36 protein-coding genes and 1 pseudogene (2 of these 37 only partly in view) are annotated in these 57,671 nt (G+C 44.1%); 17 read left to right on the top strand and 20 right to left on the bottom strand.

Annotated features, from left to right (window positions below; translation table 11 throughout):
* The 4 genes from putP to VIB_RS13940 all read right to left on the bottom strand — a co-directional run.
* A protein-coding gene (gene putP, locus VIB_RS13955; protein WP_004396850.1) for a sodium/proline symporter PutP crosses the window boundary here: on the bottom strand, positions 1-462 show its 5' portion. It extends 1,029 nt beyond the left edge of the window; only the first 462 of its 1,491 coding nucleotides appear in the window; it begins with the start codon at positions 460-462; its stop codon lies off the left edge, out of view.
* 70 nt (positions 463-532) lie between these two features.
* A complete protein-coding gene (locus VIB_RS13950) occupies positions 533-1,231 on the bottom strand; it encodes a hypothetical protein (RefSeq protein ID WP_004396849.1) in 699 nt (232 codons plus the stop codon).
* Positions 1,232-1,254: 23 nt separating this feature from the next.
* Complete coding sequence (putA, locus tag VIB_RS13945) at positions 1,255-4,374, bottom strand: bifunctional proline dehydrogenase/L-glutamate gamma-semialdehyde dehydrogenase PutA (RefSeq protein ID WP_004396848.1); 3,120 nt, start codon at positions 4,372-4,374, stop codon at positions 1,255-1,257.
* A 357-nt stretch (positions 4,375-4,731) separates the two neighbouring features.
* Complete coding sequence (locus tag VIB_RS13940; RefSeq protein ID WP_004396847.1) at positions 4,732-5,544, bottom strand: AraC family transcriptional regulator; 813 nt, start codon at positions 5,542-5,544, stop codon at positions 4,732-4,734.
* A 436-nt stretch (positions 5,545-5,980) separates the two neighbouring features.
* Here VIB_RS13940 and VIB_RS13935 point away from each other — a divergent pair, with 436 nt between their 5' ends.
* Entirely contained in the window at positions 5,981-7,084 is a 1,104-nt protein-coding gene (locus VIB_RS13935) for a PEGA domain-containing protein (protein ID WP_004396846.1), read from the top strand.
* Positions 7,085-7,241: 157 nt separating this feature from the next.
* Positions 7,242-9,059: a formylglycine-generating enzyme family protein gene (locus tag VIB_RS13930; RefSeq protein ID WP_004396845.1), complete on the top strand. Its 1,818-nt coding sequence runs from the start codon at positions 7,242-7,244 to the stop codon at positions 9,057-9,059.
* Positions 9,060-9,124: 65 nt separating this feature from the next.
* Here VIB_RS13930 and pdxH read toward each other — a convergent pair whose 3' ends face one another.
* From pdxH to VIB_RS13890, 8 genes and pseudogenes are all read right to left on the bottom strand, one after another.
* Positions 9,125-9,760 (bottom strand): pyridoxamine 5'-phosphate oxidase, encoded by a 636-nt coding sequence (gene pdxH, locus VIB_RS13925; RefSeq protein WP_004396844.1) that lies wholly within the window; start codon positions 9,758-9,760, stop codon positions 9,125-9,127.
* A gap of 105 nt (positions 9,761-9,865) precedes the next feature.
* A pseudogene (locus VIB_RS13920) lies at positions 9,866-11,540 on the bottom strand (DUF342 domain-containing protein).
* Between the two features lie 157 nt (positions 11,541-11,697).
* Positions 11,698-13,416 carry a SpoIIE family protein phosphatase gene (locus VIB_RS13915; RefSeq protein WP_004396842.1) on the bottom strand — a complete coding sequence of 573 codons (1,719 nt, stop codon included), beginning with the start codon at positions 13,414-13,416 and terminating at the stop codon, positions 11,698-11,700.
* A gap of 331 nt (positions 13,417-13,747) precedes the next feature.
* Positions 13,748-14,611 (bottom strand): NAD(P)-dependent oxidoreductase, encoded by an 864-nt coding sequence (locus VIB_RS13910; RefSeq protein ID WP_004396841.1) that lies wholly within the window; start codon positions 14,609-14,611, stop codon positions 13,748-13,750.
* Positions 14,612-14,686: 75 nt separating this feature from the next.
* Positions 14,687-15,406 (bottom strand): YebC/PmpR family DNA-binding transcriptional regulator, encoded by a 720-nt coding sequence (locus tag VIB_RS13905; protein WP_040905215.1) that lies wholly within the window; start codon positions 15,404-15,406, stop codon positions 14,687-14,689.
* Between the two features lie 77 nt (positions 15,407-15,483).
* On the bottom strand, positions 15,484-15,693 hold the full coding sequence (locus VIB_RS13900) for a DUF3283 family protein (RefSeq protein WP_004396839.1): 210 nt from the start codon (positions 15,691-15,693) through the stop codon (positions 15,484-15,486).
* A gap of 222 nt (positions 15,694-15,915) precedes the next feature.
* Positions 15,916-16,119: a hypothetical protein gene (locus VIB_RS13895; RefSeq protein ID WP_004396838.1), complete on the bottom strand. Its 204-nt coding sequence runs from the start codon at positions 16,117-16,119 to the stop codon at positions 15,916-15,918.
* 435 nt (positions 16,120-16,554) lie between these two features.
* Positions 16,555-18,531, bottom strand: coding sequence for a replication initiator protein RctB domain-containing protein (locus VIB_RS13890; protein ID WP_040905507.1), 1,977 nt, complete (start codon positions 18,529-18,531; stop codon positions 16,555-16,557).
* A gap of 1,567 nt (positions 18,532-20,098) precedes the next feature.
* On the opposite strand from VIB_RS13890, the gene VIB_RS13880 reads away from it, so the two are divergent.
* Both VIB_RS13880 and VIB_RS13875 read left to right on the top strand, forming a co-directional pair.
* Entirely contained in the window at positions 20,099-21,316 is a 1,218-nt protein-coding gene (locus VIB_RS13880; RefSeq protein WP_040905504.1) for a ParA family protein, read from the top strand.
* A gap of 7 nt (positions 21,317-21,323) precedes the next feature.
* Positions 21,324-22,295, top strand: coding sequence for a ParB/RepB/Spo0J family partition protein (locus tag VIB_RS13875; protein ID WP_004396835.1), 972 nt, complete (start codon positions 21,324-21,326; stop codon positions 22,293-22,295).
* Positions 22,296-22,375: 80 nt separating this feature from the next.
* On the opposite strand, the gene VIB_RS13870 is transcribed toward VIB_RS13875, so the two are convergent.
* Positions 22,376-23,410 (bottom strand): ABC transporter substrate-binding protein, encoded by a 1,035-nt coding sequence (locus tag VIB_RS13870; protein WP_004396834.1) that lies wholly within the window; start codon positions 23,408-23,410, stop codon positions 22,376-22,378.
* A 224-nt stretch (positions 23,411-23,634) separates the two neighbouring features.
* Here VIB_RS13870 and VIB_RS13865 point away from each other — a divergent pair, with 224 nt between their 5' ends.
* On the top strand, positions 23,635-25,671 hold the full coding sequence (locus tag VIB_RS13865) for a tRNA(Met) cytidine acetyltransferase TmcA (protein ID WP_004396833.1): 2,037 nt from the start codon (positions 23,635-23,637) through the stop codon (positions 25,669-25,671).
* A gap of 324 nt (positions 25,672-25,995) precedes the next feature.
* A complete protein-coding gene (locus VIB_RS13860; protein ID WP_004396832.1) occupies positions 25,996-27,309 on the top strand; it encodes an FAD-dependent oxidoreductase in 1,314 nt (437 codons plus the stop codon).
* 82 nt (positions 27,310-27,391) lie between these two features.
* Here VIB_RS13860 and VIB_RS13855 read toward each other — a convergent pair whose 3' ends face one another.
* Positions 27,392-29,335 (bottom strand): methyl-accepting chemotaxis protein, encoded by a 1,944-nt coding sequence (locus VIB_RS13855; protein ID WP_004396831.1) that lies wholly within the window; start codon positions 29,333-29,335, stop codon positions 27,392-27,394.
* A 232-nt stretch (positions 29,336-29,567) separates the two neighbouring features.
* Between VIB_RS13855 and VIB_RS13850 the strand changes: the two genes are divergently transcribed.
* The 3 genes from VIB_RS13850 to VIB_RS13840 all read left to right on the top strand — a co-directional run bounded on the left by VIB_RS13850 (position 29,568) and on the right by VIB_RS13840 (position 32,255).
* Complete coding sequence (locus VIB_RS13850) at positions 29,568-31,112, top strand: cryptochrome/photolyase family protein (RefSeq protein WP_004396830.1); 1,545 nt, start codon at positions 29,568-29,570, stop codon at positions 31,110-31,112.
* A complete protein-coding gene (locus tag VIB_RS13845; RefSeq protein ID WP_004396829.1) occupies positions 31,112-31,819 on the top strand; it encodes an SDR family oxidoreductase in 708 nt (235 codons plus the stop codon). The genes VIB_RS13850 and VIB_RS13845 overlap by 1 nt, the downstream gene beginning before the upstream one ends.
* A 127-nt stretch (positions 31,820-31,946) precedes the next feature.
* Entirely contained in the window at positions 31,947-32,255 is a 309-nt protein-coding gene (locus tag VIB_RS13840; RefSeq protein WP_050782766.1) for a YkgJ family cysteine cluster protein, read from the top strand.
* 96 nt (positions 32,256-32,351) lie between these two features.
* On the opposite strand, the gene VIB_RS13835 is transcribed toward VIB_RS13840, so the two are convergent.
* Positions 32,352-33,599, bottom strand: a complete 1,248-nt coding sequence (locus tag VIB_RS13835; RefSeq protein WP_004396828.1) for a GGDEF domain-containing response regulator — start codon at positions 33,597-33,599, stop codon at positions 32,352-32,354.
* Positions 33,600-34,061: 462 nt separating this feature from the next.
* Entirely contained in the window at positions 34,062-35,723 is a 1,662-nt protein-coding gene (locus tag VIB_RS13830; protein ID WP_040905210.1) for a methyl-accepting chemotaxis protein, read from the bottom strand.
* Between the two features lie 377 nt (positions 35,724-36,100).
* Between VIB_RS13830 and VIB_RS13825 the strand changes: the two genes are divergently transcribed.
* On the top strand, positions 36,101-36,457 hold the full coding sequence (locus VIB_RS13825) for a YibL family ribosome-associated protein (RefSeq protein WP_004396826.1): 357 nt from the start codon (positions 36,101-36,103) through the stop codon (positions 36,455-36,457).
* Positions 36,458-36,512: 55 nt separating this feature from the next.
* Here VIB_RS13825 and malT read toward each other — a convergent pair whose 3' ends face one another.
* Positions 36,513-39,221 carry an HTH-type transcriptional regulator MalT gene (gene malT, locus VIB_RS13820; RefSeq protein ID WP_004396825.1) on the bottom strand — a complete coding sequence of 903 codons (2,709 nt, stop codon included), beginning with the start codon at positions 39,219-39,221 and terminating at the stop codon, positions 36,513-36,515.
* Positions 39,222-39,715: 494 nt separating this feature from the next.
* Here malT and VIB_RS13815 point away from each other — a divergent pair, with 494 nt between their 5' ends.
* The 3 genes from VIB_RS13815 (at position 39,716) to glgB (ending at position 46,946) form a co-directional block, all read left to right on the top strand.
* Positions 39,716-42,169 (top strand): glycogen/starch/alpha-glucan phosphorylase, encoded by a 2,454-nt coding sequence (locus VIB_RS13815; protein ID WP_040905190.1) that lies wholly within the window; start codon positions 39,716-39,718, stop codon positions 42,167-42,169.
* A 100-nt stretch (positions 42,170-42,269) separates the two neighbouring features.
* On the top strand, positions 42,270-44,450 hold the full coding sequence (malQ, locus tag VIB_RS13810; RefSeq protein ID WP_004396823.1) for a 4-alpha-glucanotransferase: 2,181 nt from the start codon (positions 42,270-42,272) through the stop codon (positions 44,448-44,450).
* Positions 44,451-44,747: 297 nt separating this feature from the next.
* Positions 44,748-46,946, top strand: a complete 2,199-nt coding sequence (gene glgB, locus VIB_RS13805) for a 1,4-alpha-glucan branching protein GlgB (RefSeq protein ID WP_004396822.1) — start codon at positions 44,748-44,750, stop codon at positions 46,944-46,946.
* A gap of 273 nt (positions 46,947-47,219) precedes the next feature.
* Here glgB and VIB_RS13795 read toward each other — a convergent pair whose 3' ends face one another.
* Positions 47,220-48,176 (bottom strand): AEC family transporter, encoded by a 957-nt coding sequence (locus tag VIB_RS13795; protein ID WP_040905186.1) that lies wholly within the window; start codon positions 48,174-48,176, stop codon positions 47,220-47,222.
* A 288-nt stretch (positions 48,177-48,464) separates the two neighbouring features.
* Between VIB_RS13795 and VIB_RS13790 the strand changes: the two genes are divergently transcribed.
* Complete coding sequence (locus tag VIB_RS13790; RefSeq protein WP_004396820.1) at positions 48,465-49,853, top strand: SLC13 family permease; 1,389 nt, start codon at positions 48,465-48,467, stop codon at positions 49,851-49,853.
* A gap of 95 nt (positions 49,854-49,948) precedes the next feature.
* On the opposite strand, the gene VIB_RS13785 is transcribed toward VIB_RS13790, so the two are convergent.
* On the bottom strand, positions 49,949-50,572 hold the full coding sequence (locus VIB_RS13785; RefSeq protein WP_004396819.1) for a DUF2057 family protein: 624 nt from the start codon (positions 50,570-50,572) through the stop codon (positions 49,949-49,951).
* Between the two features lie 368 nt (positions 50,573-50,940).
* Here VIB_RS13785 and VIB_RS13780 point away from each other — a divergent pair, with 368 nt between their 5' ends.
* Positions 50,941-53,487, top strand: coding sequence for a glycosyl hydrolase family 18 protein (locus tag VIB_RS13780; RefSeq protein ID WP_004396818.1), 2,547 nt, complete (start codon positions 50,941-50,943; stop codon positions 53,485-53,487).
* Positions 53,488-53,794: 307 nt separating this feature from the next.
* On the top strand, positions 53,795-55,681 hold the full coding sequence (locus VIB_RS13775; RefSeq protein WP_004396817.1) for a methyl-accepting chemotaxis protein: 1,887 nt from the start codon (positions 53,795-53,797) through the stop codon (positions 55,679-55,681).
* A 108-nt stretch (positions 55,682-55,789) separates the two neighbouring features.
* On the opposite strand, the gene VIB_RS13770 is transcribed toward VIB_RS13775, so the two are convergent.
* Positions 55,790-57,154 carry a Na+/H+ antiporter NhaC family protein gene (locus VIB_RS13770; protein WP_004396816.1) on the bottom strand — a complete coding sequence of 455 codons (1,365 nt, stop codon included), beginning with the start codon at positions 57,152-57,154 and terminating at the stop codon, positions 55,790-55,792.
* Positions 57,155-57,406: 252 nt separating this feature from the next.
* Here VIB_RS13770 and VIB_RS13765 point away from each other — a divergent pair, with 252 nt between their 5' ends.
* On the top strand, positions 57,407-57,671 hold the beginning of the coding sequence (locus VIB_RS13765) for an IclR family transcriptional regulator (RefSeq protein ID WP_004396815.1). It continues 470 nt past the right edge of the window; the window shows 265 of its 735 coding nt (coding positions 1-265); it begins with the start codon at positions 57,407-57,409; its stop codon lies off the right edge, out of view.

The raw sequence follows: 57,671 nt of genomic DNA, 5'->3' as shown, positions 1-57,671 counted from the left end.
GACGGTTTCAAATAATTTACCACCCGCGACTAAACCTGAACTGGTATAGAAAAGAAAAAATAACAAAATGAAAAAGGCTGAGATGGTTTGAATCAGTTTCGATTTATCATTAAAGCGCCGCGATAAAAACTCAGGTAAAGTCAGAGCATCGGTGGTAATACTGTAAGTACGCAACCGCTTTGCGGTAATTAACCAGTTAGCCCATGTACCGATGAGTAAGCCACCCGCAAGCCAAAAGGCTTCAATCCCTGCCGCATAAGCGTAGCCGGGTAAACCTAACAGTAACCAACCACTCATATCCGATGCCCCAGCCGAGAGCGCAGCTGGCCATGGCCCAAGGGAACGGCCCCCTAGGAAGTAGTCTGATGAGTTTTTGGTTCGCTGGTAAGCAAACACACCGATCGCCAACATAAAAATCAGATAGATAATGAAGGTGGTCGTAATAGCAAAGCTATTGTCCATTGATATTTCCTCTATTTACTAAGATCGCTTTCCCTCCTGCTCATTAATTTAATGAGCAGGAGGGTCAGGATTAATGGGTTTCGTTGCCTAGCTCTAAGAGCGTCGCGTTACCACCCACTGCTGTTATATTTATAGTGCGCGTACGTTCGGTAATAAAACGTAGCGATAAGTGCGGATCGTGTGCCACGGGAAGGGTGGTGAGATCGGTTTCTGAAACAAGATTAATAATTGCGCCGGAACGCTGAGCAAGTTGTCGATTAAGACTGTGCTCAAGCGATACATTACCCACATAACCAACACTGCGGATGTCTGACTCGATTAATGCCTGATACGCGTCCAAGGCACTAAACTGCAGTAAATTAACCGGTAACGATGACTGCTGGTTAGCCGCCGTTAACGCGGCAACAAGCTCGCGATCATCACTGCAGATAATGACACTATTGCCCGCCACCAACGCACCGCATAACTGAGCCACCAATGCTTGCTTAGCCGTTACACTGGTGTCATTTTGGATAAGTAGAGCAACCCCTCGCCCTGCGGTATACAGTTCATTGGTTTCACCCGTAGGACCAATCAATGAGTGTGAACACGCCAATAATGCACTGGCCTGCTCAAGGTGAAAAGACACCACGTCAGCTAATCCCGGCATACTTTCTTTTAAAGATGATTTCAATGACAGTAAGCACTCACATTTAAAATCAAAATCGGTTAAGTTCCAGTTTTCCCAAGCCGAGCAGGCGTCGGTGAAACGGGTGACTTGATGTACCATAAACTACTCCTTCGCTGGTTAGATTAACCGTATTGCACTTGGGTAAAACGATATAAATAATGCGGCCCACCCGCTTTCGGTCCGGTGCCAGATAGCCCTTGACCACCAAATGGCTGCACTCCAACCACTGCACCAACCTGATCGCGATTGATATAGCAGTTACCGACTCGCGCATGCTTCTCTATCCAACGGTAAGTGGTTTCGTTACGGCTATGAATCCCCATCGTCAAGCCGTAACCAGTAGCATTGATCTGCTGAACTACCTGAGCCAGCTCGTTGGCTTGGTAGCGAACAATATGCAAAATAGGTCCAAACTGCTCCTCACTTAAACAATCAATTCCTGAGATTTCAAACGCCGTTGGTGCTACGAAATCGCCATATTGACAGTCCTCAGCTAACGTTAATTGCGCAATTTTTTTCTGAGTCTGGCTCATGTGAGCAATGTGTTTCTCTAAACCTTGCTTTGCCTTCGCATCAATCACTGGGCCGACATCGGTACTGTGCAAATAAGGCATCCCGACCGACAGCTCCTGCATCGCACCTTGGATCAAACTAATCACACGATCAGCGATATCTTGCTGCACAAACAATACCCGCAGTGCTGAGCAGCGTTGACCCGCCGAAGCAAAGGCAGAACGTAACACATCGCGCACCACTTGCTCGGGCAGAGCCGTACTATCGACGATCATCGCATTTTGCCCTCCCGTCTCAGCAATCAAGGGCACAGGCGTCGACTCTCGCTCAGCCAGTGTTTGATTAATCCGCTGAGCGGTAGCCGTCGATCCCGTAAACACCACACCAGCAATCGCAGGGTGTGAAGTCAATGCATGGCCTATCTCCGAGCCGCGACCAGGTAAAAATTGAATTGCATAGTCAGGGAAGCCCGCTTCAAGCATCAGTTCAACGGTACGCGCGGCGATCAAGCTGGTCTGCTCGGCGGGTTTAGCCACCACCGTATTGCCTGCCACTAACGCGGCCGTGATCTGGCCAAGGAAAATCGCTAACGGAAAGTTCCATGGACTAATGCACACAAACACACCACATCCTTGACGTGAAACTTGACGAGTTACGCCATCAAAACCGTCCATCGTGAATGGAGCTAAGCCGCCAATTTGATTCGCATAATAACGACAGAAATCCACCGCCTCGCGAACCTCATCAATCGCATCATGAATGGTTTTACCTGCTTCTTGATGGCAAAGCGCACACAGCTCGGCTAAATTCGACTCCAACAAATCGGCTAGGTTAAGCAATTTTTCAGCACGTTGCTTAGCTGGCGTTTGCTGCCAATGACTAAAACCGGCTTGAGCAATGGCTATCGCCTCGGAAACATGATCATGGCTTGAATGGTAGACTTGTCCAACATGAACTCGGCGGTCATACGGAGCGGTGACCGCTACAGGAGCCATATTTTCCTTGATCATGCTTTCGATCCGTGACTGACCATTGAGTATCGGTCCTGCTTGCCATTGTTGACTCAAATAACCATGCACTTGATCTTCGAATGGTTGCGCTTCACTTTGAATATCAATATTGATCCCATCTGAGTTTTTGCGTTCAGGGAAAATCTGTGGCGGCAGAGGAATGTTAGTGTTGTGTAACGTCTCAAACGCCAATAACGCATCAACCGGATGCTGAGTTAAGCTTTCAACCGGACAGCGCGCATCGACTAAACGATGGACAAAGGAGCTATTCGCGCCATTTTCTAATAAACGGCGGACTAAATAAGGCAACAGATCCTTATGGCTACCAACGGGGGCGTAAATACGTACCGATTGCTGGTACGCTTTCATGGCATGATGATATAAGCCGTCACCCATCCCGTGTAAACGCTGAAACTCAAATTCTTTATGGCTTGCCATGACCGCAATCGCCGATACAGTGTGAGCGTTATGAGTCGCAAATTGAGGAAAAAGATGTCCGCGAACCCCATCACTCAGTAAAAAACGAGCACAGGCTAAATAGGACACATCGGTCGCTTCTTTGCGGGTAAAAACGGGGTAGCGTTGATAGCCTCGTTGCTGTGACCATTTAATCTCACTATCCCAATAAGCGCCCTTAACGAGACGTACGGGGATACAACAACTGTATTGCTTTGCCAGCGCAGTCAACCACACTAAAGTCGGTAACGCCCGCTTAGAGTACGCCTGTACGACTAAGCCAAACTTTCCCCAACCTTGAATTTGTTCACTGCAATACAATTTTTCAAATAGTTGTAACGACAGCTCTAGGCGATCCGCTTCTTCGGCGTCAATGGTGATCGCCACATCCAATTCCATCGCTCGTTCTAATAATTGCAGCAAAGTCTGGTAAAGCTCATCCATGACACGGGCTTGATTAGCCACTTCATAGCGAGGATGTAAGGCTGATAGCTTAATGGATACCGATGGGGCTGGGCTGGTATCCAAACCATATTGGTCTCGGCCAACCGCCTCAATCGCCATTAAATAATCTTTTAAATATTTATTGGCATCGCTGGTGGTTAACGCTGCTTCACCCAACATATCAAACGAATAGGTGTAACCTTTATCACGCATTACCCGGCCATTTTTTTGCGCTTCGCTGATCGTGCGACCCAATACAAACTGATGACCCATGATTTTCATCGCTTGATGCATCGCCTTACGAATGACTGGCTCAGAAAGTTTATTGACCAAACGGTTTAAGGCTTGAGCCGGACTTTGCGCTTGGTTGTCACCCAAGCCAATGACTTTACCAGTCAGCATCAATCCCCAGGTCGAAGCATTGACAAACACAGAATCCGAATTTTTCAGGTGTGATTTCCAATCGGCGACCGATAATCGGTCTTTAATAAACGCATCCGCTGTTGGTGCATCAGGAATACGCATCAGAGCTTCTGCAAGACACATCAATAAAATACCCTCTTGAGTGTCCAAGCTGTACTCTAAAAGCAGAGCATCGATCATCTGCACCGATTTCTTGTCTTGGCGAATCGCCGCGATCAATTGTGTCGTTTTGGTCGCAATCAACACTTTTTCTTCATCGCTAGGCGTTGCCAAAGGCAGTAATTGCATTAGCCATTGAGATTCGTCCACCATATAAAGTGGCGAGATCTGTGCCCAAAGCGTACTAAGCGGTTGCTCAATAAACTTGGGGTTCAACACATCTATTGCTGTAAACATGCGTTTTCCTCAATCTCCTATCCGAGGGATGTGACTCGGATTTCAGTCAATGGCAAGCAGTGTACTTTGAGCGCAAGCACAATACTTGTCAAAAACTCCGGAGTTTTTGTGAAAATCTCATCTTTTTAACAAAACAAAAACAAAATCACAGCAATTAAGGTCATAAGAAAAAGCAAAACCACTGATAATTTTTCAAAAAAACAACGTCACTATGTCGTCAAGAACACAGCCATCGATGTCAAGAAAAACAATCACCATACAATATCAGATGGACAACACAGAATTCAGCGAGACCAGCGCTGAGGATCACTGATAATAGGCTTGCGGACAAAGAGTCCGCAAAGCGCAGTAAACCATTTATCGACTACACTGCTTTTTGTATTGAGAAGGGGAGATACCTTGTAAACGAGAAAAGGTATGAGTGAACGCACTTTGATTTGAAAATCCTGCCAATTCAGCGACTTGACCCAAGGTAAAACGAGATTGCTCAAGGAGTTGTTTCGCCATATCCACACGTTTACTCAAGACATATTGGTGTGGAGTAATCCCCAATTGCTCTTTGAATAATTGGTGAAACTGACTCTCACCTAAATAAACGCTGCCGGCTAATTGAGCAACTGATATCCGACGACTTAAATGCTGCTCGATATAGCGATCGATCGCGTCTAAATCAAAACGAGCCTCTTTACGATGGACTTCAAACGCCGAAATATGACGCAATAACAAGGCTAGCACGGTATCACTGCACGCTCGACTCAGTAATAAATCGTCCGGACTGGCATGCATCTCCAGCACTAACATCTGAATGAGTTTTTGGATCTGCTTATCGAGTTGAAAATAAATGTCGCTACGCGCTAGTTCATTGATTCTCTGTAACGTTAAAGGATCATCCCCTTGTGGTAAGGGCAAGTTCAACACCAAAATGTCCGACTGTCCTACCGTCGCGCCGAAAGCATGCACTGTACTTGAAGTTACGACACATCCTTGTCCAGGGCCAACAATATTACCGATGCCCGATACCTCAAAATCCGCTTGTCCTTTCAAGCCAATCACAATTTGTGTGTAACTATGATCATGGCAATCCATATAAGCCGGTAAAGTAATTAATTCCGCCGGACGAGGCGACAAAAGTTTGGCTCTTTCTGGGTTATTCACTAAATATTGACTCATGAGCACTGCACCATGGGATGACCTCTTTGCATGTTATAACATTTTTATCAGAAACCAAGCTTGATAGTGAAATAAGTCTCATCTCACTATCAATACCGCCAACAACAAGCAAAATTAGCGCTCACTGAGAGCAATAGCTCCTGATCCGAGGCTTCGGAACAATGATCAAGTGCACATAAATTACGGTCAATGAGTATCCAATTAAAAAACGTTAAAGCAGATCGGAAATCGGTGCTTGCATATTTCAAGAATCTGCTCAAAATGGAGTAAGTACATTTATAAAAGATACAAAATCAGTGACCTACTCACTAGATTTTGTATACAATTGTGCCTTCAGGATGAGAATTTTTTGCGATGAGCCAGCGTATTGATAACGCTGTCAAAAGTTTGTCTTTCTCCACTATAATGTGGCTATGTTAATTGTTGCAGGGACCTAATGATCAAATATCACCTCCCAGCGCTACTGCTTGCGCTAAGCCCTCTGTGGGTATCGGCATCGGTGTTCGCGGAAGAAGTTACACAGGTTGATCCTGTGGCCGCTATCGATGAAAAAATAACCATTAAACAAAGTGAAATTGACACTATCGCTGCGGAATTTGAAGCAGAAGGAGCTCAACTTCAACAACTTAAAAACGAACAGGCACGTTTAAAACGTGAAAGTGATGAGCTTAATGCACGGCAAAACCGGGCAAAATCTGCTCTGGACAAACAGTATAATCGCCTTCTTGAAGATCCAGACACCGATTTAGTCACCTTTCAACAGCGCTATCAGCAAGCTTGGGCCGATGTGAAACAAAACCAATCGGAGCAACTTATTAATCAGCAAGCGATGACAGAAAGTGATATGCGTTTATCTCAAATGAAGCAGCGTCATGCTCGTTTGAAAACCGAATTCACTAACTTGCAAGAGAGCAAGATTGATGCACGAGTTAAACGTCTCGAAGCCGAGCTTCGTCAAAGCCGCGTCTTGGAAGCCAGCTTCCGCACCACCTGTTCTACCAGTATGACTCTGGGCGAATGTGCCAATCAAGGTCAGCAGTTGACTCGTCAGCGTGCCGTGAATACCTTTAGAGAGCAACTGCTTGATAATTTGACTGAATCGGTCATCGCTAAGCAAAATCTGCGTGGCGTTGAACTCAATATTCACGTTCAAGAAAGCCAAGTGATCCGTAGTGGATTTGAAGGGAACAACGAGTATTTCACTCATATTCAGGCTCAGCTACAAGCACGTCCAGAAGCCGTTGCCGCCTGCAAACTGTTAAACGTATCTAGTCGCTATTGCTTAAAAAATGCAACTGAAACCGTCAATAGCAAAAATGAAAAACAGTGGGCCAATGTAACCATTCGTTCAGATCAATATCATGATTCTGTCACTATTAACGGTATACAATACGGCAGTACGCCTGTGGAAGTCGTTTTACCCGCAGGACGTCATCAAATTTCTGTGACTAAAGACGGATTTGAAACCTATAATCAAACCGTCACAATCAACGGAAATGACACTATTTGGGTAAGACTTCGCCCTAGTAGAAACGATTAATTCCTGTAAATCGACTCGTTTTCTGGTCTGATTTCACAAAGCTGTCGTTTAAACGCCGTTTTGGTCCTAAGTTATTGAAAGATGACTTCTGACAAAACGGCGTTTTCGTTTAGAATAGCGACAATAATTTTCAAAAACTTAACTGAAGTAGGCAACAATGCGACCAGGTTTACCCGTTCTGTTATTAGCACTTTTACCTTGCTTAGTGACAGCACCCACGTTAGCTGAAGGCACACCTTCCTCAGTCATGGCGATTGATGACGCATTATTTACGCATCATACCCAGTGGCAAGAAGCGAAGAAAGCAACTCAACATCAGCAAACGGTGGTGGACACTCAGCAAGCTGAACTCGCTCGTTTAACTGCCTTAACTAAACAACTCAATACCGTATTCAATTCAGCGAAAACAGCCCTAGAACGTGATTATTTGAAAATGATTGATGAACCGCAATTAGACATTAGCGGTTCACAACACGCTTACCAAACGGCTTGGTCTGAAGTTAAGAAAAATCAACAAGACACTTTGCTTGCTCAGCAAACCTTGCAAGAAATGCAAAATCAGCTCGTTCAATTACAAGCTAGCCAAGACGCTATCCAACAAAAAATTACTCAATTGAATCAAGATAAACTCCGAGCAAGAGCAGAGCGATTACGAGCAGAATTGAGTCGTGTCGGAGAACAAAAAGTCAGCTTTACCAATGTCTGTCATGCCACAATGACTTTGGCACAGTGTAGCCAACAAACCACTGATTTAGCTCAGCAAAAGGCCGTCAATCAATTTCAAACGTGGTTAATAGAAGAGACCACTGAAGCGCCGTTGATCAAACAGCACCTCGCCGCCGTTTCGCTCAACATTCACTTGCTCAGACATAAAACCGTTGATTCTGGTTTTTATGATGGCAACCGCTTTAAAACGGTACTTGAAGCACAATTAGATGCAAGACCTGCCGAAAACGTGCCTTGTACATTACTCAATATTGATAGCCAATATTGCTTCGCTCCTGGTGATGGTAGCCATCCAAGTCAACAAAAAGAAGTGGCTTGGGTTAATGTCATGATTCGTTCCAATCAGCATAACGATCAGGTCACGATTAATAGTGTCCGTTATGGTAGTACTCCTGTTGAAATCATGCTCCCTACTGGTCAACACCATGTCGTTATCAAAAAAGAAGGTTTCCATCCATTTGATCAACAGGTCAATATCAGTAGCGATCACACCTTACGTGCCGTATTACGTGAAATTGTTAATGAGGTAAAAGCCGGTGATAAGTTCGCCGATACTCTGAAAAATACTCAGCAAGCCCCGCAAATGATCACTCTACTCGCAGGGGAGTACTTATTAGGGGAGAACACATCTCGTCAAGTTCGCCTTGATCATGCTTTCGCTATTAGCGCAACGCCAGTCACCGTAGGGCAATTTAAGCAATTTATTCAACAAACGGGTTATAAAACCGATGCTGAACTGAAAAATATTTGTCTGGCAGTACAAGGAACAACGGTTGCTCCTGTATCAGGAAGCGATTGGAAAAATCCCGGCTTTCAGCAAACAGCTCAATCACCTGCCGTCTGTATCAGTCGTAGCGACGCAAGAGCTTATACCAATTGGTTAACTCAACAAACTGGGTTTCGTTATCGCTTACCGAGTGAAGATGAGTGGGAGATCGCCGCTCGCGCTGGGCGGAGAACTGATTACTGGTGGGGGAATGATTTTGGCGCTGGTCAAGCCAATACTGGATGGAGTGGTACGCCATGGTCAAATAACCGTACATCACCCGTCATGGCATTTTCACCAAACCCATTAGGCTTTTACGATATGGTTGGTAACGTTTGGCAATGGACATCAGACAATCCCGGTATCGCTAAAGGTGGAGCATGGAGTTTTTCACCTGAAATGGCTAAAGCCTACCATCAACTCTTTGTCTCGCCGTCTACGGCGGCCAACTATCTCGGATTTCGCGTCCTACGCGAGCTATAGCGTAAGCATTAAATACAATAAAGGGGGATAAGTCACTTATCCCCCTCTATCATATCTAACCCGTTTTATGGCGCTAAACGCTCTATCTGCCACTGCTGATCAGATTTGCTGTATAGAAAACGATCATGTAGACGATGCTCACCACCTTGCCAAAACTCAATACTTTGCGGTTTGATTCGATAGCCTCCCCAAAATTTAGGCACAGGAATTTCTCCTTTAGCAAATTTTTGTTTCAGTTCGAGATACTTACCTTCTAATACACCACGAGCAGAAATGCGGCTACTTTGCTTACTCGCCAATGCGGCAAGCTGGCTCTCTTTAGGTCGAGAGGTGAAATATTTCATGTTCTCAAAGGCAGTCAGTTTTTCCGCGACGCCAGTAATGTGCACTTGACGCTCTAAAGGATGCCAAGGAAAGTGCAAACTGACTCGATGATTATGTTCAATATGCTGCGCTTTACGACTGGCTAGGTTGGTGTAGAAAACCAAGCCTTGCTGATCAATATTTTTTAGTAAAACAATTCGTTGAAAAGGTTGACCATGTTCATCTACGGTCGCAACCGTCATCGCCGTCGGATCAGCGAGTCCGGCATTAATCGCTTGCTCTAGCCAAAAATTGAATTGCTCGATAGGATCGAGCAATAAGTCCTTACGGCGTAATCCACCTTGTGTGTACTCACGACGAATATCTGAAAGATCCATGTCTACTCCTCTTTTTTGGCTATGATTGTGCGCCGATAGCCTCACGATCTCAAGTAGAACGGATTGATTTCGCCCGTCGAACTCTCACCGTGCAGAGTCTCTGGCTTAAATTCCAATATCCTCTTGATCCAATTTGGAGGAAAACTTAATCTCATGTTGATTAAAAATAATCATCGAAGGCCCATGAACTCGCTTTGTGACCACTTTTTCATCACCATATTGAATCGTCACGTGAGTGAAGACCTTGCCTTTAACTTCAATGGTATTGATTTCCAATCATCTGTTCAAATTCTTCATTTAATAAGTCTACCGCCACCTTCACTTTTTCCATCCGTTCACTTGATTGCGCCTTATGCTGATCAATCTGTGACGCTTCTTCCTCATTACGCTCGGCTTTAGGACGCTTTTTAAACTCTAATTCCCGGCGAATAACTTCCATCGTGCTCTCTTGAGCTTGTTTATAATACTCTTTATGTTTAGCGATTCGGTCACGGTACCATCCATAGCGAGCAAATGCTTCAAGCGTTGTGGCCGCATCGCCTTCTACTCCTAGATTAAAGCACACGACTTTTCCGCCAACTTTCGCACTACCGCCGCTGAGTGTGCCTTGTTTTTCCGCTTTATCTAAAACGGTTAGATCGCCCCCACAGCGAATATCATTGCTCAGACTATGCACAGAAAGCTGGATATTTTCCGCGGCTTGTAACTCAGAAAATTGGGCATAATTGGCCTTAATACTGCCTCCCGATTTGACCACACAGGTTTTCGCTTCATCATCATAAACCGTATGGCCAATAATCCCTTTACCGATCTCGATATCACCTTGAGCTTGTACATCTGCCGATTCAACAAATCCACCGATCACAATAGACCCCGTCGCGCGGACAATCATTCCCGGCTCAACATCTCCGGCAATAACCACACTGCCTTTAAATTTCACGTGACCAGTTGCGACACTGACGTTATTTAGACACAAGGCGCTTTCTACATCGACCGTTTTATTCTTAATGATCGGCATTCCAGATAGACTGGATAACAACAAATTAGGATCATCAGGAGAGATGTGTGTCCCTTTACCCGCAACCAGTACCCCTTCGTTACCCGGTTTAGCAGGAATGACTTTCCCCAACACGGTAAAACCCGGCTCACCCTGAGTTGCAGGCTTACGACGCATCACTGGATCGTTTTCTTCGACGGTGATTGTTTCTCCCAGATTTCTCATATCGACTTTATGCGGATCGGCCGTTTTTTGCGGAGCTAAAATGCGGGTTGTCACATCATCCACTAAAGGGACAAATTGCACGTCTTGACCTTGAATCGGCGCTTTACCCTGAGCAATCGGTTGAGTAAAGGTTTCTCCGGGTTTTAAGGTTTTACTCACCAGTAAGACTTTTTTTAAAGCTTGTTTATTTATGCCTTTAATTACATAAGCTTGCGCTAAAGCATGCACTAACTCACTGCCATAAAGACCACGCCCCCCATAAGCGCCTGTGACCACCATACTGGCTAGCATATCTTGCTCACTCAAGACGACTTCAACAGCCGCATTTCTTTTTTCAGCAATGATGATGCCTTCACGAGCCTCTTTTTTACCTTCTTTGACACAATTGATAAAACGATTCACCGCCTCTTCGAGCAAATAGAATTTCCCTGCTCCTAATCGAGCTAAAGACTCACTCAATCCCGTTTGAGCTAATTCAGGGTTTGCATTGCTATCGCTCGGTAAGCGCGCAATAACGCGACTCTTGTCTTCCGAGAGAGTAATCAGATCCTTCCACATAATACTCAACCTTACCGCATCTCTTTGGGTTAAAAAGCAGTGTATAAAAAATGTCTGAATCACTAAATAATTCGATGTTCAAATTAAGGCCCCCATCACTGGATATCGGCTTTAAGTTAAAAAAAGGCCATATTAAAGACCTAACCTCGACATTCGTTTAATGCTCGTAATCCTCAATGACCACAGAGACGTCTGGAAAAGCGTACCGAGTATCAAAACGATATACGGCTTGAATTTGCTGACCGTGGTTTATATAACGAATCGATTCACATAACTCGGTTGCAAATAGTAAATCTTGATCATCATGCGTCAACTCCGTTTGCTCAGTATTAACGTCTGTCAACGGTCGCCCATTATGTTCGAGAATAAACAACACCCTTTGCTGCTGAGGTTGATAATCGACCTGAAAACGGATCCAGTAATCGTCAGCTAATTCCTCAAGCAACTGCTCTCGCTGTTGGTGGTAAAGCACAAAACCGTCAGGATGACTTTTGAGAGCCGTCGATAAACCAAGTAAACCTTGTTCAATAATCTTCGTAAACAGTTCCGATAAAATTGAACAGATAAAATCCAGATGATCGCCAACTTGAATAATCCCTTTTAAAAATAAACGAACTTCATTCATGACGATGATCTGCTTTAATACCGAAGCGGAAAAATAGAGTTCACTTTTACAAGGAATTAAACTGGGAGAAGCACTGAGCATCGGCTGAGTATTTTGGGCATTAATGATCGGAAAAGACATGGCAAGGATAGAGAGATCTTCATCTTGCCCTGCTGGTGAAAAAGCGTGCACCGCCGAATCAATCAGGCTGATGAACGATTGAGTCGATGCTTGTGTCAATAATGTTTCCAGCCGTTGTCGACCAAACACTTCGCCGTTTTGATGACGAGTTTCAATAACCCCTTTCGTGCAGCAGACAATACTCTGCCCTGGTGAGAGTTTAAAGTGTTTGATATCACAACGAAACATTTCACTCGGTAGAACACCTAAGGGCTGATGTGTCGATGCCAAGCGTTTCACCAACTGACGATTCGGCGATAATATATAACCGTCAGGCATTCCTCCCCCCCACCAAGAGATTTCAAAACCGTTGGAGTGTATTTCAAATAAATGAGCCGCAACATGAATACTTGGGGGCAAAAACGTTGCCAATTCTTGATTAAGCTCGACAACCATTTCGCTTAATGCACAACCTCGTTCCGCCAATGCAAAAAAAGCGCGAGTCGCAGGAATATTAGCAATCGCAGCAGGCAAACCATCGACACTAGAGTCGGCGATCATCACATAAATTCCACCATAAAGACGCCGAGCCACCAAGATCAAATTACCGTTAAAAATCGTTGAAGGCGTAGAGATGTAATGAATACCATAAATCGGTTCGATTTGTGCGCTCATCTCTTCGACCAAATTACTGAAAATCGACTCTGCTACCGAGTAATCATGCTGGACTTGATCTTGGAATATTTGTAACTGATCACGCTGCAAGATCAGTTGCTGATGCATTTTGACAATCCGATAGTGCGCCTGTATTTTGGCTAATAAGACACTTTTTTCGATTGGTTTAGGAATAAAATCATCACCGAGAGCAAGGCAGCGAGAAAAAGAGTCTTGATCATCCAATGCCGTGAGAAACAAAATAGGAATATGCTGATCAGGAAAAGCCGTACGGATCTCTTTTGCGGTAGTAAAGCCATCTTTTACTGGCATGATCACATCGAGAAGAATAATGTCGGGTAAAGGATCCATCTTTTTCATTGCCGCGACCACTCCCTGACCATCGGCAAAAAGATCAACATGCGGCGTAATATGACTCAGCATAATACGGCACAATTCTCGGTTGGTCGCATGATCATCGATGATCAACACTCTCATACTCGGCCTCACTGACTGTGCGTGTTATTCATTTTTAGACGATTAAGGTCTGTTAGCCTTAGCTATTTCATCGGCTCTATCGATAAAAATGAGCCGAGAACATCGCAAGAGTAACAAACCCTATGCATAAAAATATAGTTCAGTTTATGAGTTAGAGCGAATAGCTTTGCTGATCAAAAGAAGAAGCCAATGATCTATCAACCAACAATAAATACATCAATGCCCAAATCAAACTTGTAGAATATTTTGTTTGGGCATGATGCTGGGCTTTCGATTGTGTTGTGTTGTCCTCCCATCATCGATGATGGCTGAGAGTCGTTAGCGGTAAAAATCAGTCCCTAAGAGCTTTGATTAAAACCGAGGTATCCATCCGGCCAAGCCCCTGAGCAGACAAATCACGATAACGTTGCGCCGTTGCTTCCGTCATCGGTAAAGACAAGCCATGACGCTCAGCCTCATCCAGACAAAACTGCAGATCTTTGATCATCCAATCAATAGCAAAACCAAAATCAAAGCGGTTCTCAGCCATACTGATTGCACGATTCTCCATTTGCCAAGAGCCTGCGGCGCCATTTTTTAAACAAGCGATCATGGTTGGAACATCCAAGCCTGCTTTTTCAGCTAATAACAAGCCTTCAGACAGTCCATTTAAGATGCCAGCGATACAAATTTGATTGACCATCTTAGCACTTTGCCCTTGACCAACCTCCCCCATGCGTATTGCAGAACGACCATAAGCGGCAAAAACCGGTTGTAGCTTTTCAAATAGCGTTTGCTCTCCGCCACACATAATGGTCAATTGCCCATTCTCAGCGCCAGCTTGTCCACCAGAGACCGGAGCATCCATAAAGCTTATTCCCTGCTCTTTCGCCACTTGTACAAGCTCTCGGGCAAGCTCAGCGGACGTCGTAGTGTGATCGACTAACATAGCATTTGGCTTCATTGCTGATAGCGCGCCATGCTGGCCGAGCGTAATGCTACGGACATCATCGTCATTACCGACACACATCAGCACGACATCAGCATCAGCGACACATTCAGCGATGGTCATTGCCGCGCGGCCAGAGAATCGCTGAGACCAAGCAATGGCTTTTTGCTGATTACGGTTAAAAACACTCACCTCAAAACCTGCATTGGCTAAATGCCCAGCCATCGGATAACCCATCACACCTAAACCGAGAAAACTGACTTTCATAATAATTTCCCTATATTGAATAAGATTGACATGCTAAGGACGTAAAAAAGCCGAGACAAGCTCGGCTATTCATCATTACTCAACGTCAGCGTTATGGTAAACCTGCTGAACATCGTCACAGTCATCCAGTAAATCGAGGAATTTCTGGAATTTTTCAGCATCTTCACCCGTCACAGCGGTACGATTTTGTGGTACGAAGGTGATTTCTTCAACATCTAAGACTAAATCAGGAAAAGCATTAGCCAATGCCGTTTTTACTTTGAAAAACTCGGTGTGAGGTGCAAACACGGTAATCACATCGTTGTCTAACTCAATATCCGTCACATCGGCGTCTTCCATCATCAGCGCTTCAAGGATCGCCTCTTCGTCACTGCCTTTGAATTGAAAGACCGCTTGATGATCAAACATGTGTGCAACGACGCCTGGAGTTCCAATTTTCGCTCCAGTTTTCACAAAGCATTGACGAACGTCTTGATAAGTACGGTTACCGTTATCGGTTAAACAATCAACGATCACGCTTGCGCCGCCTGGGCCAAAACCTTCATAGCGGGCAGGTTGATAATCTTCACCGCCACCGCCTGTTGCTTTATCCAACGCTTTATCAATAACATGGCCAGGAACTTGATCTCTTTTCGCTTTAGAGATCAGGTGGCGAAGAGATAAGTTCATATCTGGATCTGTGCCACCATTTTTTGCACACATGTAAATTTCTTTACCGTACTTGGAATAAACTTTAATTTTTGCGCCTTGAGTTTTCGCCATAGAGGCTTTGCGCACTTCAAAACTTCTTCCCATCGGGATCTTCTCTCTTATTCAATTAAATACGATGGTTACAGCAATCAAGAGTGATCTTGGCTGTTTAATCATGAACGCTACGCTACGCCCATTACTCGTTTGTACTTATCTACTGACTGTTGAAACCAAGCTTTCTCTTGTTCAGAGTTCAGTTTGGCTAGCTGCTTAGTGATCGCTTCCGGTCCACATTTAGCCTGCTTGATCTGCCAAACTAAAAAAGAGGCCTGTTTATCAAGCTCTATCTTGTTTTTCTGCTCCGCATCCAGCAACGCAAGGTTAAAAGACATTAGTAAACCCACAATCAGTAAAAACGTGATGCGAAATATAGCATAGGAATGGTAAAAATTAAGAGTCAAAATCGCGCTTTGGGCTGCTTTAAGCCAAGAAATCATCAAAAATAAAGGGCGGCCTTAGCCACCCTGCTTTATTAACGGTTTCATGCACTTTAACCGTAAAACCACTTGAAGAGGATCATTCGTCACTCTTCAAACGCAATCATCTTTCGTGATTTAGTGAAGAAGACCTAACTCTTTGGCTTCTTCAATCGTTAAACCACTTTCACGAATATCGCGTAGCATTTCAATACGACGACGAGCCTGCGCAGACTTCAGCGTTTTACTAGGACGCTGCATTTCTGCTTCTTCCGTAACCTCAACATCCCATTTATTGGCGATGTTAGTCATTTCATCATGGTCAATTGAATTTATAGACATTGCAACCTCCGAACAAACCATGCTAGGAACCAGTTATCTGTAACAAAAGGCCAAAACCTTGTTAAGCAGATTTTAGCGAGAGTGTGACTTAAGCAATGGTTCATTTATCATAATCGATAAATGACTCAATTATTTTCTGCTCACCCTGAGTATAGAAGTACATCGAGCGGATTATCGGTAAAAAATTCACTAAATCAACTAGTGCGGAAAAATATTTTACTGATCAGTTCGTTAAATAGGCGGTCATCGATAGTTCAATCATTGATAAGTAATGAAAGCATGATCAAGGCGGGTTGCTGTTGTTCTCAGTGGTTTGAAAGTCTTCGAGCTCATCGGTGAACTCTATTCACTTTACGAAACCATTTCCCGTTATCGCCCAGAAGCGGTAACGAGAGATGGTTTAGGGGACGTGATTGGATAGAGAATAACAGCGGGTTAAACGCCGATAGCCACTTCGTCTAAGGCACGGAACACCGTATCGTCGATATGCTCTTCATAAACTAACTTACAGACTTTACGACGAACTGCTAAGCCAGAGATTAATCGCTCGATTGAAAGGTGCTTATTGCGGTGCTGAGTATTATACAGCTCGATCACCTTACTCAGCGTGCTGTAAGGTACGACGCAATCATCCACTTTTAGCCAATCGAGCTTATCAATCAATTCCTGACACTCTTCACGAATGGATGAAGGGGCATGCCCAGTCATGGCTGCTAAAGCCGTTATGCTTCGTTCTAGCGCCTCTGCTGAGGTATATTTGGATAAGGTTATGGTGATTTCATCTGCGTTGATCTCAACCAGATGCTTACGTAACTTCACTCGTCGCCCTAATCGACCACGAGGCGTCGACGGTTTACGTTGTATCGGTTCAAATTCACCATCAATAATTTCGGATAACTCTTGAAGCCTTTGTTTTGAACCCATTTCATTTCGCAATGGGTTCGGTAACGTTGGCGCCATATTACGCTTACCTGCATTAGTGGTCTTGGCGCGAGAATAACGCAGTACCTCTTCTACATCACATTTTATGGCAACTTGATAATCAACCACTTTACTTTGTTCAACCAGCTCACTGATCGTTAAATGGTAACCCCATAAATTAACCGTAAAATCACCGGTTTTATCTTGATCGTTGGACAATCGTCTTAACTCGCGGATCAGATCCATCGAAAAACGCCGCCATTCGATATTGCGAGCTAATTTCTGATTAAGCTCACTCAACATCATGGTATCGGTATGGCGACGTGACATTCTGCTACGAAAATACGAATAGAGTTGGAAGACTAATGTATGTTGTTTAAGAATTTCAGGTGGAAACAAGAAGAAATAGTCTTTGGTCATCAATTCTTCAAAAAATGAGGGCTCCCATACCAAAATATACAGATTGGGTTTAATGCGAATTTTACCATCGCTGCCTTCTGTGGGTGCTTCTTCAGACGCGGTGATCGTGCGTGCTAGAAAACGAAAACGATCACTTTTAAAGCCTTCAGGCATGTTCTCACTCAGCCAGCGACCGGTTAATTCGTGTAACTGAAAATCGGTAAATTCAATACGATCAATACTATCACGAATCGAGTCTCGCGCTGGACCACTGTCTTTTTTACCTCTTAACGACAAAATGTCTGTGATATACAACGGAGTTTTATTAGGAACGTATTTCGCATTGAGCTGATAATCTTCTTGATGATGATCGTGATATTGTACTGTTAAGGTAAACAGAGCAAACAGGGTCATAAGATCATCGACCGTCATGATGTTTTTAGATGATCGCGTTTCAATCACAGCACGAGTTCCTGAGATAGATACCATCGATTTTTGATAACTTTTGCGTGTGCGTGGTGGTGCTAATGCTTGATCAATGATCCCAGCCCAGTTGGTTGGAGAGACAACAAATTGCTCAGCTTCGTCTTTCATTGCTGGAGGCGTATTAAGACCATGCTCATGCAACAAACGTTGGTTAACTTGTGTTTGTGCTAGTGCCTTTGAACGTTTACGTTTTTCACTTTGTTTTACGGATTCGGTGATGAGACTGGTTGAACCTAATACGGAGATCAGCTGATTAGGATTAACAAACTGATGGAGCATGGTTTTGCCTGCCAGACCTTCTTCAAAACGAACTGGGATCTGTTTAAATAGTCCAATGGCAACAGCGGCACGTAACCTTTGTTGAATAGCCGCTCTGGTCAACTGACCATCCGTTGCTTCGATCAATTCTGTTGTAGACACTAAACCATCTTTGCTGCGAAAGCCTCTAAGCGAGATTAAGTTTAACAATTCAATGATACTTTTAGTGACACCCTTGAAATGTTGATACTGTTCGATCCAGTCTACCGCGGTTTCTGAGACGACAAAAAGATGCCCATCTTTGTGGCTTCGTGGTGCTTTGATTAACAATTTTTCTTCTGATGCCATGATTAGTTCCGTATCACACAAGCCGTAATATCGCCATAGTTCCAAGAGCATAATCAAAAAAAGATCATAAATAAAGGAAAATTTCTGTTTTTTAAATAACTGATCTTTTTGATTATTCTGATCTATATTGATTAGTATGATCATATGATCATATGATCTGGCAGGATTTTTACGGCTAACCTATTGTATTTAATTGATAAAAAAATAGTTCGATAAGAAGCATGATCATGACTTATTCGCAACGATGATCAATGGTTATTAGAAAGCATGATCAAACGATCACTGAAGCGTGATCATGTGATAGACGAATCAATGATCATTATGATTTCGGATCAATGATCACGGTTTCTCTACAGGTTATCCACAGGCAGCTTATCGTTGAAGTCTCTTTTCTCAAATTGATGGCTCATTGATACGTAAACATGACAGGAAGCATGATCATCAAATCGGTATTTTGAGATCTTTGATTAAAGCGCGTATCTATTTTCGATTCGGTTTTGCCTTTTGGGGTCATCATTTTAACGGTCAGTGTTTATTTGTCTATTTTCCGGTGTTACGAAAGCATGATCATGTTGATTATGATGATTTTGCACGGTTTCTGTTGTTGATTTTATTGGTCATCATGAAAGAGAGATAATCGATAAAGCCTGATTGCAACTGACGTCTTCCGTAAATTATCTGGTATTTATCATGCTTCCGGTGATTTTTCTTCACTTGATCATCTTTCCGATCTTGGATCCTGCGATTAACGGATCCGAATAAACGTGATTCGTCGATTTTCTTCCTTGATCATGTTTCCATCATAGGGGTTTTACCTAGGAAGCATGATCATCATTCAAGCCATGATCATGCTTCCTATTTTCTCCCTCCTCTATTCTTAAGATCGTACACAGTATTTAAGATGGATTTGAGTCTCGATAACCTTACTCAGTGGTTTTTGGTGAATATAAACCGAAATATTGAGAGTATATATCTGCAAATAGCCTTGTAAGGTTGGTAGAGTTATGCTGATGACCACATTGACGGGTTGTTTCACTATTTCAGGTTATGATTGAAATGACACCAACCGTAATTTATCGATGATGGATAATCGTTCCGATGATTACTAATCTTCAATTTTTAGGTCAAGTTTTATACGAAAGAGAGGTTTTATTATTGTGATAAGTCTATCTTGATTATTTTAAAGGGATTTTTAATGGTTTATATCCCTCCCCTCGCGGGTGGTTAGAAAAATGCGTGGTTTTATTACCTGATTAGGATGGTTTCTTTTGTGATATTTTTGTTGATGACGTTCCTTCTTCTTTTGGCTACTGATTGGATAATAATGGATAGCAGAGTTTACATTGTAAATAAGTGACGCTGTGACACTTTTATAATTTTGCTTTTGTTGCCGGGTTATCCGTAGAAATTAATCAAAAAACTGTCAGCATTTTGTCATATGTTTCTCTATTGGTGTTATAAAATCTATTTATTGTGATTTCCGTCCTAAATTGTATGTTCACCTTTTTATTGTATTGTGTGTTTATTGCTGTACAATTGTGGTCAGTAACGGATGATGAGAATGGCTATGAAAAGAGAACAAACGATAGAAAATCTCTACAGGCTCGCCGAGCAAACTCAGCAAGTGCAAGCTGACCGAATAGAGATTGTATTAGAAGAACGTCGCGATGAGCACTTCCCTCCGATGTCAAAAGCATTGATGGAAACACGTTCGGGCTTAACACGACGTAAACTTGATGAAGCGATTGCTAAACTAGAAGCCGCTGGTCATCAATTCACTAAAAATAATGCTAACCATTACTCGATTTCATTGGCTGAAGCACACATGCTTATGGATGCTGCTGGTGTATTGAAGTTTCACCAGCGTAAAAAAAATACTGAGAATAAGCCTTGGATCATTAATGTTCAAAACCAAAAAGGCGGAACAGGTAAGTCGATGACGGCGGTGCATTTAGCGGCTTGCTTAGCACTAAATTTGGATAAACGTTATCGCATTTGTTTGATTGACTTAGATCCGCAAGGGTCTTTACGTCTATTTTTGAATCCTCAAATTAGTTTGGCAGAACACAGTAATATCTATTCTGCGGTTGATATTATGCTCGATAATTTTCCCGAAGGGACCGAGATAGATACGGCATTTTTGAAAAAAAATGTGTTACTGCCCACCCAATACCCGAATTTAAAAACCATCTCAGCCTTCCCTGAAGACGCCATGTTTAACGCTGAAGCTTGGCAATCACTGTCTAAAAATCAATCGTTAGACATTGTTCGTTTATTGAAAGAGAAGTTGATTGATAAAATTGCCGATGAATTCGACATTATCATGATTGACACTGGACCACACGTTGATCCTTTGGTGTGGAATGCTATGTACGCGTCAAATGCATTATTGATCCCTTGTGCGGCAAAACGTCTTGACTGGGCATCAACCGTGAATTTTTTCCAGCATTTGCCAACGGTTTATGAAATGTTTCCAGATGATTGGAAAGGGCTAGAGTTTGTTCGTTTAATGCCAACGATGTTTGAAGACGATAATAAAAAGCAAGTTTCTGTATTAACCGAGATGAACTATTTATTGGGCGAGCAAGTGATGATGGCTACTATTCCACGTAGCCGTGCTTTTGAAACTTGTGCTGATACCTACAGTACCGTGTTTGATTTAACGACGAGTGATTTTGAGGGCGGTAAAAAAACCTTAGCCACAGCGCAAGACGCGGTGCAAAAAAGCGCACTTGAGCTAGAGCGTGTTTTGCATTCACATTGGCTTTCTTTAAATCAGGGGTAAGTAATTCATGGCCATAAAAACATCTGATCTGAACGCTAAATTGTTCGGTAAAGCCGATAAAAGACGGGCCTCTACCCCGCAAGAGGCACAAGCCGCTGCTAAAGCCCAAGCGCAGATCATTGAGTTAACCGTTGCCGGTGAAGCGATGGTAACTTTTGAACTTATTCGTATACCGGCTTCAGAGATTGATAGTCGTACTTCTGTTTTTACTCAAAATGCGCGTGAGCAATCATTCCTTAACGAACATGCGTTGGCCGATATTCTCAATACGTTACGTGAGCGTGGGCAGCAATATCCGGCTGTCGGTCGTCGGCTTGAGAACGGACAAATTGAGATCCTAGATGGTAGTCGCCGTCGTAAATCGTGTTTGATTGCCAAGCAAGATTTTTTAGTTTATGTCGCTGATAATATCACTAGCGATCATGCTAAATTTTTGTCTGATGTAGCGAATGCACATAAGCCCTTATCTCTGTATGAAAAAGGCAAAGAAATGCAAGCTCAGCTTGATAGTGGAGCAGCAGAAGATCAAAAAGCGTTAGCTAAGATGTTTCAGTGCAGTGAGGCGTTAGTCAGCGGAGCGCTAAAGGCGGCTTCACTGCCTCTAGCCCTGTTACAAGCTTACCCAAATGTGGTTGAACTTGGTCGACCGACCATCGTTAAATTACATAAGCAATTTAATGAATTAACACCTGATCAGCAAAAAGAGTTGTTAGATAAATGTCAGCAAGCCAATGGCTTTGTTTGGCAACACTGTCAGTCTCAAGGGGTTACTCGGATCACCAAAGAGGTCACAGAAACGATAGAATCTTGGATAGAGCAGCTTTCGCCACCGAAAAAAACGCTGAATAATAAAATTGAGCTGGTCAAAGGCCGAGTCAACTATCAGCGTAAAGGGCCGCTATTAACGCTGAATATCCAAAAAGTTGATGACCAATTGGCTCAAGAGATTTTAGACTTTCTCGAAAAGAAACTTAGCTAACTCGGTATCGTTTTCTTTCAACATAAAAAAAGACAGCCCATAAAATGGGCTGTCTTTTTTTATGTTAAGTGTATGGACGATTATTGATTACGCAGACGCTGCCAGTAGCGTTCATAAATAACGAGCGCTTCTGGGCCTACATCGTTAATAAATTCGCCTTTTTGCATCTCTTCATCAGAAGGAAAAATCGACGGATTATTACGTAGTTCGTCCGCTAATAAAGCTCTTCCTGATTGCGTTGCGGATGCATAACCTAAACTGTTTACTATCTCGGCTTGATTCTCAGCTTGATACATAAAATTAATAAATTTATGGGCTAGTGCTTTATTATTACTACCGGAAGGAATAGTAAAGTTATCCATCCATAGTACAGCACCTTCTTCAGGCATCACGAAGGTAAGCTCTGGTAGCTCTTCTTGGCCTTGGAATGCGTTGCCATTCCACTGCATGCCTAGGGCGACTTCGCCAGAAACATAAGGTACATGCGGCGCATCAGAGTTATACAGCAATACATTACGTTTTAAGGCAACCAATGATTGATAAGCCTTTTCTATTTCTGCTTCGTTTTGGGTATTGATACTAAATCCATTGAGTTTCAGTGCCATACCAAATACATCACGCATATCATCAATCAGCATGACTTGACGGACATATTTCGGGTCCCACAGATCGGCCCAGCGAGAAATTCCGTTAGGCAAATAAGCAGCGTTGTAGCTAAGGCCAGTAATGCCCCAAATGTAGGGCAAAGAATACTGGTTCTTTGGATCATGCGCTTGACCTAATAACGATGGCATAGCATCTTTCATGTTTGGAATTTGTGCGTGATCCAATTCGCTCAATAGCCCTTCACGAGCCATTTTTTCAATAAAATAAGCGGAAGCAAAAACAACATCATATCCGCTGCCTTTAAGAAGTTTGAGCCTAGTGTACATGGATTCATTATTCTCGAAGGTTGAATAATGGATCGAAACGCCTTCTTGAGCTTCAAACTGTTTGAGTGATTTTTCTGGCAGGTAGCCACCCCAAGCGTAAACATTCAGTCTTTGTGCTTGCGCACTCACTTGAGCAGAAGTAATGACAGCTGCGAGGACCAATCCTTTGATGAAAGATTTCATTGCATTTTCGTTCCTTAAAGTCCAGCCCAATGCTGGTGTTCAGATGCATAATTAGTTAAATCGGTGTTTCAATAAAGCAAATATAATTTATCGTTAAGAACAATTATTTTAACCTTCTCAATTCTTTGGCTTAGCATGATGTTTATTGTGTCGCGCAAGCCGATACCGTATCCACTTTACCTTTTGTGCTACCATTGCCAAATCATGATGAAATGTGAATCTGTATGACGACTTTAACGACCGATTATCTTAACTACTTCCAATCTCTCCAACGCTGTGCACAACAGCGTAATCACCGCTTTGCCGTTTATCTGTCTGGTGAACTACCATGGAGTCGACATGTTCTTCAAGCATGGCTTGCAACAGTAGAGGAACATCGTGTTGTACAACTTGGTGGTGTTCCGTTTTTCGCCGCTTCTTCGTTAGCGTATAACCAAGGACAGCGTCTTTTAGGTCAAGAATGTCATGTATTGATCACGGATTTTAGCCAAGGATTTGATGCTAATAGTTTTAGTGCTGCCTTAGGGACATTAATTGGTGGCGGGCTTCTGTTTATTATCGGTCATCAGGTTAATCCTACCGCCGCTGATAATATTTGGCTTACTCGAGCACTTGAGCAGTTATTGATTGTTACCGAAAGCGATATTCCTGCCCTTCCTAAGTCTTTCCTTGTTCCTGAGTCATGCCATACCCAAGAACAAGCATTAGCGGTTGAGGCGATGCTTCGAGTGGTTACTGGACATCGTAAGCGCCCATTATTACTTACCGCCGATCGCGGTAGAGGCAAAAGTAGCGCTTTAGGTATCGCTGCTGCCAAGTTAATGCAATCGCGAACGCTCAAGATCATCATTACAGCGCCACGCTTATCGGCGATTACTCCGGTGTTTTATTTTGCAGCGCAAGGTTTACCCGGTGCCGAGGTAAGTAAAGATAAAATTGATTATCAAGCTTCTCAATTACAGTTTATTGCTCCAGATGAGCTGGAGCAACATGAGCATGACTGTGATTTATTGTTGGTCGATGAGGCAGCAGCACTGCCGTTACCGTTTTTGTATCGTTTTGTTGAGCGTTATCATCGAGCGGTCTTTTCGACCACTATTCATGGCTATGAAGGTTGTGGGCGAGGTTTCACGCTCAAATTTCAACACTGGTTAGCACAGCATCGACCACAAACGCATTGTCTACATTTGGAGCAACCTATTCGCTGGGCTGCGCAAGACCCTCTAGAGACTTGGCATCGAGAGACCTTTCTCCTCAATTATGATTTACGGTCGGATTTAGCAGCGATCACGCTCGATAATATCGATTATTTTAGTGTATCGAAAACCGAGTTATTGGCGTCACCGGGTTTGTTAAAAGAGGCGTTTGGTTTATTGGTTAATGCCCATTATCAAACTTCGCCGAATGATCTTTTCCATTTGTTGAGTGACGAAAAATTAACGCTCTACGTTGCTAGCCATCAGCAGTGTCTGGTTGGGTGTCTCTTAGCGGTGCAAGAGGGCGGATTGGATCAAGAGTTAATTGAATCGATTCAGTTAGGTCAGCGTCGTCCTCGGGGGCATCTTGCCCCGATTACATTAGCCAATCAGATGGGAATAACGCAGGCAGCGCAGCAGCAATGTTGGCGAGTGATGCGAATAGCGGTTCATCCCCAGCGACAACATTTGGGTATTGGCAGCCAGTTACTGACTCACTTTATTGAACGCCATCCTTGTGATTATGTTGCTACCAGCTTTGGTGCTACGCCGGAGCTTATCCATTTTTGGCAACGCAATGGTTTTCATAGCATCAAGTTAGGTTCACAGCGTGATCAAGCGAGTGGTTGTTTTTCATTACTGATGATCTACGCTCGACACGTAGAATGGCTCTCTCAAGCTCGTCGGCAATTCCAAGCACATTTGCTCTACGAGTTGAAAGATAGTTTGCAGTGCTTAGCTGCAAAGACGGTTTGTTTGTTATTGAGCGAAGCTAAAACCGAGAAGCGAATAACGTTGCCGGTTGATTTATTGACTCGTTACAGTATGGGTGGGGCGAATTATGAAAGTGTCGCTGTATGGATTGAAAAACTCCTCATTCATTCTGCTTTTCAATCCTCAATGGTGATCGAAGATTTATTGATTGAAAAAGTCATTCAACAGCGTACCTGGACAGAGTGTGCAGCCATTCATGGCTATACCGGACGTAAACAAACAGAGCAAGTATTACGTCAGCAGCTCGCTCGGTTATTGAGTGATTTACAGTGTAAACTGAGCCTTCAATAAAACGAGGATTGAAATTTACACTGTAAACTGGAAAGCGTGTGACTGAGTCTACGAATTTAATCAATCCTCATTGGTATTGAGAGTAACTACTGACTACCTTTATAAGGGGTTGCTTATATTCGCTTTCGATAAAAGGACGCAACCCCTTAATCATTAGACGCTCATTTTACTTAACGCTGCTGCTTAGCCATGCTTGTGATTGGTCATTGTTGGGATTACTGTGCTGGTTGCCGACTTTAAGTGTTTGAGCTTGAAATCATGATCGATGATTTCGCTAGACGATAAAAGAAATTATTGTCAAGCGAGAACACCCTAGGAGTCACTATGGCTATTTCACGAAGGACGTTTCTTAAAGCAGGCGTTGGGGTTGGCGCGGTAGGCGCGGTAGGGGTAGGTTATCGGCAGATAAATAAAACCAAAACTCAAGCTAACATTGTCATTGTTGGGGGGGGAGCGGCCGGTATTGGTATTGCCAATCAATTGGGACATTATTTGGACGGCGCAACGATCACCGTGATAGAACCACGTGGTTTCCATTGGTATCAGCCGGGCCAAACGTTATTACTTGCCGGTGCTTATACACAAGTCAGTGATGTGATTAGTCCCAATGAACGTTTTATTGATGCTAGTGTGCGTTGGGTTGAAGATTCCGTGATTGAGTATCGGCCTGAGCGAAATCAAGTGGTGACTGAAAATGGTCTGTTAGTGAACTACGACTATTTGATTGTCGCGACGGGTGTTGAACTTCGTTATGACTTAATTGACGGGTTTGATCCGCAAGAAATTGGCCAAAACGGGATAACGAGTATTTATTACAGCCCGCAGGCCGGAATCGCTAGTCATCAACAAGCTCAAGCATTTGCCCATAGCCAAGGTGGTAAAGCCGTCTTTACTCGACCGCAGGGGGCGATGAAATGTGCTGGAGCGCCAATGAAAGCGACCAACTTGGTGGAATACTTTGTTGCCCAATCCGGTCATCGAGATAAATTTGTTTTTGACTATTTTACGGCAGAGAATTTCCTTTTCTCAGTTAAAGTATTTGACCAGCGGATACGTGAGATTTGGCAGCAACGCAGCATTGAATCACATTTTCAGCATACCTTAACCTCAGTCGATACGAGTAGAAAACTGGCCACATTCCAATTAGCGGACCAATCGACATACACCGTTGATTGGGATTTTATTCATGTTGCTCCGCCTATGACGGCCATAAAAACCATCAGAGAATCGCCATTGGCAGATAACGAGCAATTTAAGGGCTACCTAGAGGTCGATCAATATACGATGCAGCATAAGCGTTACAGCAATATTTTTGGCTTGGGAGATAATGTAGGAACGCCAATCGGTAAGACGGCGGCGTCTGTTAAAACGCAAATTCCGGTAGTGACACAAAACTTAACGGCACTAATAAAAGATAAACCATTAATGGCGAAATGGGATGGTTACACGTCATGTCCGATGATCTTAGATGTGGGTCATGCAATGCTGTGGGAGTTTGACTTCACTCTCCAACCAATGACAGCGCTACCGTTTCAAGTCGTTGACCCTCTAAAAAGCAGTCGCTTTGCTTGGAAGGTAAAAGAATCTGTGATTAAACCGATTTACGACATGATGCTACGAGGTTACACACCGATGTAGATCATTTTCTAGGAAGAGAAACAACTCGCTACGTCTCTTTATCGCAAGACGTAGCGAGTGAGCTTCGGCAAGAATCAACCGGTTATATTCCCTTAAACTGATTAATTTTAGCGGCTAAATGAGTCATCTGTTTTTCTACGCCGATCACCGAATGCTCACCTTGTTGAGTCAGTTGTTCGGTGCGGCTACTTTGTTCATTTAAATTTTCTATGCTTTGATTAATTTCTACTACCGCTGCACTTTGCTCTTCAGCACCTTGAGCGATTTGTTGGTTCATTGAAAAGAGCGCTTGTAGAGTGGTGTTTAATGCTTGCACATCTTTTACTGCTTGATGATGAGTGGTCAAACTGTGTTGGCTATTTTCATGCACGACTTCAATTTGTGTGGTCACTGAATTCGACGCCGATCGAAGCTTATTGATGATGTCTTGGATCTCGGTGGTAGACTCACTAGTGCGTTGGGAAAGCGAACGCACTTCATCAGCAACGACCGCAAATCCTCGACCATGTTCTCCAGCCCTTGCGGCTTCTATCGCCGCGTTTAACGCTAACAAGTTGGTTTGCTCGGAAATAGAGCTAATCACTTCGAGAACGCGAAGAATATTTTCAATATGGTTGTTAAGCTGTTGCAGACTCTGCTGGCTGGTTGCCATATTCGAACCGAGTTGTTCTATATGGGTAAGGCTGCTGTGCATCGCAGAGAGGGCATTTTGTAATGAGCTATTGCCTTGCGCGGAAAGCTCGCCTGCATGGCTAGCGAGTCGTGTCGCTTCTTCGGTTCGTTCGGTAATATGTTGACTGGCCTGAGAAATGGTTCCTAAAGCACTACGCTGTTCCTCGGTGGCTTGATTGGTTTCTTTAGCGTTATGTTTCAATTGTAAAAATGCCACTTGCGATTCCGCTACAGTTTGATTAACAGAACTTAATGAATCTCTGAACCGCTCAATAAAGAGGTTAATTTTCTGCGATAAATTCGCTACCTCTGCACCATCAAAAATATTCACTTTGTGGTTTAAATCAAGATGCTGGGCAATATGATCAATCTCACTGCTTAGTTGTTGAATCGGTTTAGTTAACGCCGTAACGACAAAGTGCATGATCACTAAGGCAACGGCGATAAAAATTAATGTAAACAGGAGCGATTGAATAAATTGAGCCATGATTGGTGAGGTAATTTGAGATTTGGGTATTTCAACAACCACAAAACGGTCTAAATCTGCTAACCAATAAGATCCAATTAAATAAGCGTCTTGGTTGACGGTAAGTTCAGTAATAATGGGAGCGGTTTTACCCGCACTAATGGCTTGTTGCAGTTGCCCGCTGGTATGATTCGCTAACACAGAATCTTTGGGAGCGACTTGGATTTTTCCGTCGCTCGATGCCAGCATGGCTCGCCCATTAGAGCCTATCCTAAAGCTTTCGATCATACTGACCAAGCTACTAACGTTGAAGCCTAACCCGGCGACCACATAAGGTTGATTGGTTCGAGGATTGACTTGTGTACTGCGATAATTAATAAAAATAACGTATTGCCCACCTACTTGATCTTGGTTCATGTTCAATTCAATGGGTTTGTTTTTGCCGAGAAAGTTGGGATAGAAATCTTTAAAGGGGTAATCGGCAAGGCGAGTGGCTCGATGCTGACCATCATAAGTAAAAATATATTTTCCTTCTGCGCTATCTAAGACGGCAAAAGCATTGTCTGCTCCGAGTCGAGTCATCGCATTTTCTAATGCCTGATGAGCTACGGCGGGATTAGCAATGGATTTTTGTTCCGCGCTCCAATCCAGCAAACCTGAATGATGAGCAAGAAAATTCGATCCTGTGATCGCCGGTTGTAGCTGATTACTGATTTCAAAAGCGAGTCCGCGTAATTGACTCGGCAGAGTGTGCGACTTAAGCTCATTCAATTGATCATTTGATGTGCGGATTGCCTGTTGCCCCATGGCAATCAATGTACAAGTCACCAGTATGACGGATAGAACCCAGTTAATTCTGCGACGAATTGATAGCGTTTTCCAATACATAACATAAGCCTCATTTATTATTATTAACCAACCTATAGATAGTAGTGTTTGTTTACTAAAGTGAGTAATAAATGAACGAAAATATAGTTAACTATTCAGTAACATTCTGATGTGACGACGATTTTTAATCATAAAAAGGTTAATCCAACAGCAGTGAATGCTCTTATTCTCTGTATTCGCGTAAAGGTTTAGCTAACCCTATCCATCTCTGAATCAAGGATCTGATCACGGCATGAATTTCAAAACGGTTCGATTAGTATTAGGCGATCAGCTTAATGCTCAACACTCTTGGTTTAAGAAAGCTGATGATGATGTGCTGTACATTATTGCTGAACTTCATCAAGAAACGGGCTATGTGACTCATCACATCCAAAAAGTCGTCGCGTTTTTTTTAGCGATGCAAGAATTTGCTCAAGCGAGACAGGAAGAAGGTCATCAAGTACTTTATCTGACCCTCGATGAGACACAGAATTTTAGTGATCTACCACAATTAATCGCTCACTACGTACAACAGACTGGAGCCATGAGTTTCGAGTATCAGCGTCCTGATGAGTACCGTTTACTCGCACAGCTCGCAAACTTGCGTTTAGCTAATACGGTTATTGGTTGTGTGGATAGCGAGCACTTTTTGCTGCCGTTTGAAGAGATTGAACAAAATTTCCCCAAAGGGAAGCATAAAATGATGGAGCATTTTTATCGGCGGATGCGACAACGTTTTACGGTTTTAATCGAAGATGGCAAACCGCTTGCTGGTCAATGGAATTTTGATGCCAGTAACCGCAATAAATTAAAAGCACAAGATATTGCTCAGTTACCGGAACCTTTGCTGTTCAAAAATGCCCCATCGGACGTTCTTGAACGCCTAAATCGACATGGAGTACAAACGATAGGGCACCTAAAGGGGGATTTATTTTGGCCAATCAACCGCGCGCAGAGTTTGACATTGCTTGCTCATTTTTGCCAAGTGTGTTTACCACGCTTTGGCCAATTTCAAGATGCAATGACCCACTTACATCCTGCGCAATGGAGTCTTTATCATAGCCGATTGTCCTTTGCTCTTAACAGTAAGCTCTTACATCCTAAAGAAGTGATTGATGCAGCGGTTGCGGCTTATCAGCGTGAGAGCCAGATCGATCTTGCCCAAGTGGAAGGCTTTGTTCGCCAAATCCTAGGCTGGCGTGAGTACATACGTGGCATCTATTGGGCCAACATGCCGCACTATGCTCAGCTCAATGCACTTCAGGCCACCTCCCGCTTACCTAGCTATTTTTGGACGGCAAAAACAAAAATGCATTGTATGCAGCGAGCGATCGGTCAATCACTCGATTTTGCTTATGCACACCACATTCAGCGTCTGATGGTGACGGGAAACTTCTGCTTATTAACTGGAATCAATCCCGATGAAGTCGATGCTTGGTATTTAGGTGTTTACGTCGATGCCATTGAGTGGGTTGAGATGCCAAATACACGAGGAATGGCTTTATTTGCCGATGGTGGCATCGTCGGGACTAAACCGTATGCGGCTAGCGGTTCTTATATTAATAAAATGAGCGATTATTGTAAGACCTGTTTCTATGATAATAAAGCCCGCAGTGGTAAAGCTTCCTGTCCATTCAATAGCCTTTATTGGCGATTTATGCATCAGCAGCGTGATCGTTTAGCAGTCAATCCCCGTATTGGAATGTTGTATCGTTCATGGGACAACATGACGGATCAGCAGCGAGCGGATATCTTACAGACGGCAGAATACTACGTGAGTCACCTGGAGGAGTTATAATGGATATTTTGGTGGTTGGCGCAAATGGTGGCATCGGTTTAGCCATCGTAAAGCAGTTATTATTGGCCTTGCCTGAAGCGAATATTCATGCGACTTATCATCGCCAATGCCCCGATTTCACCTCTCAACGTGTCACTTGGTCTCAGTTGGATGTCACTCAAGAATCTGACGTTGCTTTATTCAGTCAGCGTTTTTCGACACTGGATTGGTTAATTAACGCGGTAGGTATGCTGCATGCTCAAGATCAGGGTCCAGAGAAGAATTTGCAAGCATTGAATAGTGATTTTTTTATGCAAAATATTACCATTAACACCTTGCCTACGCTGTTATTGGCCAAGTATTTTTCGCCGCTGATGAAAGCCAGTGATGCTGCTAAGTTTGTGACTATTTCTGCCAAAGTGGGCAGTATTAGTGATAACCGTCTTGGCGGATGGTACAGCTATCGGGCCTCTAAAGCCGCACTGAATATGCTGCTGAAAACCCTCTCTATTGAGTGGCAGCGCACGATTAAACGAGGTGTCGTCTTGGCGCTACATCCAGGGACCACCGATACGCCGCTGTCTAAGCCTTTTCAAGCCAACGTACCCGCCGATAAGTTATTAACGCCAGAGCAGGCTGCACAGCATCTGGTTGAGTTAATCATTCAAGCGAATTTGCAGCAAACAGGACAGTTTTTGGCTTATAACGGAGAGCGCTTGCCATGGTAATCACGTTCTGTCCATTCTACAGACGTTAGGCTGAGTCTTAACGTTTTATCCTAAAACAGATAGAGGGTTTTCGCTATCTTGACCGAGTTGGCGTATGATGCGCTCATCGCCTTTATTATTGACCTTTATGACTAAATCAATTCCTATCCATACCGAACTCAATCCTGATCGATCTTCGCCAATTACCTGTTCCACTTGTCAGGCTTGTTGCTGCCGATTAGAAGTCATGCTCATTAGTGACACAGGGGTTCCTAAGCAGCACGTCGCGGTTGATCGATGGGGCGGAGAAACGATGCGTCGTTTGGATGACGGATGGTGCTCGGCGCTCGATCGTGAAACTTTTATGTGTACTATCTATGAATTGCGCCCTTGGGTTTGTCGTGCCTTTGAAATGGGTGAATATGAGTGCAGAGAAGAAAGAGCTTTATTTCTTTAATGTTTAGCTTATGGATTTAACTTGTTTTTAAACCATAAGCTGAGAAGGTTATCTTAACGTTAACCTTGACCATGCTTGATTGTCACCGTGACTCTCTTAGGTTGTTAAGTGAGGCGGCTTGTAGATCAATTGATTTCTTCCTCGTCGCTTGGCTTCATACAACATGTCATCTGCTCGATTCACCAAGGTGGAAATATCTTGATAGCCACAAAATAGCCCAACACTGATCGTGACTGAGAAGGTGTGTTGATTATGGCTAAAGGATAAACTCGCGACCTGCTTGATGAGTTGTTCGAGCTTCTCAATGACTATCGGAAACGCTTGTTTAGAATAGAGACAAAATTCTTCACCACCAAAACGTGCTACCAGTTCGTTATCTTCATGATTAAAAATGTCTTGCATACATTGAGCAACAGATTGTAGGACTTGATCTCCCATGGCATGACCGTATAAGTCATTCACTTTTTTAAAATGATCCAGGTCTAGCATCGCAATACTGATCAGGTTTTTCGTTGTATAAATATGGTCAAAAAAGAAGCGTCGATTCCACAATCCAGTTAACACATCTTTATTGGCCAGATAGAACATCCGATCGTTAGAATCCTTTAAATTTAATAAATTATTCACCCGACAATAGAACTCATCTTGATTAAAGGGTTTATGCAGAAAATCATTTGCTCCGGCTTTAAGAAATTGTGAGGTAATAGAGCGATCATTACTTGCCGAAACCCCAAGCAGCATAAATTTATGGCGTGGGTACAAGGCTAGAGTTTCTTGGATCATGGTGACGCCATTTTTAATCGGCATATCATGATCGACAATCACGAGCGTGATTTGTGGATGCTGTTTCAGTATTTCTAAGCCTTGTTGACCATTCTCGGCTTCTAAACAATGAATATAACAACGCTGTAATAATTGACACATATGACGCCGTACCATCACCGAATCATCAACCACTAAAGCGGTATGGGTTAAGTTGTTAATCAAGCGATCAATGAGTGGCGCTAAATACGCGACAGATGCAACGCTGTCTTTAAGGATGTAATCGAGTATCCCTTTGTTGACGAGTCGTTGACGAATGTCTTCATTTACATGAGCAGTGAGAACAATGCTAGGGATGTTTTTTTCAATCAGCAGATCGACGATTTCTCCATCTTGCGCATCGGGTAAACAGTAATCTAATACCGCACAGAGTATATTGGTCGACTCTGGAGCATCGAGTAAACGACGTGCCGATTGGTAGTCATCGGCAATCATCAGATCTACTTCTAGTTTTGAAAGAAGGGCAGTTAAGTAATTTCGATAAGCTCGACTGTCTTCAACGATGAGTACGGAATGTTGCACACTATCACTCCCAAAGCGTTTTCATTGGATGATTTTCCCTGTCTATCGGGTATCTATTGAGCCATTGTTCGAAATCAGTCACCTCTGAGGTTCAGAGAGTAAACATGTTATTCGCTATACCCTTCCTAGTTGAAGCAGCAGGGGGGTTGGCTATGTTCGTTCACCCCCATAGCCTGTCTATGCTCATGGGGACTCACTAACTTGCCGTCTACCTGCAACTCCAAGTTGTTTGGGTATATTTATCGTTCCATTATCTACTCGACGCTGTGATAATAATTTTATTATTAATAGACGACTTTTACTCTTAATTGGAGCCGTCTTAACGGAGGTTTCTAGCCCTAATCACTTCGACAAACGAAGTGATTAGGGCGGCTGCTTATCTGCAACGCTCAGCCGTTTGGTTATCGGTGATGGCCAGTGACTCAGTGATGATCAGAGTCAGTAATTTACACTGTAAACACCTTAAACTTTAAAGCGCCCGACCAAGTTATACAGCTCATGCGCACGGCCATTAAGATCTTGGCTACTGGCTTTGTTTTCATTAGCCAGATCGGCAGACTGACTACTTTGGTCAGAAATGACCACAATCCGTTCGGATATTTCTTGGCCAACAATACTTTGTTCTTCAGTCGCGGTGGCAATTAATGAGTTCATATCCATGATCACACCGATCGATTGCTGAATGCTTTCCAGCGCTTTTGCTGCTTCGCTGGCTTCTTTGACCGTCGATGTGCTGCGGTGTTGACTGGAGTCCATCGCTTTCACGGCGTTGTCTGAAGCAGACTTTAACTGCTGAATCATGTTATGGATGTCTTCCGTACTGTCTTGGGTACGGCTGGCCAATTTGCGTACTTCATCGGCGACCACCGCAAAGCCTCTGCCTTGATCGCCAGCTCGTGCGGCTTCAATCGCGGCGTTCAATGCCAGTAAATTGGTTTGTTCAGCAATATCTTGAATAACCACTAAAGAGCTGGAAATATTTTTGACATCGCCTTCGAGTTTAGAAATCACGGTACTGGCTTCGGCGACCTCTTTGGCTAAGGCTTCTACCGAACGAGCCGCAGATTCAACAATTTTATGCGCTTCTTGAGCATTATCTTCCGCTTGTTTGGCCGAATTGGCTGCTTGATTAGCATTATTCGAGATCTCTTGAGCGGTCGTTGTCATTTCTGTCATCGCGGTGGCGACTTGCTCGGTCTCTTCGCGCTGCCCTGTAGCAATAATATCTACTTGAGCAGCGCGTTGCGTCATGGTATCGGTTTCTGCAACCACTTGTTGTCCAAGTTGATGGACGCGTTGGATGATCCCTTGCAGGCTGGCCACAAAAGCATTGAAATTACTGCTTAGGCGGGCAAACTCTGGAATGGTGAAGCTTTCCATCCGAGCGGTGAGATCGGCATCGCCACTGGCAAAAGAGCGAATCGAGTCATCCAGCATATCCAGTGGGCGCATAATGCTGCGGTTTAAGAACAGCGCCATGACTCCGACAATAATGACAATAACAGTGGCAATCGTCGTTAATGTCCAAAGGCTTTGAGTCAGTTGTTGCTGAGCTCGTTTTTCCATGGCAGCAATTTCTGCATCGACATCATCGGTATAAAACCCAGTACCTATGGTTAAATCCCATTGAGGAATATAAATCGAGTAGCTGAGTTTAGGTAAAGGAATGGATTCCCCGGGCTTTGGAAAATAGTAGATGGAAAATTCATCTTTCCTCGCGTTATTAATGATATCTCGGATTAAAAAGTTACCTTGGGCATCGGTCATATTGATAAAGTTATCGCCTAGTCCCGCTTTACTCTGACCAAGGAGAAGGCGAGTCCCTTTACTGTCATAACCAAAAATATAACCATCAAGTCCAAAGCGAATCTCTCGCAAAATCGTCAGTGCCTCTTCTAAAGGCGCTTGACGACGCAGTAATGGCTCGATTGCGGTACGCGAAATCTCCAAATAAGATTTCAGCTCGGTTTTTTTCATCTCCATCATCGCAAGGCGAGTGTTATTCATCTGCTCTTGAGTCAAACTGCGCGTTTCTGCGAAGGTTGAGTAGATCATACTCAGGGCGATCAGTAATAAAGGCACAATCGACAAAATGTAGAGACGCTGGCGTATGGTTATATTCATGGTGTTTTCCATCTTTCATGATTATTAAGTTCAAACCAACTGATACCGTTTGCCTGCTTGATCATCTCGTGGTGTGAGAATGATATTTTTATTTTATCGATAGCATTATCAACGATGCAGACTATTACCATAATACTAGTGCAGTTATTAAACGATGAATGAAAGATTAATCGGTTTTATGTCACATTTTTATGGTTATCAAAGAGCGGTGACTCGATATCACTTGCTCAAGAAGCTGGACTTTGTGGTCATCTGATGTTCACAGCGCTATATGGTGAGAGAAATCCAAGAGCAAGAATCGATGTTTTTGTATTTCAACACTCTGCCTCTCCTATGCTATAATCCGTGCCCATTTATCGGTAAGAGCCTTAAGCCCCATGAGTTTAAAAAACGATCTGCAAAAATTACACAGCCGCCTTGATACTTGTTCTCATAAGTTAGAATCGGCCAAGACTCGCGGTGATAGCGCTATGGTGAGTAAGTTTACGGATGAAGTTGATCAGTTGACCAAACAAATTAATAGTTTGAAGAACAAAGCAGAGTATGAGCTAAACAAAGAGCGCAAAATGCTGGCGGATATGCCGTTTTATCGTGAGTTGACTAAAGAAGAGCAGGCCGATTTAGGGAAACTGAAAAAATCCGTTAAAGGGCTGGTTATTGTTCATCCTACCACCAAAATTGGTAAAGCCTTACGGGTCGAAGTGATGACTGGTTTTGCGCCTAAACCATTTTAATCGACGGTCGGCCTACTTGTTATAATCCAATCAGTAGGCCGAGGTTCGAGATATTTTAATATCCCATTAACTGTAATAAGTTTTCTGCGGTATGCATCGCTTCTTTACGGTTGGCGATATTCAGTTTTTGATACAGGTTACGAATATGCGTTTTGATGGTCGTCCCTGCCACATCAAGCTCTTGAGCAATCTGCTCATTACTAAAGCCTGAATAAATTAACCCAAGCACTTGCCACTCACGTTGAGTGAGCGGACTGGTTCTAACCAGCTCAGGGATATTGGGATGGTTAATCAGCTTTTCGACAAATTCTTCATCAAAATGAATGGAGCGACTGCGCTGAGAGGTTGATATCTCCTTAATCAATAGCTGGGCGCGATGGCGCTCTAAATCCCCTAATTCTCCGCGGTGAACCATTTTTTCCAGTAAATGGCCAATTTTTTGTCCATCGATCAGGAAATTACCCACCATGCCCGTTTGATTGGTGAGGCGTAGAGCCTCTTTGAGCTTATCACGAGCGAGTTCATCATCATTGCCGAGCGCGGCGAGCGTGGCTTCAACAATTAAGTTGCGATTTAAGTCGGTCAGTAGTTGGTACTCACTCGCTTGCTGTTGTAAAAATGCTAAGGTTTGTTTCGCTTCCGGATACTGTTCGAGGCAAATTTGTGCGCGAGCAATATTGCGCCATTGCAGTTGGAAAAAATGGTTATAAGCTTTTTCTGGTCGATGGGTAGTGGTCAACCAATGTTCTATCGCGGTTTTATCCCCACGAGCTTGCCAATACAATAATAACGATAATGAGGCGTTCGCCGTCCAGTCGACATGATACTGTGATTGTTTGATCAGGTGATGGACTTGCTCGATATAACGCCCGGCTTTATCCAGTTCTCCACGGCCAACCGCGATACGTGCCAACATTGAATAACTGTGTAAATGTTGACTCGGTGAATGTTGACCAAGCACTTCTAACCCCTTGTGGGCACACTCTTCTGCTTCATCTAAACGATTCCAACACCAGAGAATTTGGGCGCGAATACGCAGTAAAAACTCATGTAAGGGAACTTGGTGTAAATGCTGCTCCTCCACCAGCTTGAAGGCGTTATCTTGCACTTCGAAAGCCGCTTGCACGTAGCCCTGAGCAATTAAGATTTCGCTCTGTTGCAATAAGGCCCAGAGCGCTTGATGGTAGACTTGATATTGCCGTGCCAGTTTTTCGGTTTGTTGCATCATTGATAGCGCACGACTGAGGTGACCAAGAACGTGGTTCACTTCTCCAACAACCGATGTGGCAACAATGCGGCTTCGATACACGGTGCTGTCTAATTGGCTTAATGCCAGTTCAGCGAGGGTTAAGGCTTTCTCGGGCTCATTTTTGTTGATCGCGACTTGAGCCAATAGCGCATTAAACTCACCTTGCTGTTTACTACTGAGTTCGACGTTCAGCGCTTGCATCTCTTTTTCTGCCTGTTCAAGCATCGCGCCTACGGTATCGTAGCGATGTTGGCTTTGTGCCAACCAAGCTTGCAGTAAACAGAGTTTGGGTTCTTTATAAAGCTGTTGTGGCGCGAGGAGATTAATTGCCGACTCAAGGACATTAAGCTCACCTTGGTTGAACATTTTCCAACCATGTTGAGTCAAAATACTCGCTAAAAGATCGGTATCCTGCGCTAAGTTAGCATGACGTAAAGCTTGATGTGGGGTAGAGGCTTCAAGCCAGGCGCGCGCGGCGGAGCGATGTAATTCTTGCTCTTGCTGAGGGATCCGTGCCATGCGTTGATGGGCAAGAAATTCAGCAAATAAATTATGAAAGCGATACCAGTTGTGATCACCTTCTAATGGATAGATAAACAGACCATACCGATTGAGTGATTCAATCATACTTAGGGCATCGTCTCGTTGTGTTAAGGCGCTGACTAAGCTGTCGTTAAAGTGATCCAATACCGAGCACTGCATCAGAAAGTGGCGTGTTTCTTTATCCAGTAAATCAAACACTTCTTCAACTAAGTAATCCCATAAATGGGCATGGTTAAAATGAGCGACCGATTCAACCGACTGGGCTAAGGTGCGCTTTTGATGTTGTGCTTGTAAGGCGATAAGTTGTAATGCTGAAGGCCAACCTTCAACATAATTACGCAGGTTGAGGGCGGTGACGTCATCAATACCTTCCACGACACGCTGGTTGAAAAAACGCGTGGTCTCTTCGGTATCAAACGCCAGCAACTCATTACCTATCTCTATCATTAAATCACGTACACGCAGATTCGCTGTGCCCAGCGGCGGTGTCATGCGGCTGGTGACGACTAGGGTGAGATTATCTGGCATATGTTTCAGGAAAAAGCGCATCGCTTCGTGAATCTCATCATCACTGATCAGATGATAATCATCCAACACGACAAAGCATTCTTGATCAAACTGAGAAATCTCAGCAAAAACTTCGCTAAACAGTGAGTGGGGCGATGAAAATTGGCGTCGTTCTGCCAATTTTTGCGCATTAGGGCAGCTTTGTTGAGTCGCTTTATTCATCGCTTGCAGTAAGTAATTCATGAAGCGAAAAGGATCATTATCACTTTCATCAATACTGTACCAGCCGACATTCGGTTTATCGGCAAGCCATTGAGCGGCCATGGTGGTTTTGCCATAACCCGCTGGAGAGCGGAAAAGGACCAACTTATAACAAGGGGCCTTTTGCAGGAGTTCTAAAACGCGCGGACGGACAATAGCGTTGTGTAGCCGTCCTGGGCGAGTTAATTTCGATGGAATCCACATGATATTTGTCCCGTCATCGTTAATGACAGGGATGTTACTGGAACTTGCCGCAGACTGTTATTGATCCCAGACGACTTTCTTGCCAAATTCACAGTTCTTCACTAACTACGCCCCTATTATGTGATGCTTGTCACTTATTGGTGAGGTGAATAACCCTGATATTTATCTCTTGCACACGAGATACGCTGCAAATTAAGCAACAGAAAATAATGTCATGTGATCATTGTTGCATTTTGAGTAAATGTTTATCTAGCTGTCCGGGTTTTGTAAAAAGAGACCACTATGCTCACTAAACGCGTTGCTGTGATCGTTATCACTCATCGTTTGTTTCTCTGTTTGATCGATGAGAGACAGATCACCTCTACGAGGCTATCGCTGCATCTACGCCCTTGCTTCTCATCCTAATTTGCCATTTCAGTGGGAGGATGTTTTGCGGAAAGAGGCAATGCACGATAGACCACAGATGGATTAAAACCGAAAAGTGAGATTTCTCAATGAAACCTACGCAACAGAAAACTTTTGATAAAGCATTATTTCAAGCAAACGTGAAACGCCACCTTACCGCGACCTATGCGACGACGATTGAACATGCTTCTAGCCGAGTATGGTATTTAGCAATGGGTCAAGCGCTAGCGGAATTGACCACGTTTGATCTACTTGAAACAGAGCAAGACCCACGAATTGTTAACGCGAAAAGTGTTAACTACCTTTCACTTGAATTCTTAATTGGGCGACTAACAGGCAATAACCTGATCAGCATGGGCTTGTATGAGCAGGTTGGCCAAGCAATGAGTGAACTTGGACAGAACCTGACGGATTTACTAGAAGAAGAACGCGATCCGTCATTAGGTAATGGCGGTTTAGGTCGTTTAGCCGCTTGTTTTATGGACTCGTGTGCTGCGCAAGAGTATCCAACCGTCGGCTATGGTTTGCATTATGAGTACGGTTTGTTTAAACAATCGTTTGAGGATGGACATCAAAAAGAAGCGCCGGATGCTTGGTGTGGAATTGAAGGCTATCCATGGGAAGTCGCTCGTCCTGACATTAAACAAGAAATTGGCTTTTATGGTCATGTCGAAGTCTACCACGATCAAGGTAAAGAGAAGCGCCGCTGGGTACCGGGCATGTTGGTACAAGCGATGCCGTGGGATCTGCCTATTGTGGGCTACCAGAGTGAAACCGTTTACCCGTTGCGTCTTTGGGAATGTCGTGCCATTGCACCGTTCTCATTAGAGAGCTTTAATAATGGTAACTATTTTGAAGCGCAGCACGCGCTGATTGATGCGGGTAATATCACCAAAGTACTTTATCCTAATGACAACCACGAAAAAGGCAAAACGCTACGTTTGATGCAGCAATATTTCCACAGTGCGGCTTCAGTGCGTGATATTTTGCGTCGTCATCAAGCGGCTGGTTTCTCGCTACAAGACTTACCAAAATATGAAACCATTCAGTTAAATGATACCCATCCAACCATCGCCATTCCTGAATTAATGCGCATTTTCATTGATGAGCATGATTTGACTTGGGAAGCGGCGTGGGAAATCAGTTCAAAAACGTTTGCTTACACTAACCATACGTTATTACCAGAAGCCTTAGAAACGTGGAGTGAATCGTTAATCCAACGCTTGTTACCTCGTCATATGGAGATCATTTACGAGATCAACCATCGCTTCTTACAAGACGTTCGTGCTAAATGGCCTGGTGATGTAACCAAACAGCAAAAATTATCGATCATTCAAGAAGGTTTCCACCGCATGGTGCGTATGGCTAACTTGTGTGTTGTCGGGTCGTATGCCGTCAATGGTGTTGCTGCCTTACACTCTGCGTTAGTGCAACGGGATCTGTTTCCCGAATTCGTTGAGCTTTACCCTGGTAAGATCCAAAACGTGACAAATGGGGTGACCCCTCGCCGCTGGTTAAAATTCTGTAACCCAGGATTAACCGCATTGATCACCGAGAAGATTGGTGACCAATGGCCTGCGGATTTAGAACAGCTTAAAGAGATTGCCAAGTATGCTGATGATAAAGCGTTTCAAAAGCAGTTTATGGCCGTTAAGAAAGCCAATAAACAACGTTTGGCTGACTGGGTAAGCGACAATATGGGTATTGAGCTTGATACCAACGCTATCTTTGATGTCCAGATCAAACGTTTACACGAATACAAACGTCAGCATCTGAATATGTTGCACATTCTTTCGCTCTATCATCGCTTATTGAACGATCCAAAATTTGATATGCAGCCACGCGTGGTGTTCTTTGCTGCGAAAGCGGCGCCGGGTTATCACCTTGCTAAAGAAATTATTTATGCGCTGAACAAGATTGCGGAGAAAGTGAATAACGATCCTCGTGTGAATCACAAACTTAAAGTGGTATTTATTCCTGATTATCGTGTCAGCATGGCGGAAATCATTATTCCGGCAGCCGATGTGTCTGAGCAAATCTCTACCGCAGGTAAAGAGGCATCAGGTACCGGTAATATGAAAATGGCACTGAATGGTGCGTTAACCATCGGTACGATGGATGGCGCAAACGTAGAAATTCGTGAAGAAGTTGGTGATGAGAATATCTACATCTTTGGTTTGGATGTTGATGGCGTTGAATCGTTGAAAGCACGCGGCTACAACCCTTACGATTATTATCAAGCCGATCCACTGTTGAAAGCGTCAATGGATTTACTGCTGGGCGATGAGTTTACACCAGGTGCTCCGGGACAGCTGCGCGCGACTTATGACAGTTTACTGGATGGCGGAGACCCTTACCTCGTACTGGCCGATTTTGCTTCTTACATTCAAGCTCATGAAGCGATGGACAAGCAATATCGTGATCAAGCTGGCTGGGCGAAAAAAGCCATTTTGAATACCGCGCTGGTGGGTAAATTCAGCTCAGACCGTAGTATTCGAGATTACGTGAATAACATTTGGAAATTAAAAGCGGTTAAACGCTAATTAACCGACTATCCGGCCAAGGAAACCCTTGGCTGGATAACTCTTTTCTTATACACCCTACATGATTTTTGAGGGGTAAGCAGTCCCTTCGGAGAAAGCGATGAAAGAACATAATGCATTAAAACAAGTCGCAGAGATGGCAAGAATTGCCGATAGCTATGTCAGCGCTTGGGGAGACGAGGCCACCGTTTCAGACGACACTATTCGTCGTCTTTTGGCGTCTTTGGGGTACGATACAACCAATGATCAAACGTTATTAGCGTCAGCTCAGAAAAAACATAAAAAAGATGTCTTGGATCCTGTGTTGGTGATCTCAGAAGGGGATGCGGTTGAAGTTCCACTGTACCTAGGTGTCAGCGCTCGGGAAAGTGAATTTAATTGGCGGATAGAAACCGAGCAGGGAGAAGTACTTGAAGGCTATCTTCAATCACAAATTGTTCGTGATGAACGTGCAGAGGGTGGCCCTTTAGTGTTTGCGTTGCCAAGCGGTTTGGCGTGGGGATATCATACGTTATTGGTTACTCGTAAGCGGCGCAAAGCACCGTATACGATGACGCTGATCATCACGCCGCGAGCGTGTTTTAAGCAACCTGCTTTGGTTCAAGGTAAAAAACTGTGGGGACCAAGCATTCAGCTCTACACCTTACGTACCCAACACAACTGGGGGATGGGCGATTTTGGCGATCTCAAGCAGCTAGTGGCTGATATCGCTTCGCGTGGCGGTGATTTTGTGGGTTTAAACCCGATTCATTCGCTATTTCCTGCTAACCCTGAAGGGGCCAGCCCTTATAGCCCTTCTTCACGTCGCTGGCTAAATATCCTGTATATCGATGTTAGCTCGGTACCTGAGTTTGCACTCAGTGCCGAAGCTCAGCAACAAGTCGGTAGTCAGGATTTTCAGCAACGTTTACAAAAAGTTCGTGAAACTCACTGGGTTAATTATACCGAAGTGGCAGAGCTTAAAATGAGTGTCTTGCCGTTACTGTTTAATGAGTTTAAGCGCCGCCATTTGGATAATAATACCGATCGCGCGCGTGCCTTCTTAGCTTTTGTCGAGCAAGGTGGCGAAAGTCTTGTTCACCAAGCCGCGTTCGATGCACTGCACACGGATTTGCATGCACAAGATAGCCAAGTGTGGGGGTGGCCAGTTTTCCCTGAAAAATACCGTCACTTTGATAATGCGGCGGTGCAAAAGTACATTGAAGAACATCGTGAGCGTGTTCATCTTTATATGTATTTGCAATGGGTCGCCGATACACAAATTAATGAAGTACAAGCATTAGCTGATGAAAAAGGCATGGCGGTTGGTTTATATCGCGATCTCGCCGTGGGAGTCGCTGACTCTGGCGCTGAAACGTGGGCAGATAACGGCAGCTTAGTTTTGGATGCCAGTATTGGCGCGCCACCGGATGTGCTAGGTCCTTTGGGGCAAAATTGGGGCTTACCGCCACTTAATCCACAAACCTTACACGCCACGGCTTACGATGCTTACATCAAGTTGCTCCGTGCCAACATGAAACATTGTGGTGCGTTACGGATTGATCATGTGCTTGGTTTATTGCGTTTGTGGTGGATCCCGAAAGGTGAAAATGCCACTCAAGGTGCTTACATTTACTATCCAGTTAAAGATATGTTGGCTATTTTGGCGCTCGAATCACACCGTCACCAGTGTAGTGTGATCGGTGAAGATTTAGGTACCGTTCCTGATGAAATCGTCGCATTGCTGCGCGATGCAGGGGTGCACTCTTACAAAGTCTTTTTCTTTGAAACGTCAAAAGAAGACGGTGGGTTTATTTCTCCGACTCATTATGCAGAGCAATCGATGGCGGCATTATGTACTCATGATATGCCAACGTTACGTGGTTTTTGGCACTGTGATGACTTAAAAATGGGCCGCGAGATTGGTTTGTATCCTGATGAAGCGCAACTGCAAGAGCTGTTTACGGATCGTTTGAAATGTAAGCAAGGCATACTGAATTCGGTTGATTGGCACGGTTACTTACCAGCAAGCATTGGACGTGATGCTCAGTTAGTTCCTATGGACTCTTACTTAAGTGAAGCATTGCAACTGCACGTTGCGGCGGGTTCTTCCGCGTTACTCAGCGTTCAGTTAGAAGATTGGCTGGAAATGGATAAGCCCGTCAATATTCCAGGTACCGTAAATGAGTATCCTAACTGGCGTCGTAAGCTATCGATGAACTTAGATGAGATTTTTGCCCGCGACGATGTTAATCGTATTGCGACTAAATTGACCCAGATTCGCGCGAAAGCGAGCCAATAATAAACCGGAGTAGCCGCCTTTGGGCGGCGATGATACTGGCGTTGTTCACTCATCACTGTGCCGTTTCTGTCGATAATACGGCATCTTTTTGAGTTAAGGTTAAGAAATAAACGCTAGGTCACTCCATGTTTTTACAGGGTTAGTTAAGATGTATCAGGCTAAATGATCGAATAAATTCCGAGTGTCTACTACAGCACAAATCGGATCTGTCAAACTCAAGGTCATGGATGCCATGCTAGCAAGCCCGCACTTAGCGGGCATTTTTCCTTTTGAGAGTCTTGGTTAGGAGTAAGTATATTGAACCCCGTAAAAAAGAAACCGCTGAAAAAAATCGTTAAGTTACAGCAGACCTATCAACAATTATTGCATGCTGCGTGTGCCGATCCCTTTGCCTTTCTTGGCCCTTATCTTCCACAAGAGCAAGGGGCACTGCGGGTATGGCTTCCTAATGCAGATAAGGTTGAGCTGCTCTTAGAAGGGCAACCAAGAATCGCCTTAGAGCGTGATGAGTTCGATGGGTTTATTCTTAAATCCGATCATGATCTGCGGTTTACCCATTACCAGCTGGCGGTCGATTGGGCCGGCACAGAGCAAATCATTGATGACCCTTACCAATATCATTCCTTATATGCTGAATTTGAACAGCTGCATACGCCCAAGCAGATGTACCATCATATGGGAGCACAATTTGTTACCTTAGAGCGTGATGGACATCAGATCAGCGGCACTCGTTTTTTAGTCTATGCGCCTCATGCTTCAGCTTGCAGTTTAATCGGTGCTTTTAACCACTGGGATGGGCGTCGCCATCCGATGCAACGCCTTGATTATGGTATCTGGGGATTATTTATTCCTAATTTACCCGAAGGAACACAATACAAATTCGAACTGAAAGGTCCTCATGGGGAAGGCTTACCTCATAAGGCCGATCCATGGGGTTGCTATGCTGAGCAGTATCCTTCTTTAGCTTCCGTGACTTACGATCATCGCCGCTATCAATGGCAAGATACTCAATGGCAACAGCGCCCCATTTCCGAAAAGCGCAAACAAGCACTGTCTTTTTACGAGTTGCATCCGGGGTCTTGGAAGCGCGGTGAAGATGGGCGCTTTTTAACTTATCGTGAATTGGCTGATCAGCTAGTACCTTATCTGGTGGATATGGGCTATACCCACGTAGAGTTAATGCCAGTTTCTGAGCATCCCTTTTATGGGTCTTGGGGATATCAGCCGATAGGGTTATTCGCTCCAACCAGTCGTTATGGCACGCCGGATGATTTTAAATATTTTGTCGATCAGTGCCATCAGGCGCAAATTGGAGTGGTGCTAGACTGGGTTCCTGCCCATTTTCCATCCGATTCCCATGGGTTAGCGAATTTTGATGGTACGCCGCTGTATCACGATCCTGATCCTCGCCGTGGCTGGCATCAAGATTGGAATTCCTATATTTATGATTTAGGCCGTGAACATGTGCGCCGCTTCTTAGTGTCTAACGCGCTCTATTGGTTTGAGATGTTCCATATTGATGGCATACGAGTCGATGCTGTTGCTTCTATGCTTTATCTCGATTACTCGCGTAGCCATGATCAATGGATCCCGAACGTTGATGGGGGACGTGAAAATTACGACGCGATTGCGATGTTGAAATGGATGAATGAAGAAGTGTATAAGCATTTCCCTAATGCCATGACCATTGCTGAAGAGTCAACGGCTTTCCCTGGCGTTTCTGCCCCAACCTTTGTTGGGGGGTTAGGCTTTGGCTTTAAGTGGAATATGGGGTGGATGCACGATAGCCTTTCTTATATCAAAGAAGATCCGGTGCATCGTAAATATCATCACAACACTTTAACCTTCCCATTAATTTATGCCTTTAGTGAAAACTATGTCTTATCGCTGTCACACGATGAAGTGGTGTACGGTAAGCAGTCATTGATTTACAAAATGCCCGGTGATGAATGGCAGCAAACTGCGAATATGCGTGCCTATTTGGGTTACATGTATGGTCAACCAGGTAAGAAACTTAACTTTATGGGCGCTGAATTCGCACAAACGGGGGAGTGGAACCACGATGATCAACTGCAATGGTTTTTGTTGGAGTTTGAGCGTCATAAAGGGGTACAAAACTTAGTCCGCGATTTGAACCACTTGTATCGTACACACAGCGCGCTGCACGAACTGGATTGTGATCCTCAAGGGTTTGAATGGCGTCTACAAGATGCGGCTGATGCGAGCATTATCGCTCATGAGCGGATCAATAGTGCAGGTGAGCGCGTGTTGGTGATCACCAATTTTACGCCAGTACCGCACGAAGCGTTTCGTTTAGGTGTCCCTGTCTCGGCCACTTATCAATTGCTCTTGAATACGGATGAAAAGCGATATGGCGGGAGTGGTTTTGACGTTTTATCGGTCGTCAACAGCGATCGTGTGCCGAGCGAAGGGTTAGCACAATCACTGCGGTTACGTATTCCACCGTTAGCGACGTTATTTTACAAACTGAATTAGCAAAAAAAAAAGCCAGTCGCAATTGGGCGGCTGGCTATCTATTTGTGAACAAAATATTCACTAACAACGTCAGTTGGCTAGGTGACCCTCGGCTTAAAAGGGTCACTTATTACAATACAATTACCGTGCCAATATTTTTTGGTGACAAAACCAGCAAAATCGGCTGATTTTCGCAGTTTTATAGCGTCGTGTTTCATAATTGCATTTGCAAATTGCAATTGAGAGGCAGTTCGCAAAAAATCCGCCTCATTCAACATCCTTACATTACGTTCATCAAATAAGCGCCAAGCTTGAGAGTAAGAAAATCCCTAAGGTACAACTGATAAAAGAAAACACCGTCGTTAAGGCGATAATGTTTGCAGCGAGTGGTGCATTTCCTCCCATCGCTCTCGCCATGACATAGCTTGCGGCAGCGGTTGGTGCTCCAGTCATTAATAGAATAATCCCGACATCCATACCCCGAAAGCCAAACCATAATGCAGCGCTGGTGATCAACAGCGGTGACCAAAGCAGTTTGTAGCGAGTCGCAAACCAAGTCGATCGGGAATCATTTTTTAGTGATTGGATATTCAGTGAGCCACCGGTGCAGAGCAAAGCAAGAGGCAGAGTCATGTTGGCAAAATAGTGTCCTGCTTCGCTGATCATAGTAGGGATCGGTAGCGCTATCGCATAACACAACACCCCAAGTAGGATAGCGATAATCAACGGGTTCTTCGTCAATGTTTTGAGTATCGTTGTGAGTGCTTTTGTGCCTTGAGCTTCGCCTTTTGGTGTTAAGGCGATCACCGCTTGAATATTATATAAGACAGTGGTTGTTGCGACATAAATTGCGGCTAATGCGACGCCACTATTGCCGTATAAATTCGCGACGTATGCCAAGCCTATGATTGCGGTATTGGCTCGAAAGCCGCCTTGAATGATCACGCCTTGATCTTGAGGATGATGAAATTGTCGCTGAGTCATCCAGCAGGTAAACAAGAAAAAAATAAAATTGGCAATGAGCCCAAAAACAATCAAGGACAGACTGGAAGAGAAGTCATGCTCGGCTCCGACAATACTGAGAAAAAGCATCGCCGGGAGTGTGACTTGAAAAACCAGTTTTGAGGCAACATCAATAAAATTATCGTTAATCAACTGCACACGCTTGAGTAATACCCCCAACAGTAACATTAAACAAATCGGGCCGGTAATGGAGGCTGAAAATTGCAGTTGGGTGATGAGCGCTTGCATGATGGACCTTCCAATGGAGAGAGTTTTCATTCTTTCATAGATAAGCAAGAGCGAGAATAGCCAATCCATAAAATCTCTCTTTTGCTAAGGGGGAACCTTTGTTTAAGTCACGCTTTGTTGTGCAAACTTTGTTAATGATTTTCGTGCTGAGAAGCGCATTCATTTCAAGCTGTTAAATTGTTGCCCATAGTTTTGATAAGGTTAACAATTTCGCAATAATAATTATCCTCTCGTTTGAATCTATGGGATCATATTGGCTGCCGTTTGGCCCGATAAGGAAAAATAATAATGAATCGAAACGAGAATGTCCCATTGCCCAACAATACCCGAGAATGGTTATTCAACCGCAACAGCTTGATTGTGTTAGCGGATATTGCCCTGTTTTTTATCCTACTGAATACCTTACCTTTTGCCCCTAATGTCGTCCTTGGATTGAGCATTTTAGCGTTTATCGCTGTGCTATGGTTAACCGAAGCATTGCATGTCACGGTAACTGCGATTTTAGTGCCGATATTAGCGGTGATATTTGGAGTATTTGAAACTCAGGCTGCACTGAATAGTTTTGCTAACTCGATCATCTTTCTATTTTTAGGCGGATTTGCGTTAGCGGCCGCGATGCATCGTCAAGGGCTGGATAAAGTCATTGCTGATAAAGTGTTAATACTGGCACGTGGGCGCTTTAGTGTCGCGGTGTTCATGCTGTTTGGTGTCACGGCTGGTCTGTCAATGTGGATCAGTAATACGGCCACGGCGGCGATGATGCTACCTTTAGTGCTTGGTATTTTAAGTAAAGTTGACCAAGACAAAGGCCATAATACTTATGTATTTGTGCTGTTAGGTATTGCTTATAGTGCCAGTATCGGTGGTATTGCAACGATTGTTGGTAGTCCTCCGAATGCGATTGCCGCCGCTCAAGTGGGGTTATCCTTCTCTGAGTGGATGCAGTTTGGTTTGCCGACGACTATCGTCATGTTACCTATTGCTATGTTGCTACTTTATTGGATGCTTAAACCCGATCTAAAAGGGCAGTTCGAGCTCAATCACGAGACAGTGAGTTGGGATAAAGGGAAAGTGGTGACTTTGGCCATTTTTGCCTTGACCGTCTCATTGTGGATATTCAGTAAACCGGTTAATGAACTTCTCGGTGGTTTTAAAAGCTTTGATACGATCGTCGCCTTAGGCGCGATTGTTCTGGTCTGTTTTGCACGAGTAGTTCACTGGAAAGATATTGAAAAAACCGCCGACTGGGGTGTATTACTGCTGTTTGGTGGTGGTATCTGTCTCAGTAATATTCTTAGACAGACCGGAACCAGCGTGTTTCTGGCCAATGAACTGAGCTCGATGATTTCAGAGTTAAATATTTTACTGATTATTATCGTGATTGCGGCTTTTGTGGTGTTTTTAACGGAGTTTGCCAGTAATACGGCCAGTGCCGCGTTATTAATTCCGGTGTTTGCTGGTGTTGCTGAAGCTTTAGGTGTTTCACCCGTGATACTGTCGGTGTTGATTGCGATAGCGGCATCGTGTGCCTTCATGCTCCCTGTGGCAACGCCACCGAATGCGATTGTGTTTGCGACCGGGCACATTAAACAGAGTGAAATGATGCGAGTTGGGATGGCATTGAACATCGCTTGTATTGTGATTTTATCAGCGATTGCGATGTTATTCTGGAATTAATCAGCACCGCTCATCATCTCTGCTGTTGAAAACAATAAAACCCCAAGTTTATCTCTGAATACTTGGGGTTTTATTATGGGCGAATATCGCGATGGTTACTGATTAATAAAGCGTTTGAACTTTTCTTGAGTGGCAGCATCAGCCTTGTTGTACCAGAAATACAGCATCTCTTCGGCGGTATTATCGATCGCCTGTGGGGCTTTTATGTTGTTGGAGACTGAAGTGGTGGTGACGATGGCTGCGGGGCCTCCTGCACGATTGTATTCCAACAATTCTTGTTGATAGTTACGCCCTATTTGCATCCCGGGTTTGATCAGTCGATCTTGCTGGAGAGCAACAGACTGCCCGTTAGAATCTTGCAGTGACCAAGTCAGATGACGGATATTGTTTTCCGCGTCAACGGCGTTACGGTAGGTTGGTAGACCAAAGGTTAGATTGGTCTCTTGCGCAGAAAAAGTCGCAACAATCACTTCACTTTCTACTTGAATACGATCATTACCTTGTGTGAAATAAGGCTGGTATCGGAAGACGATCTGTTGCTGTCCATCTTCTAAGGTTAATGTTTTCTTTGCAGAAAAAAAACCGCCAGAAACTGCAGGTTTCTCTCCATTAACCACCAACATATTAATACTATCAGGAATATCAATGGTGACTTTAGCTAGGGTTGCGGCACTAAAAACAATCGCAAAAAGACACGATAATGGCTTGATGGCATTCATCTATTTTATCCTATTGATTACTTGAAGAAGGGAAGACTGTCAGGGTGCCGCTTGTCCGCGATAAAAGCAAGTTTTCACATCGGCAATCAGTGAGCGTTCATCAAAACATCATCTTTCGATTCGCTTCAATATACGCTCACCGATCCTCAATATGAAACGATGCGAGCATAGTCCAAAATAGCCGTTTTTCTACTCTATACGATAGAAAATCCGTTTTTTTGGCTGAAGATTGCCTTTAGCATGTAACACGTTGAATGTGTTCCATTCATTGCTCGTTGTGCCTCGTAAACTCTGGAACTCCATTTTTCAAACGCTCACAAGTATCAAATACTGTCTCAGATGTTTAATCAACCATAAGAGAGACAGATATGAAGCGTACTATTCTGTGTTCGGCGGGGATGGCTTTTGCCTTATCGCTAAGTAGCACGGTAATTGCAGCGCCAAGCGCGCCAAGTATTGATGTATATGGATCAAATAACCTGCAGTTTTCTAAAATACAGTTAGCAATGGAAACGACCGCGGGCTATCACCAAATGGTGCAATATCGTGAACAAGCGCCGATCTCGATTACCTTTAATCAATGGAGCGGTGAACGCGGGCATACTTATAAAATTTTATTTGATGGTGTGGAAGTGGCTTCTGGGCCGATCAGCGGGAGTCAAACCACCGCCAACTTCACCTATGATAAAGGTGGCCGTTATCAACTCCAAGTTGCAGCCTGTGATGATTCTGGGTGTACGACCAGTGCGCCAGCAGAGTTAATTCTGGCTGATACCGATGGTTCACACCTTGAACCTCTGACCATGAACGTTGATCCGAATAATAAATCCTATTCATTGGACCCAGATACCGTCGTTGGTACCTATTTCGTTGAGTGGGGCATTTATGGTCGTAATTATACGGTGGATAATATTCCTGCCCATAACTTAACGCATATCTTGTATGGTTTTATCCCTATTTGTGGTCCGAATGAGTCGGTCAAATCGGTCGGTGGTAATAGTTATAATGCCTTGATGACCGCCTGTCAGGGGGTACCTGATTACGAAGTGGTGATCCACGACCCTTGGGCGGCATACCAGAAAAGTTTTCCTCAAGCAGGACATCAGTACAGTTCGCCGATCAAAGGTAACTATGCGATGTTAATGGCACTCAAGCAGCGTTATCCCGACTTAAAAATCTTGCCATCGGTTGGCGGATGGACGCTATCCGATCCTTTCTATGATTTCACGGATAAAGCAAAACGCGATACGTTCGTGGCATCGATGAAACGTTTTTTACAGACATGGAAGTTTTATGACGGTATCGATATTGATTGGGAATTCCCCGGTGGCAATGGCGCGGCCCCCGATTTAGGCGATCCGATCAATGATGGACCGGCTTATATAGCCTTAATGCAAGAGCTACGAGTGATGTTGGATGAACTTGAAGCGGAGACCGGTCGTTCTTACGAGCTCACTTCTGCGATAGGTGTCGGTTTCGATAAAATAGAAAAAGTCGATTATGGTCAGGCAATTCAATATATGGATTATATCTTTGCGATGACCTACGATTTTTATGGTGGTTGGAATAACGTCCCTGGTCATCAAACGGCACTGTATTGCGGTAACTTTATGCGCCCAGGTCAGTGTGATGGAACAGGCATTGATGAAAACGGTGAACCGTATAAAGGCCCTGCTTACACCGCGGATAACGCAATTCAATTATTGCTAGCCCAAGGTGTACCAGCCAATAAGCTTGTTCTTGGGGCTGCGATGTATGGTCGAGGTTGGCAAGGTGTGATGCCTGCTTCGTTGACCGATCCTACCGATCCGATGACAGGGGTTGCGACCGGCAAATTAACGGGCTCAACAGCGCAGGGAGTCTGGGAAGATGGTGTCATTGATTATAAGGGCCTTAAAGCGTATATGATTGGTGATAATAACCAAGGGATTAATGGCTTTGAATACGGTTATGATGCCCAAGCCGAAGCTCCTTGGGTATGGAATCGCACCACAGGGGAATTGGTCACGTTTGACGATCCGCGCTCGATTAAAGCCAAAGGGGCTTATGTTCGTCAGCTAGGTTTAGCCGGTTTATTCTCATGGGAAATTGATGCGGATAACGGCGATATTCTTAATGCCAAGCATGAAGGGCTTGCTCAAGGATCGAACCCACCAGTTAATCGCGCTCCGATTGCTGATGCAGGTATGGCACAAACTGTTATCGCTCCAGCGACCGTAACCTTAGATGGCAGCGCTTCCAAAGATACCGATGGCACGATTGCCAGCTATTACTGGGAACAAATTGCTGGGCCAACCGTGCAACTCAGTGATGCGAATCAAGCTCAGGCGAGTTTTTCGATTGGTGAAGTCACTCAAACCGAAACCTTACGTTTTAAGTTAACCGTAACAGACAATGAGGGAGCGAGTGGTTCCGCAACGGTTCAAATTACCGTTAAAGCCGAAGACGGTGGTGTGGAAAATACGCCTCCCGTTGCGATTGTCTCTGCGCCTTCTGAAGTGAGAGCTGGTGAGCAAGTGTTGGTTGATGCTTCGGCATCTTATGATGCGCAGCAAGAGACGCTGAGCTTTGATTGGCAAGTACCAACTGGACTGGAAGTACAGATCAATGGCAGTCAACTGAGCTTCACCGCGGGTTCTTATTCCGTTGATACCACGCTTAACTTTACGGTAACGGTCAGTGATGGTGAGTTGAGTAGCTCAGCATCCGTTTCAGTCATCGTTTTAGCGACCAGCAATAATGATCAATGTGACAATCTATGGAATGCCTCTGCCGTTTATGTCGGTGGCAACCAAGTAACATGGGCTGGTAAAGTGTGGGAAGCCAAATGGTGGACACAAGGGGATAATCCCGCTCAGTCAGGTGCTTGGGGGGTATGGAAAGAGATAGGTGTTGCGGACTGCGCTACCCAATAATGTCTCATTACTTCTCAATGAGTGACATTGATCGGTAGATTGACAGGCTTTGCCTTAGGGTAGGGCCTGTTTCTTTTTTTGCGTTATCTCCTGACAGATGATGCTCAGTTTCTTTACCTCACTCACACAATCGACCCCAATCGCTAACCTTTCTCAATCATGAACTATAATTTTTTGATGCGAATAAACCATTTCGTAGAGAGTCTCTCATTTATTTCTAGCCTAAAAATTATAATGCAGGATGCCGAAAACAAATAAATAAGCGCTTCTCACACGAAGCACGACAAGGTCATAACGGGGATAGCGTATGTTTAAAAACCTTTCACTAAAGAATAAGTTGGCTATCTCAGCCAGTATTGCCATCATCGTCGGTGGCGTATTGGTTGAAGCCGTATCGTTTAATGCCGCACTCGGGCGATTGGATATCGAAATCGAGCAACGTTTGCAAAGTGCGACCTCTTCTTATAATCAATACGTTTCTGATTGGCTGGTCTCGAAAGAGCGAGCGCTGACTTCTTTATCGCAAGAGGTGAAACCAGAGGCGATTGTTACCCACCTTAAACAGGTTAAGCACTCCGCCGATTTTGATAATGTATTTTTGGCTTATCCGGATGGCTCACAACAGAATGCCAATGGTGTGGTATTACCACCAGGCAATAACGATCCTCGTCAATGGGGATGGTACATTAACGCCAAAGCTAACCCCAATGCCGTGTTCATGGATAATCCTACCGTCGCCGCTGCGACCGGAGCCAATGTGGTTTCTCTTGGTAAAGCGATCAATTTACATGGGCAAACATTAGTGCTTGGCGCCGATGTGGAGATCACCGATATTCTCAATAGCATGAAGCAAACCATTTTGCCCGGCTCTGGTTATATGTTTATTGCTAATCAACAAGGCAATATTTTTACTCATGCAAACACTCAGTTATTAAATAAGAATGTCAGTGAGTTGGGACTGAATTTTCGCGATATTCAAACGGCACAGCGCTCTGGTCAATACAGTAAAGTGATGATCAATGGTCAAGAGAATGTACTATTTGCACGTGCGATTGAAGGCACAGCGTTAAGTACGGTGATTGTTATCAATTATTCATCGTTGATTGCTCCTCTCTTTGATGCGCTCTGGGGACAGTTGTTGGTTACCTTTTTAGTTGTCGTGGTCTGTACGGTCTTATTTAATGTGTTGTGTAATATTTTGTTCCGTCCTTTAAATAACGTTTCTCATGCCTTAGAGCAAATCGCCAATGGGAGCGGTGATTTAACCCAACGTATTCAGGTTGAAAACAATGATGAAGTAGGAAAATTAGCAGAGAGCTTCAATACTTTTGTAGCAAGCTTACAACAACTGATTGGTCATATTCGTCAGCAATCCGAGCAATTAACCGCGCAGTCCGAGCATGGTGCGCAGCGAGCTAATCAATCGGCTTCTGAATTGAGCCTTCAGCAGCAAGAAGTCACCATGGTCGCAACAGCGGTGACCGAAATGGCATCGGCGACACAAGAAATTGCCTCTCACGCTGAGCAAACCGCTCAAGCGGCACAGAATTCAGCCACCAGCACCAATAATGGCCGTACTTTAGTGCTTAATACCAAGTCGTCGATTCATCATCTTGCTAAAGAGGTGACGCAAGCCAGCTCGGTTATTTCAGCCCTTAATCAACACGCACAAGAAATCTCCACCGTGTTAGCGACCATTCAAGGCATTGCTGAACAAACGAACCTATTGGCGTTAAATGCCGCGATTGAAGCGGCGCGAGCAGGCGATCAAGGGCGAGGTTTTGCGGTGGTTGCTGATGAAGTTCGAGTATTATCACAGCGCACTCATACCTCAACCGAAGAGATAAAATCGACCATTGATACGCTCCAAGAAACGACTAAACGAGCCGTTGCATTGATGGAAAGTAGCTCAAGTTTGGCGAATAACTCTGTTGATGATGCCGATAAAGCGACACATGCATTAGAAGAAATCAATGCTGCGGTTGCTTTGATCAGTGACATGGCGACTCAGATTGCGACAGCGGCGGAGGAGCAAACGCACGTTACGGGTGAAATTACCCAAAATGTGACGGCGATTAAAGACGTGACTGAGCAGTTAGTAGAAGGGGCTGAAGATAGCTTAAGTCAATCGAATCAATTGAAGCAGCAAGCCGCCGAGCTGAGCGCGAAAGTGGCGACGTTTAAAGTGAGTTAATCGGCGCTTACCGCCTTCGCTTTGCAAGGCATACATTGACCTAATCGGTCATTAAAACGGCCCCTCAGTGTAGACTCAGGGGCCGTTTTATCGTTCGTGTGCTTTTATTTATTGATGAGTTACCGTTTGTGAGTAACGACGGGATGGACGGGTAAAGAAAATCGCCACAATCGCCGCAAAAGCTAATGAAAAGCAGTAATAAGAGTGAGCTACAATCTCCAAGGGAGAGAGTTGGAAAATCGATCCAAGTAAGAGTACTTGTGCCCCATATGGCAGGATACCTTGCATCACACAAGAAAAAATATCCAACAAACTTGCCGAACGACGTGGTGTCACTGCATGCTCTTCGGCTAGCTGACGAGCAATACCACCAGAGACGATGATAGCAACCGTATTGTTAGCTGTACAGGTATTGACCATTGCGACTAAACCAGCAATACCTAACTCACTAGCGCGACTTTGCGCTGCTGGAGTTTGTTTTTTGGCTAAGCGCTGGATCCAACGGCTCACCAGTTGAGTTAAAAAAGCGAGTCCTCCTTGGCGACGCATCAGTTCACTTAAGCCACCAATCAACATCGACAATAAGAAAATCTCCTGCATATTGCCAAAGCCACGGTAAATATCTTGTCCAAAATTGGCTAAGCTATAGTGATCACTGTGCCAAAGCCCGACACTACCAGCCAATACAATGCCTACGGTTAAGACAACAAAGACATTGATCCCCGAGATAGCCAGCACCAAAATCGTCATGTATGGCAATACTTTCAACCACTCAATAGCAGAAGTATCAGGGGTTTGTGTTGCGGTACTGCTAAACGCGAATAAAATTAATGAGAAAAAAGCGGCGGGGAGAGCAATGCGAATATTTTCACGAAATTTATCGCGCATTTCACAGCCTTGTGAACGCGTGGCGGCGATGGTGGTATCTGAGATGATGGATAAGTTGTCGCCAAACATTGCACCGCTCAATACGACTCCAGCGGTTAATGGGAGGCTCATACCGGATGACTGAGCAATGCCTAATGCCACTGGCGCAACGGCGGCAATGGTACCCATTGATGTGCCCATCGCCGTGGCGATAAAGGCCGAAATAAGAAAAATCCCCGGTAAAATCATTTCACTTGGGATGGCTGACAGCCCCAAATTTACCGTTGCATCAACCCCACCAGATGCTTTTGCTACCGCGGCAAAGGCCCCTGCCAATAAGTAAATCATACACATCGCAATAATATCTTGGTGCCCAACGCCACGCAAAAACTGCTCGATAGCGCTATTCAGAGATTCTTTACTCAGCAAGAGCGCGATGATCACGGCAGGTAAAATCGCGATAGGGGCGGGGAGTTGATAAAACGCAAACTCAACTCCTTGAAACGTGAGATAAGCGCCGACACCAATAAAGAGTGCAAGAAACACGAGTAGAGGGAGTAAGGCGATCGCCGATGGTGTAATGGGAGTAGATGAGTTTGAAGACATGGAACAACAACTTTAATGATCAACAACAAGGAGACGCAGCCTAATCGTTCCAGTAGGGTTTGTCAAATTTAGCCATCTAAACATCTAGATTCTTATATGTCTTTCATTGCACTATTGAATGGATAAGATAATGCGATTTTTTCATCTAATTTTCCCATATTTTGAGAAAGCAATGCTTTCAATCGTTTAGAATTCTCGATATATAAGAATGTAAGTTTGAGCGATAAAGCAATAAAGGCTAAAAAGAACAACATGAATGAAGCAAAAACAACAACCAGTCAGGTTAATGAGAAATCGCTGCAGTTATTGATGCAAGTTGCCGTCAATCATGAACCGGTTTCGGCTAAAACGTTAAGTGATCAGCTGCAAGTACCACTAAGTAGCTTATATCGGCATCTGAAACTGCTTAAAGAGTGGAACTTAATAGAAGAAAGCCCACACGACAAAACGTTAATTATTGGCCCTGCTGCCCTGCTGCTTATGCACAGTTATGAGACCAGTCAACATAATTTAGATG

The organism is Vibrio metschnikovii CIP 69.14 (assembly GCF_000176155.1).
Lineage (GTDB): Bacteria > Pseudomonadota > Gammaproteobacteria > Enterobacterales > Vibrionaceae > Vibrio > Vibrio metschnikovii.
Note: the sequence above shows the minus strand (reverse complement) of the source record. Positions and strands in the feature narration are given on the sequence as shown.

Bases quoted from the DNA above. Each gene is read 5' to 3' on its own strand.
- VIB_RS13865 (WP_004396833.1), top strand. From the start codon at position 23,635: ATGACGACTTTAACGACCGATTATCTTAACTACTTCCAATCTCTCCAA.
- VIB_RS13770 (WP_004396816.1), bottom strand. From the start codon at position 57,154: ATGTCTTCAAACTCATCTACTCCCATTACACCATCGGCGATCGCCTTA.
- VIB_RS13845 (WP_004396829.1), top strand. From the start codon at position 31,112: ATGGATATTTTGGTGGTTGGCGCAAATGGTGGCATCGGTTTAGCCATC.
- VIB_RS13900 (WP_004396839.1), bottom strand. From the start codon at position 15,693: ATGTCTTTTAACCTTGCGTTGCTGGATGCGGAGCAGAAAAACAAGATA.
- VIB_RS13775 (WP_004396817.1), top strand. From the start codon at position 53,795: ATGTTTAAAAACCTTTCACTAAAGAATAAGTTGGCTATCTCAGCCAGT.
- VIB_RS13795 (WP_040905186.1), bottom strand. From the start codon at position 48,176: ATGCAAGCGCTCATCACCCAACTGCAATTTTCAGCCTCCATTACCGGC.
- VIB_RS13935 (WP_004396846.1), top strand. From the start codon at position 5,981: ATGATCAAATATCACCTCCCAGCGCTACTGCTTGCGCTAAGCCCTCTG.
- VIB_RS13875 (WP_004396835.1), top strand. From the start codon at position 21,324: ATGGCCATAAAAACATCTGATCTGAACGCTAAATTGTTCGGTAAAGCC.
- VIB_RS13870 (WP_004396834.1), bottom strand. From the start codon at position 23,410: ATGAAATCTTTCATCAAAGGATTGGTCCTCGCAGCTGTCATTACTTCT.
- VIB_RS13895 (WP_004396838.1), bottom strand. From the start codon at position 16,119: ATGTCTATAAATTCAATTGACCATGATGAAATGACTAACATCGCCAAT.
- VIB_RS13785 (WP_004396819.1), bottom strand. From the start codon at position 50,572: ATGAATGCCATCAAGCCATTATCGTGTCTTTTTGCGATTGTTTTTAGT.
- VIB_RS13950 (WP_004396849.1), bottom strand. From the start codon at position 1,231: ATGGTACATCAAGTCACCCGTTTCACCGACGCCTGCTCGGCTTGGGAA.
- VIB_RS13790 (WP_004396820.1), top strand. From the start codon at position 48,465: ATGAATCGAAACGAGAATGTCCCATTGCCCAACAATACCCGAGAATGG.
- VIB_RS13830 (WP_040905210.1), bottom strand. From the start codon at position 35,723: ATGAATATAACCATACGCCAGCGTCTCTACATTTTGTCGATTGTGCCT.
- VIB_RS13910 (WP_004396841.1), bottom strand. From the start codon at position 14,611: ATGAAAGTCAGTTTTCTCGGTTTAGGTGTGATGGGTTATCCGATGGCT.
- VIB_RS13890 (WP_040905507.1), bottom strand. From the start codon at position 18,531: ATGGCATCAGAAGAAAAATTGTTAATCAAAGCACCACGAAGCCACAAA.
- VIB_RS13825 (WP_004396826.1), top strand. From the start codon at position 36,101: ATGAGTTTAAAAAACGATCTGCAAAAATTACACAGCCGCCTTGATACT.
- putA (WP_004396848.1), bottom strand. From the start codon at position 4,374: ATGTTTACAGCAATAGATGTGTTGAACCCCAAGTTTATTGAGCAACCG.
- VIB_RS13780 (WP_004396818.1), top strand. From the start codon at position 50,941: ATGAAGCGTACTATTCTGTGTTCGGCGGGGATGGCTTTTGCCTTATCG.
- VIB_RS13855 (WP_004396831.1), bottom strand. From the start codon at position 29,335: ATGTATTGGAAAACGCTATCAATTCGTCGCAGAATTAACTGGGTTCTA.
- VIB_RS13905 (WP_040905215.1), bottom strand. From the start codon at position 15,406: ATGGGAAGAAGTTTTGAAGTGCGCAAAGCCTCTATGGCGAAAACTCAA.
- VIB_RS13940 (WP_004396847.1), bottom strand. From the start codon at position 5,544: ATGAGTCAATATTTAGTGAATAACCCAGAAAGAGCCAAACTTTTGTCG.
- VIB_RS13815 (WP_040905190.1), top strand. From the start codon at position 39,716: ATGAAACCTACGCAACAGAAAACTTTTGATAAAGCATTATTTCAAGCA.
- malQ (WP_004396823.1), top strand. From the start codon at position 42,270: ATGAAAGAACATAATGCATTAAAACAAGTCGCAGAGATGGCAAGAATT.
- VIB_RS13840 (WP_050782766.1), top strand. From the start codon at position 31,947: ATGACTAAATCAATTCCTATCCATACCGAACTCAATCCTGATCGATCT.
- VIB_RS13850 (WP_004396830.1), top strand. From the start codon at position 29,568: ATGAATTTCAAAACGGTTCGATTAGTATTAGGCGATCAGCTTAATGCT.
- VIB_RS13930 (WP_004396845.1), top strand. From the start codon at position 7,242: ATGCGACCAGGTTTACCCGTTCTGTTATTAGCACTTTTACCTTGCTTA.
- VIB_RS13915 (WP_004396842.1), bottom strand. From the start codon at position 13,416: ATGAGAGTGTTGATCATCGATGATCATGCGACCAACCGAGAATTGTGC.
- malT (WP_004396825.1), bottom strand. From the start codon at position 39,221: ATGTGGATTCCATCGAAATTAACTCGCCCAGGACGGCTACACAACGCT.
- VIB_RS13860 (WP_004396832.1), top strand. From the start codon at position 25,996: ATGGCTATTTCACGAAGGACGTTTCTTAAAGCAGGCGTTGGGGTTGGC.
- VIB_RS13880 (WP_040905504.1), top strand. From the start codon at position 20,099: ATGAAAAGAGAACAAACGATAGAAAATCTCTACAGGCTCGCCGAGCAA.
- pdxH (WP_004396844.1), bottom strand. From the start codon at position 9,760: ATGGATCTTTCAGATATTCGTCGTGAGTACACACAAGGTGGATTACGC.